At 73.2% G+C, this 56,999-nt stretch carries 50 protein-coding genes (1 of these 50 cut by a window edge); 26 read left to right on the forward strand and 24 right to left on the reverse strand.

Annotated elements, in window-relative coordinates; translation table 11 throughout:
• Positions 1-115 precede the first annotated feature (115 nt).
• A complete protein-coding gene (locus ACFYZA_RS37290) occupies positions 116-1,453 on the forward strand; it encodes a hemolysin family protein (protein ID WP_382596585.1) in 1,338 nt (445 codons plus the stop codon).
• A complete protein-coding gene (locus ACFYZA_RS37295) occupies positions 1,450-2,544 on the forward strand; it encodes a hemolysin family protein (RefSeq protein ID WP_382596583.1) in 1,095 nt (364 codons plus the stop codon). Before ACFYZA_RS37290 ends, ACFYZA_RS37295 begins: the two co-directional genes overlap by 4 nt.
• On the opposite strand, the gene ACFYZA_RS37300 is transcribed toward ACFYZA_RS37295, so the two are convergent.
• Together ACFYZA_RS37300 and ACFYZA_RS37305 are read right to left on the reverse strand one after the other, a co-directional pair.
• Positions 2,545-4,440: an AAA family ATPase gene (locus ACFYZA_RS37300; RefSeq protein ID WP_382596667.1), complete on the reverse strand. Its 1,896-nt coding sequence runs from the start codon at positions 4,438-4,440 to the stop codon at positions 2,545-2,547.
• Positions 4,441-4,731: 291 nt separating this feature from the next.
• On the reverse strand, positions 4,732-5,424 hold the full coding sequence (locus ACFYZA_RS37305; protein ID WP_388494802.1) for a uridine kinase: 693 nt from the start codon (positions 5,422-5,424) through the stop codon (positions 4,732-4,734).
• 312 nt (positions 5,425-5,736) lie between these two features.
• On the opposite strand from ACFYZA_RS37305, the gene ACFYZA_RS37310 reads away from it, so the two are divergent.
• Together ACFYZA_RS37310 and ACFYZA_RS37315 are read left to right on the forward strand one after the other, a co-directional pair.
• A complete protein-coding gene (locus ACFYZA_RS37310) occupies positions 5,737-7,098 on the forward strand; it encodes a peptidase C39 family protein (protein WP_388494803.1) in 1,362 nt (453 codons plus the stop codon).
• A 118-nt stretch (positions 7,099-7,216) separates the two neighbouring features.
• Positions 7,217-7,381 carry an SCO1431 family membrane protein gene (locus tag ACFYZA_RS37315; RefSeq protein WP_388494804.1) on the forward strand — a complete coding sequence of 55 codons (165 nt, stop codon included), beginning with the start codon at positions 7,217-7,219 and terminating at the stop codon, positions 7,379-7,381.
• A 16-nt stretch (positions 7,382-7,397) separates the two neighbouring features.
• On the opposite strand, the gene ACFYZA_RS37320 is transcribed toward ACFYZA_RS37315, so the two are convergent.
• From ACFYZA_RS37320 to ACFYZA_RS37330, 3 genes are all read right to left on the reverse strand, one after another.
• Positions 7,398-8,279, reverse strand: a complete 882-nt coding sequence (locus ACFYZA_RS37320; protein WP_388494805.1) for a hypothetical protein — start codon at positions 8,277-8,279, stop codon at positions 7,398-7,400.
• Positions 8,276-9,241, reverse strand: coding sequence for a DUF6114 domain-containing protein (locus tag ACFYZA_RS37325; RefSeq protein WP_388494806.1), 966 nt, complete (start codon positions 9,239-9,241; stop codon positions 8,276-8,278). The genes ACFYZA_RS37320 and ACFYZA_RS37325 overlap by 4 nt, the downstream gene beginning before the upstream one ends.
• A 254-nt stretch (positions 9,242-9,495) precedes the next feature.
• Entirely contained in the window at positions 9,496-10,110 is a 615-nt protein-coding gene (locus ACFYZA_RS37330) for a DUF6230 family protein (protein ID WP_382596570.1), read from the reverse strand.
• 111 nt (positions 10,111-10,221) lie between these two features.
• Between ACFYZA_RS37330 and ACFYZA_RS37335 the strand changes: the two genes are divergently transcribed.
• The gene (locus tag ACFYZA_RS37335; protein WP_388494807.1) at positions 10,222-10,890 is read left to right on the forward strand and encodes a TetR/AcrR family transcriptional regulator; all 669 of its coding nucleotides are present in this window, start codon (positions 10,222-10,224) and stop codon (positions 10,888-10,890) included.
• A gap of 51 nt (positions 10,891-10,941) precedes the next feature.
• Here ACFYZA_RS37335 and ACFYZA_RS37340 read toward each other — a convergent pair whose 3' ends face one another.
• The gene (locus tag ACFYZA_RS37340; protein WP_382596566.1) at positions 10,942-12,189 is read right to left on the reverse strand and encodes a glycoside hydrolase family 18 protein; all 1,248 of its coding nucleotides are present in this window, start codon (positions 12,187-12,189) and stop codon (positions 10,942-10,944) included.
• A 355-nt stretch (positions 12,190-12,544) separates the two neighbouring features.
• Between ACFYZA_RS37340 and ACFYZA_RS37345 the strand changes: the two genes are divergently transcribed.
• From ACFYZA_RS37345 to ACFYZA_RS37355, 3 genes are all read left to right on the forward strand, one after another.
• A complete protein-coding gene (locus ACFYZA_RS37345; protein WP_382596564.1) occupies positions 12,545-13,717 on the forward strand; it encodes an acyl-CoA dehydrogenase family protein in 1,173 nt (390 codons plus the stop codon).
• Between the two features lie 774 nt (positions 13,718-14,491).
• Positions 14,492-15,613, forward strand: coding sequence for a hypothetical protein (locus tag ACFYZA_RS37350; protein ID WP_388494808.1), 1,122 nt, complete (start codon positions 14,492-14,494; stop codon positions 15,611-15,613).
• A gap of 41 nt (positions 15,614-15,654) precedes the next feature.
• Positions 15,655-16,755, forward strand: coding sequence for a phosphotransferase family protein (locus ACFYZA_RS37355; protein WP_388494809.1), 1,101 nt, complete (start codon positions 15,655-15,657; stop codon positions 16,753-16,755).
• 152 nt (positions 16,756-16,907) lie between these two features.
• Here the strand turns inward: ACFYZA_RS37355 and ACFYZA_RS37360 are convergent, their stop codons facing one another.
• Positions 16,908-17,333 (reverse strand): hypothetical protein, encoded by a 426-nt coding sequence (locus ACFYZA_RS37360; protein ID WP_382597793.1) that lies wholly within the window; start codon positions 17,331-17,333, stop codon positions 16,908-16,910.
• Between the two features lie 203 nt (positions 17,334-17,536).
• Here ACFYZA_RS37360 and ACFYZA_RS37365 point away from each other — a divergent pair, with 203 nt between their 5' ends.
• From ACFYZA_RS37365 to fxsA, 4 genes are all read left to right on the forward strand, one after another.
• Positions 17,537-17,977: an Lrp/AsnC family transcriptional regulator gene (locus ACFYZA_RS37365; RefSeq protein WP_120725320.1), complete on the forward strand. Its 441-nt coding sequence runs from the start codon at positions 17,537-17,539 to the stop codon at positions 17,975-17,977.
• A 10-nt stretch (positions 17,978-17,987) separates the two neighbouring features.
• Complete coding sequence (locus tag ACFYZA_RS37370; RefSeq protein ID WP_388494810.1) at positions 17,988-19,634, forward strand: amidohydrolase; 1,647 nt, start codon at positions 17,988-17,990, stop codon at positions 19,632-19,634.
• A 573-nt stretch (positions 19,635-20,207) separates the two neighbouring features.
• The gene (locus tag ACFYZA_RS37375) at positions 20,208-20,972 is read left to right on the forward strand and encodes a polyprenol monophosphomannose synthase (RefSeq protein WP_388494811.1); all 765 of its coding nucleotides are present in this window, start codon (positions 20,208-20,210) and stop codon (positions 20,970-20,972) included.
• Positions 20,973-21,187: 215 nt separating this feature from the next.
• A complete protein-coding gene (gene fxsA, locus ACFYZA_RS37380; protein ID WP_388494812.1) occupies positions 21,188-21,769 on the forward strand; it encodes an FxsA family membrane protein in 582 nt (193 codons plus the stop codon).
• A 159-nt stretch (positions 21,770-21,928) separates the two neighbouring features.
• Here fxsA and ACFYZA_RS37385 read toward each other — a convergent pair whose 3' ends face one another.
• The 4 genes from ACFYZA_RS37385 to ACFYZA_RS37400 all read right to left on the reverse strand — a co-directional run bounded on the left by ACFYZA_RS37385 (position 21,929) and on the right by ACFYZA_RS37400 (position 25,525).
• Positions 21,929-22,303, reverse strand: coding sequence for an RNA polymerase-binding protein RbpA (locus tag ACFYZA_RS37385; protein WP_053724453.1), 375 nt, complete (start codon positions 22,301-22,303; stop codon positions 21,929-21,931).
• Positions 22,304-22,557: 254 nt separating this feature from the next.
• Complete coding sequence (locus ACFYZA_RS37390) at positions 22,558-23,925, reverse strand: MFS transporter (RefSeq protein WP_388494836.1); 1,368 nt, start codon at positions 23,923-23,925, stop codon at positions 22,558-22,560.
• A gap of 62 nt (positions 23,926-23,987) precedes the next feature.
• Positions 23,988-24,752, reverse strand: a complete 765-nt coding sequence (locus ACFYZA_RS37395; RefSeq protein WP_388494813.1) for a glycerophosphodiester phosphodiesterase — start codon at positions 24,750-24,752, stop codon at positions 23,988-23,990.
• A complete protein-coding gene (locus ACFYZA_RS37400; RefSeq protein ID WP_388494814.1) occupies positions 24,749-25,525 on the reverse strand; it encodes a YitT family protein in 777 nt (258 codons plus the stop codon). Before ACFYZA_RS37400 ends, ACFYZA_RS37395 begins: the two co-directional genes overlap by 4 nt.
• Positions 25,526-25,627: 102 nt before the next feature.
• On the opposite strand from ACFYZA_RS37400, the gene ACFYZA_RS37405 reads away from it, so the two are divergent.
• A complete protein-coding gene (locus ACFYZA_RS37405; RefSeq protein WP_388494815.1) occupies positions 25,628-27,130 on the forward strand; it encodes a PLP-dependent aminotransferase family protein in 1,503 nt (500 codons plus the stop codon).
• 58 nt (positions 27,131-27,188) lie between these two features.
• Here the strand turns inward: ACFYZA_RS37405 and ACFYZA_RS37410 are convergent, their stop codons facing one another.
• On the reverse strand, positions 27,189-28,784 hold the full coding sequence (locus tag ACFYZA_RS37410) for a hypothetical protein (protein WP_388494816.1): 1,596 nt from the start codon (positions 28,782-28,784) through the stop codon (positions 27,189-27,191).
• A gap of 73 nt (positions 28,785-28,857) precedes the next feature.
• Positions 28,858-29,052: a hypothetical protein gene (locus ACFYZA_RS37415; protein WP_100577357.1), complete on the reverse strand. Its 195-nt coding sequence runs from the start codon at positions 29,050-29,052 to the stop codon at positions 28,858-28,860.
• 296 nt (positions 29,053-29,348) lie between these two features.
• Here ACFYZA_RS37415 and ACFYZA_RS37420 point away from each other — a divergent pair, with 296 nt between their 5' ends.
• From ACFYZA_RS37420 to ACFYZA_RS37440, 5 genes are all read left to right on the forward strand, one after another.
• Positions 29,349-29,741, forward strand: coding sequence for an ankyrin repeat domain-containing protein (locus tag ACFYZA_RS37420; RefSeq protein ID WP_382597808.1), 393 nt, complete (start codon positions 29,349-29,351; stop codon positions 29,739-29,741).
• Positions 29,742-30,008: 267 nt separating this feature from the next.
• Entirely contained in the window at positions 30,009-31,427 is a 1,419-nt protein-coding gene (locus tag ACFYZA_RS37425; RefSeq protein ID WP_382597810.1) for a HEAT repeat domain-containing protein, read from the forward strand.
• A 127-nt stretch (positions 31,428-31,554) separates the two neighbouring features.
• The gene (locus tag ACFYZA_RS37430; RefSeq protein WP_388494817.1) at positions 31,555-32,670 is read left to right on the forward strand and encodes a glycosyltransferase family 4 protein; all 1,116 of its coding nucleotides are present in this window, start codon (positions 31,555-31,557) and stop codon (positions 32,668-32,670) included.
• Positions 32,667-33,851, forward strand: coding sequence for a glycosyltransferase (locus ACFYZA_RS37435; protein ID WP_382597814.1), 1,185 nt, complete (start codon positions 32,667-32,669; stop codon positions 33,849-33,851). Before ACFYZA_RS37430 ends, ACFYZA_RS37435 begins: the two co-directional genes overlap by 4 nt.
• Positions 33,852-33,895: 44 nt before the next feature.
• Positions 33,896-34,813, forward strand: coding sequence for an SGNH/GDSL hydrolase family protein (locus ACFYZA_RS37440; protein WP_388494837.1), 918 nt, complete (start codon positions 33,896-33,898; stop codon positions 34,811-34,813).
• Here ACFYZA_RS37440 and ACFYZA_RS37445 read toward each other — a convergent pair.
• From ACFYZA_RS37445 to ACFYZA_RS37465, 5 genes are all read right to left on the reverse strand, one after another.
• Complete coding sequence (locus ACFYZA_RS37445) at positions 34,714-35,583, reverse strand: biotin-dependent carboxyltransferase family protein (protein ID WP_388494818.1); 870 nt, start codon at positions 35,581-35,583, stop codon at positions 34,714-34,716. The two genes, ACFYZA_RS37440 and ACFYZA_RS37445, sit on opposite strands and share 100 nt — an antisense overlap.
• Complete coding sequence (pxpB, locus tag ACFYZA_RS37450) at positions 35,580-36,209, reverse strand: 5-oxoprolinase subunit PxpB (RefSeq protein ID WP_388494819.1); 630 nt, start codon at positions 36,207-36,209, stop codon at positions 35,580-35,582. The genes ACFYZA_RS37445 and pxpB overlap by 4 nt, the downstream gene beginning before the upstream one ends.
• The gene (locus ACFYZA_RS37455) at positions 36,206-36,979 is read right to left on the reverse strand and encodes a LamB/YcsF family protein (protein WP_388494820.1); all 774 of its coding nucleotides are present in this window, start codon (positions 36,977-36,979) and stop codon (positions 36,206-36,208) included. Before ACFYZA_RS37455 ends, pxpB begins: the two co-directional genes overlap by 4 nt.
• Positions 36,980-37,079: 100 nt before the next feature.
• A complete protein-coding gene (locus ACFYZA_RS37460) occupies positions 37,080-37,874 on the reverse strand; it encodes a putative hydro-lyase (RefSeq protein ID WP_388494821.1) in 795 nt (264 codons plus the stop codon).
• On the reverse strand, positions 37,871-39,160 hold the full coding sequence (locus ACFYZA_RS37465; RefSeq protein ID WP_388494822.1) for an MFS transporter: 1,290 nt from the start codon (positions 39,158-39,160) through the stop codon (positions 37,871-37,873). Before ACFYZA_RS37465 ends, ACFYZA_RS37460 begins: the two co-directional genes overlap by 4 nt.
• 227 nt (positions 39,161-39,387) lie before the next feature.
• Here ACFYZA_RS37465 and ACFYZA_RS37470 point away from each other — a divergent pair, with 227 nt between their 5' ends.
• The 4 genes from ACFYZA_RS37470 (at position 39,388) to ACFYZA_RS37485 (ending at position 47,489) form a co-directional block, all read left to right on the forward strand.
• Positions 39,388-40,095 carry a GntR family transcriptional regulator gene (locus ACFYZA_RS37470; protein ID WP_382597826.1) on the forward strand — a complete coding sequence of 236 codons (708 nt, stop codon included), beginning with the start codon at positions 39,388-39,390 and terminating at the stop codon, positions 40,093-40,095.
• A 78-nt stretch (positions 40,096-40,173) separates the two neighbouring features.
• A complete protein-coding gene (locus tag ACFYZA_RS37475; protein ID WP_382597828.1) occupies positions 40,174-41,700 on the forward strand; it encodes a hypothetical protein in 1,527 nt (508 codons plus the stop codon).
• A gap of 217 nt (positions 41,701-41,917) precedes the next feature.
• A complete protein-coding gene (locus ACFYZA_RS37480; protein ID WP_388494823.1) occupies positions 41,918-42,823 on the forward strand; it encodes a hypothetical protein in 906 nt (301 codons plus the stop codon).
• Positions 42,824-42,863: 40 nt separating this feature from the next.
• Positions 42,864-47,489, forward strand: coding sequence for a hypothetical protein (locus ACFYZA_RS37485; protein WP_388494824.1), 4,626 nt, complete (start codon positions 42,864-42,866; stop codon positions 47,487-47,489).
• A 63-nt stretch (positions 47,490-47,552) separates the two neighbouring features.
• Here the strand turns inward: ACFYZA_RS37485 and ACFYZA_RS37490 are convergent, their stop codons facing one another.
• Positions 47,553-48,002, reverse strand: a complete 450-nt coding sequence (locus ACFYZA_RS37490; RefSeq protein ID WP_388494825.1) for a hypothetical protein — start codon at positions 48,000-48,002, stop codon at positions 47,553-47,555.
• A gap of 346 nt (positions 48,003-48,348) precedes the next feature.
• Between ACFYZA_RS37490 and ACFYZA_RS37495 the strand changes: the two genes are divergently transcribed.
• From ACFYZA_RS37495 to ACFYZA_RS37510, 4 genes are read left to right on the forward strand one after another with little or no spacing between them, the layout of a single operon-like run.
• A complete protein-coding gene (locus tag ACFYZA_RS37495) occupies positions 48,349-51,210 on the forward strand; it encodes a nitrate- and nitrite sensing domain-containing protein (RefSeq protein ID WP_388494826.1) in 2,862 nt (953 codons plus the stop codon).
• A complete protein-coding gene (locus ACFYZA_RS37500; RefSeq protein ID WP_382597838.1) occupies positions 51,207-51,653 on the forward strand; it encodes a roadblock/LC7 domain-containing protein in 447 nt (148 codons plus the stop codon). Before ACFYZA_RS37495 ends, ACFYZA_RS37500 begins: the two co-directional genes overlap by 4 nt.
• A gap of 28 nt (positions 51,654-51,681) precedes the next feature.
• Positions 51,682-52,125 (forward strand): DUF742 domain-containing protein, encoded by a 444-nt coding sequence (locus tag ACFYZA_RS37505; RefSeq protein ID WP_229861620.1) that lies wholly within the window; start codon positions 51,682-51,684, stop codon positions 52,123-52,125.
• On the forward strand, positions 52,106-52,711 hold the full coding sequence (locus tag ACFYZA_RS37510; protein ID WP_382597841.1) for an ATP/GTP-binding protein: 606 nt from the start codon (positions 52,106-52,108) through the stop codon (positions 52,709-52,711). Before ACFYZA_RS37505 ends, ACFYZA_RS37510 begins: the two co-directional genes overlap by 20 nt.
• Before the next feature lie 119 nt (positions 52,712-52,830).
• Here ACFYZA_RS37510 and glpK read toward each other — a convergent pair whose 3' ends face one another.
• The 5 genes from glpK to ACFYZA_RS37535 form a co-directional block, all read right to left on the reverse strand.
• The gene (gene glpK, locus ACFYZA_RS37515; protein WP_388494827.1) at positions 52,831-54,342 is read right to left on the reverse strand and encodes a glycerol kinase GlpK; all 1,512 of its coding nucleotides are present in this window, start codon (positions 54,340-54,342) and stop codon (positions 52,831-52,833) included.
• A 230-nt stretch (positions 54,343-54,572) separates the two neighbouring features.
• Positions 54,573-55,763 (reverse strand): lipid-transfer protein, encoded by a 1,191-nt coding sequence (locus ACFYZA_RS37520; RefSeq protein ID WP_388494828.1) that lies wholly within the window; start codon positions 55,761-55,763, stop codon positions 54,573-54,575.
• Entirely contained in the window at positions 55,760-56,188 is a 429-nt protein-coding gene (locus ACFYZA_RS37525; protein WP_382597870.1) for a Zn-ribbon domain-containing OB-fold protein, read from the reverse strand. Before ACFYZA_RS37525 ends, ACFYZA_RS37520 begins: the two co-directional genes overlap by 4 nt.
• Before the next feature lie 112 nt (positions 56,189-56,300).
• Complete coding sequence (locus tag ACFYZA_RS37530; protein ID WP_388494829.1) at positions 56,301-56,669, reverse strand: Mpo1-like protein; 369 nt, start codon at positions 56,667-56,669, stop codon at positions 56,301-56,303.
• 210 nt (positions 56,670-56,879) lie between these two features.
• Positions 56,880-56,999: the end of a M15 family metallopeptidase gene (locus ACFYZA_RS37535; RefSeq protein WP_382597849.1), read on the reverse strand. The gene runs 732 nt beyond the window's last position; only the last 120 of its 852 coding nucleotides appear in the window; its start codon lies beyond the right edge, outside the window; its stop codon occupies positions 56,880-56,882.

Genomic DNA, 56,999 nt, shown 5'->3' on the forward strand with positions numbered 1-56,999 from the left:
CACACGGGCCTGCACCATCGGCCGCGGGGCACCAGCGACCCGAGGAGTGACTCCCTCCAGCAATGGACGGATCGTCCGGTAGTACCTGCGCCGCCCCCTCCCAGGAGGCGGCGGCATGACCATCACGCTCGTGCTGCTCTTCGCGGCATTCCTTCTCATCCTCGCCAACGGCTTCTTCGTCGCGGCAGAGTTCGGCCTGGTCACCGTCGACCGGCCGGACGCCGAACGGGCGGCGGCCGAGGGCGACCGCAGGGCCCGCACCGTGGTGCGCGCCCTGCGCGAGCTGTCCTTCCAGCTCTCGGGCACCCAGCTCGGCATCACCATCACCTCGCTCGTGGTCGGCATGCTCGCCGAACCCGCGCTGGCCGACCTGCTCGACGGGCCGATCGGCGCCACCGGGCTCCCGGCCGGTGCCGTCTCCGGCATCAGCGTCGTGCTCGGCATGCTGCTCGCCGCAGCCGTCCAGATGGTGATCGGCGAACTCGTGCCGAAGAACTGGGCGGTCTCCAAGCCGCTCCAGGTGGCCCGTTTCGTGGCCGGGCCGCAGGACCGCTTCTCGCGGCTCTTCCGCCCGCTCATCACGCTGCTCAACACCGTCGCCAACCGCCTGGTGCGGGCGCTCGGCGTGGAGCCCGCCGACGAGCTGGCCTCGGCCCGCACCCCCGGCGAGCTCGTCTCCCTGGTCCGGCACTCGGCCAGGGCCGGCGCCCTGGAACAGGACACCGCCGACCTCTTCGTACGGACCCTCTCGCTCGGCCACCTCACGGCCGAGAACGTGATGACCCCGCGCGTCAAGGTCAGCGCCCTGCAGACCACCGCCACCGCCGCCGACGTCCTCAACCTCACGCGTGCCACCGGCCTTTCGCGCTTCCCGGTCTACCGGGAACGCATCGACGAGGTCGTCGGCATGGTCCACCTCAAGGACGCGCTCGCGGTGCGGCCCCCCGAGCGGCTGCGCACCGCGGTCGGCCTGATCGCGGTGCCGCCGCTGCTCGTCCCGGAGACACTGCCCGTCGAGCAGCTCCTCGGGCGGCTGCGCAGGGAACAGCCGATAGCCGTCGTCGTGGACGAGTACGGCGGCACGGCCGGTGTGGTCACCCTCGAGGACATCGTCGAGGAACTCGTCGGCGAGGTCCGCGACGAGCACGACGGCGCGGACGCCGCCCGGCCCGAGCTCGCCGTCGTGGCGGGCGAGGACGGCAGGCCCGCCTGGGAGGCCGACGGCAGCTGCCGGGTCCTCTCGCTCGGGCGGATAGGCCTGGAGGCCCCCGAGGGCCCGTACGAGACCGTCGCCGGTCTGGTCGCCGACCTGCTCGGCCGCATCCCGGTCCCCGGCGACCGGGCCGAGCTGCCCGGCTGGCGGATCCAGGTCCGCCAGGTCGAGCGCTACCGCGCCGAGCGGGTCCGCTTCGTCCGCACGGCCGACGCACCGGTGGCGGAGGCGGTCCGATGAGCCTGCTCCAACTCCTGTTCGCGCTGCTGCTCGTGCTCGCCAACGGCTTCTTCGTCGGCGCCGAGTTCGCGCTCGTCTCCGTGCGCCGCAGCCAGATCGAACCGCTGGCCGCCTCCTCCGCGCGGGCCCGCCAGGTGCTGCACGGCCTGGAGAACCTGCCGCAGATGATGGCCGCCGCCCAATTCGGCATCACCATCTGCTCGTTGACGCTCGGCGCGGTCGCCGAGCCGACCGTGGCCCGGCTCCTGGAGCCCGTCTTCCAGGCGGTCAAGATCCCCGAGGGCCTCGTCCACCCGCTGGGCTATGTGATCGCGCTGGCCCTGGTGGTCTCGCTGCACCTCGTCATCGGCGAGATGGTCCCGAAGAACATGGCGATGGCCGCGCCCGAGCGGACCGCGCTCTGGTTCAGCCCGGGCCTGGTCGCCTTCGCCCGGGTCTGCAAGCCGGTGACGATCGCGTTGGGCGCCTGCGCCCGGCTCATCCTGAAGCTGTTCCGGGTCGAGCCGAAGGACGAGGTGGAGGCCGTCTTCACCAGCGTCCAGCTCGGCCGCCTCGTCGAGGACTCCGGCCAGGCCGGCCTCCTGGAACCGGAGGCACAGGAACGCCTGGAGGACGCCCTGGAGCTGGGCAGCCGCCCGGTCACCGACGTCCTGCTCGACCGGGCGTCCCTGGTCACGGTCGGCTGCTCGGTGACACCCCGGGAGCTGGAGGAGCTGACGGTACGCACCGGATACTCCCGCTTCCCGGTGTGCGCGGAGGGCGGTGCCTTCATGGGCTTCCTGCACGTCAAGGACGTGCTCGACGTGGAGGAGCGGGAGCGCGCGGTGCCGCAGCAGCTGTGGCGGCCGCTGGCCACCCTGCGGGCCGAACTGCCCCTGGACGACGCCCTCACCGTGATGCGCCGCGCGGCCACCCACCTGGCCCAGGTCGCGGACGGCTCCGGCCGGGTGCTCGGTCTGGTCGCCCTGGAGGACGTCCTGGAGAAGCTGGTGGGAGAGGTCCGCGACCCGGCCCACCGCGACGAGCCGGCCCCGCTGGCCCGGCTCGCCGAGCCCCGGGGCGAACAGGCCCAGCAGGCGCTGGCCGGATAGCTACAGCGGTTCCTGAGGGTCGCGGCGCGTGGGGCCGCGACCCGACAGGACCTCCCCGTACGCCTGCATCAGATCGGGCAGCCGCAGGGTGGAGAGGTCGTCGCGGGTCGGGGTCGTCGGGTACAGCGACAGCCTCAGGTCCCGGTAGGCGCAGCTCTTCTCGTACAGGGTGCGCAGGAAGCGGCCGTTGCCCAGCTCGTCGATCCAGCCCTGGTCGACGACGTGCCCGCTGATCGAGCGCAGCTCGTCCAGGGCCTCCTCGTCCCACCCGTCCCCGTTCTCGGCGGCCAGCACCTCGCCGATCGAGGTCAGCTCCAGGGGCCGGTAGGAGGGGAAGTCGACGCGGGTGGTGAAGCGCGAGGACAGGCCCGGGTTGGTGGCGAGGAGGCGGTCCATGCCCTCGGGGTAGCCGGCGAGGATGACCACCAGGTGGTCGCGGTTGTCCTCGGCGCGTTTGAGGAGCACCTGGAGCGCCTCGTCGCCGTACGCGTCGCCCTTGCTGTAACCGGAGTTGGAGAGCGAGTACGCCTCGTCGACGAAGAGCACTCCGCCGAGCGCCGAGTCGATCAGCTCGTTGGCCTTCACGGCCGTCTGGCCGAGGAACTCGCCGACCAGATCGGCCCGTTGGGCCTCCACCAGATGGTCGCCGCCGAGCAGTCCGAGTGCGTAGAAGACCCGGCCCAGAATGCGGGCGACGGTGGTCTTGCCGGTGCCGGAGGGGCCCGAGAAGACAAAGTGACGTTTCGGCGGCTGGACCGGAAGGCCCTGACTCGCCCTGAGCCGCGCCATGTTGAGCTGCGCGGACAGCGCCTTGACCTGACGCTTGACCGGTTCGAGGCCCACCATCCGCTCCAGCTCGGCGAGCGCCTCGGCGAGCAGGACGGGGTCGGTGGGGCCGGCCGGGAACTGCGGGGGAGCGGGCTGCGCGGGGACGCCCGGCTTGTCCCGCACCCCGTCGCGCACGGCCCCCGTGGGGCCGGCGAGCGGCGCCTGCGGCTCGCCGCCGAGCCGCAGCTCGCGGCCGTCGCAGGGGTCGGGCCCGAGAGCGGAATCGGCCTCCGCCTCCACGGTGTCGCCGAACCCGGACAGGGCGACCGCGGCGAGGTCGGGGGACTCCTCGGAGCCCTCGTACCCGTCGTTCTCGGTGATCGCGGTCAGCCGCGCCGAGGTGTCCATGAACGCCGGGTCGACGCGGTGCACGGCCCGGTACAGGGGGAGGGCGGCGGCCGAGCGTCCGGTGCCCTCGTGCGCGCGCGCCAGCCAGTAGCGCAGCTCCTTGCGCTGTGGCTGTTCGCTGCGGCAGCGCATCAACGCGGCCGAAAGCAGCGGCTCGGCCTGCCCGAACATCTCAAGGCGCACCCGGGCCATGCCGCCGAACAGGCCGGCCTCGATGCCGAGCAGCGGATCGTCGACCAACGGCTCGGTGTGGCGCACCAGTTGATCCCAGTCCTTGACCAGATAGGCCCGGCAGGCATGCAGGAAGCGCACCTGCGGATCGGTGTCCACGGGCGGCAGACCCGCCAACGCCCGGTCCAGCTCCGGGACATGACGCCCGTCCAGCCAGTGCGAGGCGTGCGCGAGCAACAGGTCGCGCGGGCTCTCCAGGACCGGCTGGACCCACCAGCCCAGCCAGTACCAGGAGTTGAGGGTCCTCCGGTGTCCCGCGCGCTGTTCGCCGAAGCGTTCGCGATGGCGGTACATGCGCAGCAGCGCGGTCGTGGTGTCCACGCGCAGGGCGTGCAGTCCGAGCCAGCCGTCCGCCATCGAGGGGTCGAGCCGCACCGCCGTGCGGAACTCCTCCTCGGCCTGCGGATACGCGCCCATGGTGTACGCGTCCACCCCGCGCAGCCAGGCGAGATCGGCTGGGGCATGTACGCCCGGAGTGCCGAAGTCCATCACGTCCCCCACCACCGTGCCCGCGCTGAACCGCCCATTCGCACAACGGAATTGACGGGAGTTGACCGCACCGATGTGCATCGTACCTGCGGGAAGGCCCGCTGCCGAAGGGGGCGGGAGGTGAGCTCCGGTGGTGACCCAGGGTGAGCGAAACGCCCTGCGTGACGGGCTCGAAGGGGAGGAAAGGGCAGAACGAAGCCCCCGATCACGGGGGAACAACCGGGGGCTTCGCGTCCGCGGCGGCTTCGGAAAGCCGCACATTGAGAACGTAAGACCTGTATGGCCCCTGGGTCAAGCGGAGTTGAAGCACTCCGGGGGCTGTTTTGGGACTGTTCCGTGCGGTGGGGTGAGCTCGTCACGTTCGGTGAGCGAACGGGTCGTACGGGCTGCCGAATCCGGTCCCGGCAGCCACTCGTACCCCTTCTGTACCTGGCGTACCACGGCGTCCGCGAAGGGCCTCGACGGGTCCTCGGCGAAATGGCGCATCTCCGCCTCCGTCCAGTCGTCCCAGAAAGCGGAAAGTCCGATTCCGTCGCGGTGCCGGCCGCGCGCCCAGGAGGCCGGCGCGTCGAGCTCCATCCAGACGAGCAGCGCGAGGTGGGGCCGCAGCGCCCGGCGGCCGGACCCGACGCCCTCGACGAGCACCACCGGCGCGGGTTCCAGGGGGCGAGGGGCCCCGAAGCGCCGCAGCTCCCAGTCGTACGGGTCGTACCGGGCCGCCTCGCCGCGCGCGAAGGGGTCGAGCACCTGGCGGCGCAGCCGGTCGGGCCAGCCGAAGAACTCGTTGTGCGTGGCCAGGTCGTCCAGGTGCAGCACCGGCGCCCCGCCGAGGGCCTCCGCGAGGCGGCCGGCGAAGGTGGACTTGCCGGAGCCCGCGTGCCCGTCCACCCCGACCAGCCGCACGGGCCCGCAGGACGGCGTCAACTTCCTTGCCAGGGCGGCCAGTTCGGCCACGGCGGGGCCGGCGTCGGGCGTGCTCGTCATCGCGTCCTGCCTGGTGGTGCCGGGACGGGCCCGGTCCGGCGCGATGCCGGGCGGGCCCCGGGGAGGGCATGGCGACCGTACCCCGGTACCGGTGCGGGCGGCGCGCCGGCGGCGCGCGGGCGAGCGATCGGGGCCGGAGGGCCGCCGCCCGGCCCAGCGCAGGTCATGCCAGTGGTCGAGACCAATATGCCGAGCCGCACATTGTCGGCGGGGCACGCGCCGAATCACTGGCCGAAGGGCCCCCGACCCGAGATAGTTGGCCCGCTGTCGTGCACTCACCACCCCATCCGTGACCGACCGGGGGTCCTCACCGTGACAAGCCCCACCTCCCGCAGAACCGTCCTCGCCGCGGCCGTCGCCGTCGCGGCCGGCGCCGTGACCGCGTCCGCGGGACCGGCGGCCGCGACCGCCGACACCGCCCGACCGAAGCAGGCTCAGCAGCTCGTGGACAACCAGGCCTGGACCTCGGACGCCGACTGGCGCTCCGGCACCGCCCGCGGGGTGCGCGCCGAGGCCGGCCGACGCCCGGGCATCGTCATCGCGCGGCCGGCCGGGACGAGCTCCTACACCGACCCGCACACCCAGCGGACCGCCACCTGGGAGTACGCGAGCTGGACCTCGCCGGTGCACCGCTCCGCCGTGCCCGCGACCGAAGCCGTCGCCCACTGGAACGCACACACCCCGCCCGGCACCTGGATCCAGGTCGAGCTGCTCGGCACCTACACGGACGGCACGGCCACGCCGGCGTACGTCATGGGCCGCTGGACGGCGGGCGACGGGGACACGGACATCCGGCGCACCTCCGTCGACGGCCAGGGCGACGGGAAGAGCTCCATCTCGACGGACACCTTCGCGATCGACACCCCGGCGGGCGGTCCGCGCCTCGCCTCCTACCAGCTGCGGGTCACCCTCTACCGCCGGCCGGGCACCCGGCTCACGCCGACCGTGTGGCGGCTGGGCGCGATGGCGTCCGACGTCCCGGACCGGTTCACCGTGGAGGCCTCGACGCCGGGCTACGCGGGCGAGCTGGCGGTGCCGAGCTACTCGCAAGAGATCCACAAGGGCCAGTACCCGCAGTACGACAACGGCGGCGAGGCCTGGTGCAGCCCCACCTCCTCGCAGATGATCATCGAGCACTGGGGGCGGCGGCCGAGCGCCGCCGACCTCGCCTGGGTGGACCCGTCCTACGCCGACCCGCAGGTGTGCCACGCGGCCCGGGGGACCTACGACTACCAGTACCAGGGCTGCGGCAACTGGCCCTTCAACGCCGCCTACGCCGCCACCTACCGGGACCTGAACGCGGTGGTGACCCGGCTGAGCTCGCTGGGCGACGTGGAGAGGCTGGTCCGGGCCGGCATCCCGGCCATAACGTCCCAGTCGTTCCTCGCGGCCGAACTGACCGGCGCGGGTTACGGCACCTCCGGGCATCTGATGACGGTGATCGGCTTCACCGAGGACGGCGACGTCATCGCCCACGACCCGGCCGCGCCGGACGACGCGGCCGTGCGCCGCGTCTACAAGCGGCGCGAATTCGAGAACGTCTGGCTGCGGACCAAGCGCTACAACGCGAGCGGAAACGTGTCCTCCGGCACAGGCGGCGTCTGCTACCTGTACTGGCCCGCGTCCCCGACGGCCAGCCAGCGCAAGGCCCTCGCGGCCGTCGGCATCCGCTGAGCGGCCCTTCGCGCCCCGGGGCAGTGACGAACGTCTCTACCCCGGGGCGCCGGTCCGATGGCACGGTGGACGGGTCACCGGGGGGACCGTGCACCGCCACACGACCGAGTGAGTTCCCATGACCCTGCCTGCCACCACCCTCGACGACCCCCGCGCCCAGGCCGAGCTGCGCGCCCGCACCGGCGGCCCCAAGGACGTCGGTCCCAAGGTCCTTGAGCACCTCCTGGGCTGGACCCTCGTGGTGGTCATCGCCATGCTGGTCACGCAGACGGGCCTGCTGTAGCCGGCAGCCGTCGGGGCTAGGACGTCAGCTCCAGGCCGAGGTCGGCCTTCCAGTGCCGTTCCGGGACGCCGACCAGGCCGTAGAGCAGCCGCACCGGTGAACGCCGGGCCAGCAGGACGAGGCCCGCCAGGACCGCGAAGAGCGGCAGTCCGAGCGGCCACCCCAGCAGCCGCAGCAGCGCGCTCGCGGCCAGGGCGCCGACGAACGGCAGCCCGTAGACCCCGGCGGCCGCGACGGCCACCGCGAGCACCCGTGGCACCTTGCGGTCCTCGTCCGCGCCCGGCAGCTCCCAGCCCTCCATCAGCCAGCCGATCTCCGTGATCAGCATCGTGCCGATCACGGCGGCCCCGAGGACGAGCAGCGCGAGGAACGTTCCCGACGTCAGGAAGTGCAGCAGGTTGTTGACCACGCTGTCCTTCGGCCAGTCCCGCAGCGCCGTCCGGTTCGTGGTGAGCAGCCGGCGGTAGCCGGTCCCGTCCCAGCCGTGGATCAGCACGCCGAACAGCAGGAAGTGCCCGCCCACGCTCTGCAGGTAAGCCCAGTAGCCGGCCCCCACGAGCACCAGCGACTGCGCCACGAGGAAGCCGAGCAGCGCCGCGACGACGGTGCCGCCCGCGTAGAAGAGCACGAACCCGGCCCAGACGCCGTGGTGGTCGCCGGCCACCTGCATGGTCGCCCACGACGGGTTCTGCCACAGCATGAACAGGCCGGTGGGCACCAGGAGTACGGCCGCGAACAGGACGGTCAGCATCAGATACGGGTTGGCCGCCCGGCTGCGGGTGCGTACGCCCTCCTCGTGCACCGAGCGCTGCCACCACTGGAGTTGGCGGGCCGCCGAGACGGCGAAGGTCGCGCCGGTCGCGTACGCCCAGAAGAGGGCGGCCTGGATCTGGATCACGATGCCCCCAGCGTCAGGCCGTTCGCGACGATCGAGTCCGAGGTGACCAGGGCCTGTTCGGCCGACACGTCGGTCATGTAGACGAACGGGGGCACGATCGGCGGCACCGGCAGCGTGTTGGGGTCGAAGGTGACACAGATCAGCCCTTCGAGGCAGCCGCTGAACTTGGAGAGGTAGAGCGTCACATTGCCCTTCAGGTCCAACGAGCTTGCGCCCAGGGCGAGTTCGTCATGTCCGTCGCGGGTGTTGAGCCGGTAGTCGGTGAGCGAGGCCGAGGTCATCCGCAGGACCATCACCTTGAGAGGGCCGTGTGCGGTCGGCACCGTCGTCACCCCGGCGAGCAGGAAGCCGTGGGGCGAGAAGCGGGTCGTGGTGACCGTGGGCGGCACGGCGGGGGCGGTGATCGGTCCGGAAGCCGGGGTGGCCGCGGGAGCGGCCCCCGGCCCGGCTTCCGGAGCTGCCGCCGGACGTCCGCCGAGTGTGACGAGCAGGGCGACGGGCAGGGCCGCGGCGAGCGTGCGCTGGGTGCGGACGTTCGGCACCCGGGGGCCCGCCTCCTCCTTGGGGGTCCAGCCGAAGCCCATCGCGCTGCCCGTGATGCCGAGCGCCATCCCCACCAGGAACCCGCCCAGGTTGGTCGCCGCGAACGAGAGCACCGACAGGATCAGCGCGTTGACCGACACGTAGTGCCGGGTGTGCGGCAGGAGCCAGAGGAAGAGCCCAGCGGCGACGAGCGCGAGCCCGATGCCGATCGCGGCGATGCCGCCGAGCCCGAGGCTGACCAGGATGGTCAGCGGCGACAGCGGCACCACGAGCAGTTCGACGCCGCCGAGGAGGAGGAAGAGCCCCGCCCAGAACGGCCGGGTCCGCCGCCAGCGCCGCAGCACCCGGCGGGCCTCGGGCAGCGGGAGCCGCTCGTCGAGCCAGGGAAGCCGCACCCGCTCCAGGCCCCCGCCCGGCACGGGCCCGCCCCGCGCGGGGCGGGCCTCCTCATCTGTGCGGGCCCCTTCATCGGTGCGGGGCCCCGTCCCCTCGCCGGTGCGGGGCCCCGCACGCCGGCCGGTCCGGGCGCCGGGAACGAATCCGGCGAGCGGCCCGGCGCCCTCGCCCGGGGCTCCGGGCCCGTCCGGCCGCGGGCCGCCCTGGACCCGGACCGGCGGCCCGGGCGTGGGGGTTCTCGCGCCGGTGCGGGGGATCCTGAGCAGCCCGAGTCGTCTCAGAAGCACTTCTTGCCGCCGATGCTCACATCGACCTTCATCCCCTTCAGCCGGAAGTTGCCGCCGGTCGCCGACCAGGCATGCGACTTCACGCCGTTCACCTCGATGTTCCCGGCCTGCAGGCCGAACTTGCCCGCCTCGCCCTGAACTCCCTTGACGGCATCCAGAGTTGAGGCGTCCCGGCCGATCTCGGCGGTGCCGAACTGGGCGTCGCCGACCAGGTCCTCGCCGTCGATGACCAGGTTGCTCGCGGTCACCTCGCCCGCGTCACCGCCCGCCGTCAGCTTGAAGACCACCGTGCCGACCGGGGTGCCGACCTCGGCTGACTGGCAGATGTCGCTGAGCTTGGCGTCGCCGATGCCGAGCAGCGCCACGGGGTGGCCCTTGCCGTCGACGGACCGGTCGGTCTGCACGAACGAGGAGAGCCCCGAACTGGTCAGCTTCCCCGAGGAGACCTGAAAACTGGTCCCGGAGACCGCGAAGGACGCGGCGAGCGCGCCCTCCGCCATCACATTGGCCATGATCCCGACCGCGACCACCGCGGGCAGGGCGATGACCGCCGTCTTCTTCCAGGCTGTTCTGCCTTCGGCCAACGGCCGTCCGGCTGCGCTCACTTGATCCTCCCGTACGATCCGGCGAACCCTCGAAGGGCGGTGCAGGGGGAGTGCGAATGCAGGTCTGCCATACTGCGGGCATCCTGTGGCAGTTGGAGACTAGGGCCGAATTTGAATAATAGTCAACAGGGCGGTACGACCGAGAGATCCCAGGTCCGTCGCTCCGAACTCATCGCAACTGGCCGGAAGTTGTTCGCCGACACCTCCTACGACGCGCTGTCGATGGACGACATCGCCAAGCAGGCGGGGGTGGCCAAGGGCCTGATCTACTACTACTTCAAGTCCAAACGCGGCTACTACCTGGCCATCGTCGAGGACTCCGTCGCCGACCTGGTGTCCCGCGCGGGCAGCGACACCGACCTGCCCCGCGCCGAGCGCGTCCACCGCACCATCGACGGCTATCTGCGCTACGCCGAGCACCACCAGGCGGCCTACCGGACGATCGTGACGGGCGGCGTGGGCTTCGACACCCAGGTGCAGGCCATCCGGGACGCGGTGCGCGAGGAACTCATCGCCACCATCGCCGAGGGCGCCTACGGCACCCGGGAGGTCCCGGTCCTGGCCCGGCTCGCGCTGCTCGGCTGGCTGGGCAGCGTGGAGAGCGTCACCCTGGACTGGCTGGGCGCCCTGGAGCCGCCCCGCGACACCGTGCGCGAGCTGCTCGTACGGATGCTGCGGCGCACCCTGGACACCATCGAGGAGTTCGAGCCGTCCTGCCCTTCGCCGGAGCCTCCCGAGCCGTCGGAGCCGCCGGGTCCCCCGGGACCGCCCGGGGCATGACGAAGGGGCGGGTGGCCGCCACCGCCCCGCCCCTTCGGCCCAACTCCCGTACTAGCTGATCGACTTGATGAGCTCACCGTTGGTGGTGTCGCCGCTCAGCTCCCACAGGAAGGTTCCGCCGAGACCCTGGTTGTTCTTGTAGGTCATCTTCCCGGCGATGGTGGACGGGGTGTCGTAGCTCCACCAGTTGTTGCCGCAGTACGCGTACGCCGTCCCCGCGACCGTGCCGTTGGCGGGGCACTTGGTCTTGAGCACCTTGTAGTCCTCGATGCCCTGCTCGTACGTGCCGGCCGCGGGTCCGGTCGCCGTGCCGCCCGGCGCCTTCTGCGTCACGCCGGTCCAGCCGCGCCCGTAGAAGCCGATGCCGAGCAGGAGCTTGCCCGACGGGATGCCGAGGCCCTTCAGCTTCGTGATCGCCGCGTCGGTGTTGAAGCCCTGCGTGGGGATCCCGCTGTAGGAGGTCAGCGGGGAGTGCGGGGCGGTCGGGCCCTGGGCGGCCCAGGCGCCGAAGAAGTCGTACGTCATCGGGTTGAACCAGTCGACGTAACTCGCCGCGCCCGCGTAGTCGGTGGCGTCCATCTTGCCGTTCGCCGAGGCGTCGGCGGTGATGGCCGCGGTGACCAGGCTGGAGCCGCCGAACTTCGAACGCAGCGCCGCCAGCAGGTTCTTGAAGGCCTCGCGCCCGCTGGTGTCGCAGGACAGGCCGCAGGCGTTGGGGTACTCCCAGTCGATGTCGATGCCGTCGAAGACATCGGCCCAGCGCGGGTCCTTGACCAGCGAGTAGCAGGAGGAGGCGAACGCGGCCGGGTTCTTCGCGGCCTCCGCGAAGCCGCCCGACCAGGTCCAGCCGCCGAAGGACCAGAGAACCTTGAGCCCGGGGTGCTTCTTCTTGAGCTCGCGCAGCTGGTTGATGCTGCCCGCGACCGGCTGGTCCCACTTGTCGGCGGTGCCGTCCACGCTGGAGGCGGCGTCGTAGGTCTTCTGGTAGTCGGCGTAGGCGTCGCCGATGGCGCACTTGCCGCCGGTGACGTTGCCGAACGCGTAGTTGATGTGCGTCAGCTTCGCGGCCGAGCCGGAGGTCTCGATGTTCTTGACGTGGTAATTGCGCTGGTAGACGCCCCAGTCGGTGAAGTATCCGACGACCTTGGAGCCGGCCGCGGCGGCCTGCGGGGCCGGGGCCTTCTCGGGGGAGGCGTTGGCGCTGCCCGCGCCGCCGAGCAGTGTGACGCCGAGGGCGGCGGTACACGCGGCCGCGAGCAGGGCCTTGAAGTAGGGGCGTGGGGGACGGGGTCCGGGCATCGTGATCTCCTCGTGGGGAGGGGAGAGCGGGGGACTTTCACCGGTGCTTTGACATGAACGCACTAAGGCGCCGGAGGGAACGCTAGAAGGACTAGACCAGTGCGGTCAATGGTTCGGACCAATTCCGGAGTGCTCAATTCCAGCCGCGCGCCCCAAGCCAAGCCCGGGGAAATCGTGATCTTGGAGCCAGTGACGGGACGCGTCCGATCGGGCATACTCACAGCGCCACGGCCGCCCGCCTGCTACTTCCGTGACCCGGGAGGGAAGGTAACGGCCGTAGAGCAGAGTCACCGGCGGCGCCGCCACACCCTGCGCGTGCGTCCGTCGAAGCGCCCGACAGGGAGGAGAGCGCGCCATGCCCGACCGTGCCCCACAGCCGGTGGAACGACAGCTGCCCACCGAAGAGGCCCGGGACCTTGTCACGCTGGTGCGCGACATCGTCCAGCGGGAGATCGCGCCTCGGGCCGCCGAGCAGGAGGACGCCGGGCACTTCCCGCGCGAGGTCTTCACCCTGCTCTCCGAGTCCGGCCTCCTCGGCCTGCCCTACGACTCCGAGTTCGGCGGCGGTGACCAGCCCTACGAGGTCTACCTCCAGGTGCTCGAAGAGCTCGCGGCGGCCCGCCTCACGGTCGGCCTCGGCGTGAGCGTCCACTCGCTGGCCTGCCACGCGCTCGCGGGCTACGGCACCAAGGAGCAGCAGTCCGAGCATCTGCCCGCCATGCTCGGCGGCGGACTGCTCGGCGCGTACTGCCTCTCCGAGCCCGCCTCGGGCTCGGACGCGGCGTCGCTGCGCACCAAGGCGGTGCGGGACGGCGACGACTGGGTCATCACGGGCACCAAGGCGTGGATCACCCACGGCGGGATCGCGGACTTCTACACCGTGCTGGCCCGCACCGGCGGCGAGGGCGCCCGCGGCATCACGGCCTTCCTCGTGCCGGGCGACGCCGAGGGGCTGAGCCCGGCCGCGCCCGAGAAGAAGATGGGCATGAAGGGCTCGCCCACCGCCCAGCTCCACTTCGACGGTGTACGCGTCCCCGACGCGCGCCGCATCGGAGAGGAGGGCCAGGGCTTCGCGATCGCCCTCTCCGCGCTCGACTCTGGCCGGCTCGGCATCGCGGCCTGCGCGATCGGCGTCGCCCAGGCGGCGCTCGACGAGGCACTCGGATACGCCACCGGGCGCCAGCAGTTCGGCCGGCCCATCGCGGACTTCCAGGGCCTGCGGTTCATGCTGGCGGACATGGCGACGCAGATCGAGGCGGGCCGCGCGCTCTACCTGGCCGCGGCCCGGCTGCGCGACGCCGGCCGGCCCTTCTCGCGCCAGGCCGCGATGGCGAAGCTGTTCTGTACGGACGCGGCGATGAAGGTGACCACGGACGCGGTGCAGGTCCTGGGCGGCTACGGCTACACGGCGGACTTCCCCGTCGAGCGGTTCATGCGCGAGGCGAAGGTGCTTCAGATCGTCGAGGGCACCAACCAGATCCAGCGGATGGTCATCGCGCGCCACCTCGCGGGTCCGGAGACCCGCTGACCCCGTGCCCCGGCCACACCGGGGCGGCCGCGATCCGGACCCACTCCTGATCCCGCCGCCCCGGCAGGGTCCGCCCCCGGCTCGCCCAATGCCGCAGCAGGGCCTGGTAGATGGGCGGATCGGCGGGTACGGGGGTGCCGCCCGGCACGAGCCTTCGCCGGCCTCGGCCGGGGGTGTTCGAATAAAGCGAACTCATGACTTGGCCAACGGGACGCGCCGTGCCGGGGTCACCCCCGCCCGGATTCGCCCGTCCGTACGACCCCCTCCAGCTCGGGATCCAGCCACCCCCGGCCCGTCCCCCTCGGCGCAGTTCCCCGCGCCCCTGACCCGTTCTCGTCCTCGCACCGTGCGTGGCTGGTCGCGCAGTTCCCCGCGCCCCTGTAGGTGACCCGGCATCCCCGGTCGCGCCCACCGCGGCGGAGCCGCGCTGATGTCACAGCCCCGCGCCCCGCTGGTGCTGGTCGGCGCCGCCATCTTCAGCCCGCTCCCCGGGCCCCTAAAAGCCCCGGGTGCTGGGGCATCTTCAGCCCGTCATGGGGGTCCCCCCTGGCCCTTAAGGCCTTGGGGGAGTTTGAGGACGAGCGCCGTTCAGGCGCGAACGGGGGTGCAGGGGGCGGAGCCCCCGCAGGGGGTCTGGGGCGCAGCCCCAGGAGCCGAACCATCCAACCCCTTGCACGGGCGGGCGGGTGGGCAACCCCCCCGGCGCCCAGGGTATGGCGAGAGCCAAAGAGCTGACGTACCGTCAGGTGGCCCCGAGCCTACGGAGGTTGCCGAATGCCCCAGGACCGCCCCGCCCCCCTCGACGAGTACCCCATCCACCAGACCCCCCTCTCGATGCGCCACGTCGCGACGGGCGACCGCAACGCCTACGACCGCTGCATCTTCCACGTCTTCGACCACCAGGGCCGGGCCCTGCTCATCGCGGGCCTCGGGGTCTACCCCAACACGGGGGTGATCGACGCCTACGCCACCCTCCGCGTCGGCGACCGACTGCACGCCGTCCGCGCCTCGGACGCCCTCACGGACGACCGTATGAACCTGGCCGTCGGCCCCCTGCGGATCACCGTCGACGCCCCGTTGAACCGCCTCACGCTGCACTGCGCTCCCGATCCGGCCGACCCGAGTTCACTCTCGTACGAAATCGTCTGGAACGCGGACTTCCCCGCCCTGTGGGAACCCCACCACGTGCAGCGCAGCGGCGGGCGGCTGACGCTGGAGGGGCGTCGGTTCGTGCAGGCGGGCCACTGCACCGGGGTCATCCGGGTGGGCGGCGAGGAGATGCCCGTCACGGCGGGGGAGTGGACGGGCACGCGCGACCGCAGCTGGGGGGTGCGGCCGATCCCCGGCGAGGAGGCCGGACGCGGCGCGGAGTACCGGCCGGAGGGCTTCCACTGGCTGTGGGTGCCGGCCCGGTTCGACGACCGGTTCGTCATGGTCATCGCCCAGGAGGACGCCGACGGATACCGCACGCTCAACGAGGCCGCGCTCGTGCGCGAGGGCCATCCCGACGCCCAACTCGGCTGGCCCCAGGCCGACATCACCTACCGACCCGGCACCCGCCACCCCGAGCGAGCCGTCATCCACCTCACCGACCAGTCCCGCAAACCCCTCGAACTCGGCGTCGAGATCCTCGCCTCCTCACCGCTCGCGGTCGGCGCCGGATACCCGCCCGCCGACGGCTGGCAGCACGGCACCTGGCAGGGCCGGGGCTGGACCGACCGGCAGGTCTACGACCTGTCCGACCCGGCCGCCCATCCGATGGCCGCGTACGGCGTCACCGACCACGCGGCCCGCTTCACCCTCGACGGGCAGACCGGCTACGGGATCTTCGAGCACGGCAGCTTCGGCCGGCACGACCCGAGCGGCTTCACGGACTACTCCTCCGTAGCCCCCTGACCAGCCACCCACTTGTCGTTCGTCGTGAAGGGAGCACCGCCTTGGCCACCGCGCCACGCCCCCGCACCTCCACCCGTGACCCCGAGGACGTCGGCCGCCGCCTCACCGCCTGGCTGGACGTCCGACTGCCCGGCGCCCGGGTCGCCGACATCCGGGTGCCGTCCTCCAACGGCATGTCCAGCGAGACCCTGCTCTTCGACATCGAGCACCCCGACACCCCCGTCCGCGCCTGCGCCCTGCGGCTCGCCGCCGACCCGGCGGCGTACACCGTGTTCCCGGTGTACGACATGGCCCGCCAGCACCGCGTGATGCGTCTGGTCGCCGAACACACCGACGTGCCCGTGCCACGGGTGCGCTGGCTGGAGGAGGACCCGGCACCGCTCGGCGCGCCGTTCTTCGTGATGGACCGGGCCGAGGGGCGCGTACCGCCGGACGTCATGCCCTATACGTACGAGGGCAATTGGCTGCACGAGGCCGACGACGCCGAGCGTGCCCGCCTCCAGGAGGGCACCGTGTCCGTCCTCGCCCGGCTGCACGGCCAAGTCCCGCCGGGGGAGGCCGAGTTCCTGCTGCCACCGGAATTCCCCAAGGGGTCCGCCCTGAGCCGTCATGTCGCGTCTCAACGCGCCTACTACGAATGGGTGGTTGACGGAGTCCCGCGTTCGCCCCTGATAGAGGCCGCCTTCGACTGGCTCGACGCGCACTGGCCCGAGGACGAGGGCCCCGACGTCCTCAACTGGGGCGACGCCCGCATCGGCAACATCGTCTACGACGGCTTCGAACCGGCGGCCGTCCTCGACTGGGAGATGGCCGCCTGCGGCCCCCGCGAACTCGACCTCGGCTGGACCGTCTACCTGCACCGGTTCTTCCAGGACCTGACGGTGGGTTTCGGCCAGCGCGGCCTGCCGGACTTCCTACGGCGCGCGGACATCGAGCGTCGCTACGCCGAACTCACCGGACACACCCCGCGCGACATGGAGTTCCACACCCTGTACGCCGCGCTGCGGCACGCCGTGGTCATGCTGCGGATCGCCTACCGGCAGGTGCACTTCGGCGAGGTCGATCCGCCGCAGGACCCGGACGCGCTGATTCTGCACCGGGCCACACTGGATGCCATGGTGCGTCGTACGTACTGGAGTTGAGGCGGAAGGGACGCCTTACGCGCCGGAGTTGAGGCGGAAGGGCCTTCGTACGTGCCGGTGTTGAGTCAGAAGGGCCGTCGCACGTACCGGAGTTGAGGCGGAAGGGCCGGACGCTCCCGGTGGCGTCCGGCCCGCACTGCGAGCCCGTGCCGTCAGGCGGCGCGGCGCATCTGCGGCATGCGCAACGGGCGCGAGCCCGGGCCGCCGACGTGCGAGAACGGCTGGGTGCGCCAGTCGAGCCCCTGAGGGAGCGTCAACAGCAGCGCGGTGTCCTGCTCCTGGATCTCCAGCGTCTCGTCGGCCGCCTTCGCCGCCGTGGCGGGGCGCCCGGTCCCGGCGCACACGGTGAGCACGAACGGATTCCACGGGCTGGGGCACAGCGCGTGCTCGGGCAGCTCGTCCTCGTCGGCGAGCAGCGCGATCGGCTGGGCGCAGTCCGGGCAGATGACCCGGTACATCTCGAAGGTGTCGTACGCGTCGAGCGAGTCCTCGTCGTCGTCGACGAGGTCGGCGATATCGACGGGCTCCGGTTCGCCGCGTTCGCGTTCCGTACGTCCGGTGCGCTTGGGATTCTGCATTGGGACACTCCCCCTCGGGTGGGCCGGCATTGCGCCGCGGCCGCGACCAAAGCAAGCACTTCCCGCCAAGCCGTGGCGATAACCACCTGGCCCCCGTCCGGCGGTCCGCGAACCTGTGGTGTTCGTCACATGCCGCCCGCAGGTGCCCTTTCGGGCGCCGCCCGACTGTGCCGGAGGCGACCTGGGGCAATAGGTTGATCGCCATGGAGGAGCTGGACCGTCAGATTGTGGATCTGCTCGTCAAGGACGGGCGGATGAGCTACACCGACCTGGGCAAGGCCACCGGCCTGTCCACCTCGGCGGTGCACCAGCGGGTGCGGCGTCTGGAGCAGCGCGGGGTCATCCGCGGATACGCGGCCGTCGTGGACCCCGAGGCGGTGGGCCTGCCGCTGACCGCGTTCATCTCGGTGAAGCCCTTCGACCCCAGCGCCCCGGACGACATCGCGGAGCGCCTCGCGGACGTGCCGGAGCTGGAGGCCTGCCACAGCGTGGCCGGCGACGAGAACTACATCCTCAAGGTGCGGGTCGCCACGCCTCTGGAGCTGGAGCACCTGCTGACCCGCATCCGCACCCTGGCCGGCGTCTCGACCCGTACGACCGTGGTCCTGTCCACCCCGTACGAGGCACGGCCGCCGCATATCTAGGCTGTCCTCCATGAGTTCCGCGAGTTCCACGACCGAAGAGACCGCCCACCGCACCGTCCTGCTGCGCGGTGGCGATGTGCACAGCCCCGCCGACCCCTTCGCCACCGCGATGGTCGTCGAACGCGGGCACGTCGCCTGGGTCGGCTCCGAGGGCGCCGCGGACGCCTTCGCCGGCGGTGTCGACGAGGTCGTCGACCTCGAAGGCGCCCTGGTCACCCCCGCGTTCACCGACGCACATGTGCACACCACCGCCACCGGTCTCGCCCTGACCGGCCTCGACCTCTCCTCGGCCCGCACCCTGGCCGAGGCCCTCGACGCCGTACGCGCCCACGCGGCCGCCCGCCCCGACGACAAGGTGCTGCTCGGCAACGGCTGGGACGCGGCCCGCTGGCCCGAACGGCGTCACCCCTCGCGGGCCGAGCTGGACACGGCCACCGGCGGGCGCCCGCTCTATCTGCCGCGCATCGACGTCCACTCCGCCGTCGTCACCAGCGCCCTGCTCGACCTGGTCCCCGGCGTGCGCGACCTGGCCGGATTCCGGGACGGCGAGCCGCTGACCGGCGCCGCCCACCACGCGGTACGGGCCGCCGCCCACGCCGCGATCACCCCGCGCCAGCGCACCGAGGCCCAGCGCGCGGCCCTGCGAAGGGCCGCCTCGCTCGGCATCGCCGTCGTGCACGAGTGCGGCGGCCCCGAGATCTCCGACGAGGACGACTTCACCTCCCTGCTCGCGCTGGCCCGCGCCGAGGCGGGACCCCGGGTCTTCGGCTACTGGGCCGAGCGCGTCGCCGGGGCCAAGGACGCCGATCGCATCCGCGAACTCGGCGCGGTCGGCGCCGCCGGAGACCTCTTCGTGGACGGCTCGCTCGGCTCCCACACCGCATGCCTGCACGCCCCCTACGCGGACGCCCCGCACACCGGCGCCGGCCACCTGGACGCCGCCGACGTCGCCGCCCATGTGGCCGCCTGCACCGAGGCCGGCATCCAGGCCGGCTTCCACGCCATCGGCGACGCCGCCCTGACCGCGGTCGTCGAGGGCGTACGCGCCGCCGCCGAGCGGGTCGGCCTTGCCCGGATCCGTGCCGCCCGGCACCGCGTCGAGCACGCCGAGATGCTCACCCCCGAGACGATCGCCGGCTTCGCCGAGCTCGGCCTCACCGCCTCCGTACAGCCCGCCTTCGACGCGCTCTGGGGCGGCGACGAGGGCATGTACGCGGACCGCCTCGGCGTCGAGCGGGCCCGCACGCTCAACCCGTACGCGGCCCTGCTGCGGGCCGGGGTGCCGCTCGCCTTCGGCTCCGACGCCCCGGTGACCCCCCTTGACCCCTGGGGCGCCGTGCGCGCCGCCGCCTTCCACCACACCCTCGACCACCGGGTCTCGGTCCGTGCCGCCTTCACCGCCCACACCCGGGGCGGCTGGCGCGCGCTCGGCCGGGACGACGCGGGGACGCTGGTGCCGGGCGCTCCGGCCGACTACGCGGTCTGGCAGGCCGCCGACCTCGTGGTCCAGGCCCCGGACGACCGGGTGGCCCGCTGGTCCACGGACCCGCGCTCGGGCACCCCGGGCCTGCCCGACCTCACGCCGGGCGCCCCCCTGCCGGTCTGTCTGCGCACCGTGGTGTTCGGACAAACGGTGTTCGAGCGGCCGAACGAGTGACTTGGGGACAATTCGTACCGCCGACGGGCTGCCGTCACGGCATCGCCACGACCTGCGGATCTTCGGCACTGACCTGGTGATTTGAAAAAACGTCGCAGCTCGATCGGCTGTTGACAGAACGCGGCAAGGGGCCGGTAGGTTCGGCCGAGTCCACCACAGGACTGTCCAACCGGTTGATCCTCCACGCAGTCGTCGAACGCCGCTGGGTCATGGGGTGGTGTGCCGCACCGGCGCACCGCCACTGGGAGCCAGGTTCAGCGCCCGCGCCTCGGGGGCGAGGGAAGGTTTCAGCCGCGCGGGGGTCCCCCCGGCCCCTGAGGGCCCGGGGAAGGTGCGACCCGGGTGGGGCCCGGACGTTCAGTAGACAACGGCTCTCGGTCGACCCGCAGCCAGCGGGTCCCAGGTCGGCCCGAAGGGCGCCGGGCCCCCGTACCGACACGTTCATGACATCCGGCATTACGGCAGATCCCGGCCGCCATCCGGGCGCATCCGACACCACACACCCTCGCGGTACGGCCTGATCACGACCGCTCGCTATGGTGGACCCCTGCGTACGGACAATAAGGGGCAGCAGTGAACGACGGCGGTCAGAGGCGGTACGGCCCGCTGGGCAAGGCCTTGGTGATCATCCCGACCTACAACGAGGCGGAGAACATCAAGCCGATCGTCGCCCGCGTCAGGGCGGCGGTCCCCGAGGCCCACATCCTGGTCGCCGACGACAACAGCCCCGACGGCACGGGCAAGTTCGCGGACGAGATCGCGGCCCAGGACGACCAGGTGCACGTGCTGCACCGCAAGGGCAAGGAGGGCCTCGGCGCCGCCTATCTGGCGGGCTTCCGCTGGGGCATCGAGAACGACTACGGCGTCCTCGTCGAGATGGACGCCGACGGCTCCCACCAGCCCGAGGAACTGCCCCGGCTGCTCACCGCCCTCAAGGGCGCCGACCTCGTGCTCGGCTCCCGCTGGGTGCCCGGCGGCCGGATCGTGAACTGGCCCAAGTACCGCGAGTACATCTCGCGCGGTGGCTCCACCTACTCCCGGCTGCTCCTCGGCGTCCCGATCCGCGATGTCACCGGAGGCTTCCGGGCCTTCCGTCGCGAGACCCTCGAAGGCCTCGGCCTCGACGAGGTCGCCTCGGCCGGTTATTGCTTCCAGGTGGACCTCGCCCGGCGCGCGGTCGGCGCGGGATTCCACGTGGTCGAGGTGCCGATCACGTTCGTCGAGCGCGAACGCGGCGACTCGAAGATGAGCAACGACATCCTGGTCGAGGCACTCTGGCGGGTCACCGCCTGGGGCGTCGGCTCCCGCGCCAACAAGCTCCTGGGCCGCAAGGGCTGAGATCCCCGCCGGCACGAGAATCCCGGGCCACCGTGGGCCTGAGGCGCTGAGCGGCCGGGCTCCGAGGGCCTCGCGGCCGGGGGGACCCGCATTCCGAGCACCAGGGTTCCGGGGGCCCCGGGAGACTTCGGCCGGGGGAGGGGCCGCCCGTACGACCAGGGCGCACTGATCTCCCTCTTACGCCGTCCGGATCGGCTCCCAGGCACACTGGGAGCATGACGACCGGCACTCCGCCTCCGACAGCTCCCAAGCGCTCGCGCGCACGCACCTTCGTACCCCTGGGGATCGCCGCCTGGCTGGTCCTGGAGATCTGGCTGCTCACCGTGGTGGCCTCGGCCACCAGCGGCCTCCTGGTGGTGCTGCTGCTCGTAAGCGGCCTGCTGCTCGGCAGTTACGTCATCAAACGGGCCGGGCGCCGCGCCTTCCGCAATCTGACCGAGCCGTTTCAGCAGCAGCAGTCCGGTGCGGCTCCGTCGGCCGCCAAGGGCGGCGGCGAGGGCAACGCCCTGACGATGCTGGGCGGCCTGCTCCTGATCATCCCCGGGTTCGTCTCCGACGCGCTGGGGCTGCTCTGTCTGCTCCCGCCGGTACGGAAGTTCGCCACCCGCTTCGCCGAGCGCTCGCTCGACAAGCGGATGCGGGCGGCCGGCGGCGGCGCGCTCGGCGACGCCTTCCAGCAGGCTCGCATCCACTACCCCGACGGCAAGGTCGTGCCGGGCGAGGTCATCCGGGAGGACGGCTCCGCCGCGTACCCGCCACGGGACGACCGGGGCCCGCGCCCGCCACTGGTTCCCTGAACCGAACCGGGCCCGGTGTAGCGAACGCACCGGGCCCGGGCAAAAGCTGAGCGGCGAGAGCTGAGCGGCAAAAGCTGAGCGGCAAAAGCTGAGGGCCGGTCACACCAGATGGTGTGACCGGCCCTCAGCTCTTGTGCGCTGTATCGCCGAACTGGGCGATCAGGCGGACTTGCGGCTGTCGCGCGGATGCACGGCAATGTTCATGGTGCCGGAACGAAGGACCTCCAGCCTTTCGGCCAGAACCTCCTCCAGCTCCTCGCGGGTGCGCCGCTCCATGAGCATGTCCCAGTGCGTACGCGCGGGCTTGCCCTTCTTCTCTTCAGGGCCGTCGCCGTCCACCAGGAGTGCGGGGGCCCCGCAGACCTTGCACTCCCACTCCGGCGGGATCTCCGCCTCCACCGAGAAGGGCATCTCAAAGCGATGTCCCTTCTCGCATGCGTACTCCACGGCCTGGCGCGGGGCCAGATCGATGCCGCGGTCGGTCTCGTAGCTGGTCACCACGAGGCGCGTGCCGCGAAGAGCTCGCTCACTCATGAATCGTGCCTCCCGGGCTTGTCGCCCACAGGACAGGTGTCACTGTCGTCGTCATCCGGTCAACGTCCGGTCGGCGGTAAAGATTCCCGTTCTGGGTCATGCGTCGCCGTCGTGCCGCCCCTTGTTGTACCCACCAGTGACCGGTTTGTCACATCTGACAGCAGATGTCACCCAGCGTCTTCTCTACTTGAGCACGCAGTAACGGTCCGCCTGGCAGGCCAAAGGCGTACACTACCGGCCTTTCACTTCAACGTCTAAATCCGCGCCGGAACGGGATTCCCCGCGGCGGCCACGGCGGCCCGCACCGGCACCCGGGCGAGCAGCACGAATCCGACCGCGAAGAAGACCACCAGCGAGATGATGGCATCCCGATAGCTCCCGGTCAGCTGATACGCGAGACCGAACACCAATGGCCCCAGCCAGCTCAGGCCCCGGTCGCTCATCTCGTAGGCCGAGAAGTACTCGGCCTCCTTGCCGCTCGGCACCATGTGTGAGAAAAGCGACCTCGACAGCGCCTGGCTGCCGCCCAGCACCGTGCCGATCGCCCCCGCGAGCACGAAGAACAGCACGGGCTGACGGGCGGGCAGGAAGAAGCCGACGCCGAGGATCACCGCCCAGACGGCCAGCGAGCCCAGGATCGTCCGCTTGGCCCCGTGCGTCCGGGCGAGCCGCCCCATCCCGAGCGCGCCGACCACCGCGAGGACCTGCACCAGGAGGACGGCCACGATGAGCGTGTTCTGGTCGAGGCCCAGCTCCTCGGAGCCGTAGATCGAGGCCTGCGAGATCACCGTCTGCACACCGTCGTTGTAGATGAGGTACGCGAGCAGGAACGCGAGGGTGAGCGGGCGGGCCCGCATGTCCCGCAGCGTCGAGATCAGCTGCCGCCAGCCCGCGCCGACCTTCCCCTCGGCCGCGCCGCCCCTTTCCCCGGCCGCCGCCACCTGGCGGTCGCGCAGCCGGCGCAGCGGCACCAGGGTGAACGCGCCCCACCAGACGCCGGCCGAGGCCAGACAGATCCGTACGGCGGCCGACTCGGACAGGCCGAAGCCGTCGTGCCCCGAGTACAGGATGAGGTTGAGGACGAGGACGCCCGCGCCCGAGGTGTAGCCGAACGCCCAGCCGCGCGAGGAGACCTGGTCGCGCTCCTCGGGGCCCGCGATCTGCGGGAGATAGGCGTTGTAGAGGACCATCGAGACGGACAAGGACGCGTTCGCGACGATCAGGAGCACCGCGCCGAGCAGATAGCGGTGCCCGTCGAGGAAGAACATCCCGGCCGTCGCCGCCGCGCCCGTGTAGGCGGCGGCCGCCAGGAGCGGCTTCTTGCGGCCGGTGCGGTCGGCGGCGGCGCCCACGATCGGCATCAGGACCACCGCGAAGATCACCGAGGCGGACACGGCGTACGCGAAGAGCGAGCCGGCGCGCACGGGCACGCCCAGCGGATGCACGAACCCGTCGGCATCGGCCGCCGACTTGGCGATCGAGGTCAGATAGGGGCCGAGGAACACCGTCAGCACGCTCGTCGAATACACCGAGCAGGCGAAGTCGTAGAAGTACCAGCCGTGTTGTTCCCGTTTGCGGTCGGCCGTGCTGACCGGCTGTTCCGCCCGGTCCACGCTGCCCATGGCCTCAGCGCTCAACCCGCGCCCCCTCGCTCGTGCCGTACGCGAGCGGTGCCCGCCGGGGGTCAGTGCCAGACTCCCCGGTCGGTCAGTACCGTGCGCAGTGTCTCCAGATGATCGGTCATGATGCCATCCACGCCAAGGTCGAGGAGCGCCCTCATCCGCGCCGGGTCATTGATCGTCCAGACGTGAACCTGCAGGCCGAGCGCGTGCGCGGTCCGCACGAAGCGCCGGTCCACGACCGGGATGCCGCTCTGGCTCTCGGGGACCTGGGCGCTGACCGCGCCGGGGCGCAGCGGCACCGGGATCCCGTACGAGCGAAGGCGCAGCGCGGCGACGCCCCGCACTCCGTAGGAGGTGGCCAGGCGCGGGCCCGCGAGCCGGTGCGCCCTGGCCACCCGGGCCTCCGAGAACGAGCCCACGCAGACCCGGTCCCAGGCGTTCGCGCGGCGGATCAGATCGATCAGCGGGACGAGCGCGGACTCGGCCTTCAGATCGACGTTCCAGCGGACCTCGGGGAAGGCCTCAAGGAGTTCCTCGAACAGCGGCAGCGGCTCGCGCCCGGCCACCCGGGCCCGCTTGACCTCGTCCCAGGGGAGCTCGGCGATCCTGCCCTGGGCGTCGGTGACCCGGTCGAGCGTCGCGTCGTGGAACGCGACCAGGCGTCCGTCGGCCGTGGTGTGCACATCGGTCTCGAAGTACCGGTAACCGGCCTCGGCGGCCCGCTGGAAGGCGGCGGCCGTGTTCTCGATGCCGTCGGCCGCACCGCCCCGGTGGGCGAACGGGATCGGCGAGGGGTGGTCCAGATAGGGATGGCGTACGCGAGTCACCGGGGAAGTATCGCGCGGTCCGGTGACGCCGGTGCGACGGCGGGGTGGCCCGTGGATGCCGGGGTCGGGGCGGGGCTCGGGTTCCGGACGGGGCCGGGTATCGGGTCCTGGGCCGGAGTCTGGGCCGGAGCCGGAGCCGGAGCCGGGGCCTGGGCCTGGGCCGAGACCGGAGGCGAGGCCGGGGTCGTTCCGGGGATCGCGAAGACGCGGAGGAAGAACTGGGCGAGCGGGCCGATCGCCAGGGCGTACAGGACCGTGCCGACGCCGAGCGAGCCGCCGAGCAGGAACCCGGTCGCCACCACGACGACCTCAAGTGACGTGCGCACGAGCCGGATTGATCGTCCCGTCACCCTGTGCAGACCGGTCATCAGGCCGTCGCGCGGCCCCGGGCCGAAGCGGGCCGAGATGTAGAGGCCGGTCGCCACCCCGTTGCACACGATCGCGGCGGCCGTCAGCGGAACCCGGGCGAGCAGCCCGTGCACATCGGGGACGACGGCGAGCGTGCCGTCCATGAAGACGCCGATCGCGAACACGTTGGACACCGTGCCGAGGCCCGGCCGCTGGCGCAGCGGGATCCAGAGCAGCAGCACCGCCGCCCCGACGATGATGGACACGACGCCGATCGAGAGGCCGGTGTGCTTGGCGAGGCCCTGGTGCAGCACCCCCCACGGTTCGAGGCCGAGCCCGGCGCGGACGAGCAGCCCCGAGCTGACGCCGTACAGCGCGAGGCCGACGTAGAGCTGGACCACCCTCCGGGTGAGGTGCGTGGACAAGGTGAGGCCCCCTGCGTGGTGGTAGTGGACTGACCCGTGCCACTCTGTGGCGGGACAATGGACCGCAACCATGGCCAATTCCGGGAAGGTGGACTGACTTCGATGGCTCAGTGGACCTCTGCGATCGGGCCCGCCCAGCTCGCCCGCCAGCTCAAGGCACAGCAGCCCCGTCCGGCCGGGACGGGCCTGCGCAAGCCGCCCGCCTACCGGGCCCTGGCCGACGGCATTCGGCTGCTCGTCCTGGAGGGCCGGGTCCCGGCCGCCGCCCGGCTGCCCGCCGAGCGCGAGCTTGCCCTCGCCCTGTCGGTGAGCCGCACCACGGTCGCCGCCGCCTACGAGGCGCTGCGGGGCGAGGGCTTCCTCGAATCGCGGCGCGGCGCGGGCAGCTGGACCGCCGTGCCCGCCGGGCATCCGCTGCCCGGCCGTGGACTCGAACCGCTTCCGCCCGAGTCGCTCGGCTCGATGATCGACCTCGGCTGCGCCGCCCTGCCCGCGCCCGAACCCTGGCTGACCCGGGGCGTCCAGGGCGCGCTCGAAGAGCTTCCGCCGTACGCCCACACCCACGGCGACTACCCGGCGGGCCTGCCCGCGCTGCGGCAGATGCTCGCCGACCGCTACACCGCGCGCGGCATCCCGACGATGCCCGAGCAGATCATGGTGACGACGGGCGCGATGGGGGCGATGGACGCCATCTGCCACCTGTTCGCCGGCCGGGGCGAGCGCATCGCCGTCGAGTCGCCTTCCTACGCCAACATCCTCCAGCTCATGCGCGAGGCGGGCGCCCGGCTGGTGCCGATCGCCATGGCCGAGGGCCTGACCGGCTGGGACCTGCCGCGCTGGCGCCAGGTGTTGAGGGATGCCGCGCCCCGGCTCGCGTACGTCGTCGCGGACTTCCACAACCCCACCGGCGCGCTCGCCGACGAGGACCAGCGGCGCCAGCTCGTGGACGCGGCCCGTTCGGCCGGGACCGTGCTCGTCGTGGACGAGACCATGAGCGAGCTGTGGCTCGACGAGGACCTCGCCATGCCGCGCCCCGTCTGCGCCTTCGACCCCGCCGGGGCCACGGTGCTCACGGTCGGCTCGGCGAGCAAGGCGTTCTGGGCCGGCATGCGGATCGGCTGGGTGCGGGCCGCGCCCGACATCATCCGCTCGCTCGTCGCCGCCCGCGCGTACGCCGATCTGGGCACCCCCGTACTGGAGCAGCTGGCTGTCAACTGGCTTATGGGGACGGGGGGTTGGGAGAAGGCGGTCGAACTCCGCAGGACCCAGGCCCGCGAGAACCGCGACGCCCTGGTTGCGGCGGTGCGCCGGGAGCTGCCCGGCTGGGAGTTCGATGTGCCGCGCGGCGGTCTCACCCTGTGGGTGCGCACCGGAGGACTGTCGGGCTCCCGCATCGCCGAGGTCGGCGAACGCGTCGGAGTGCGGGTGCCGTCCGGCCCCCGCTTCGGAGTGGACGGCGCCTTCGAGGGCTATGTCCGGCTGCCGTTCACGGTCGGTGGCCCGGTCGCCGATGAGGCCGCAGTGCGCCTCGCCGCGGCGGCCCGCCTCGTCGAGACGGGCGGCGGCTCGGGGAGCGCGGAGCCGCCGCGGACGTTCGTGGCGTAAGGGGACCCGAGGGACCCGAGGGGCGCCGGGCCCGAGGGCCGGTGCCCGTGCCCGCCGCTCATCCCTCGGCCGGGACCGCCTCCACCGGCGTCGTGTCGGCGGGCGGGGCCTGCACGGGAGCGGCGTCCACCGGGGTCGCCTGCACCGGGCCCTCCCGGGCCGGGAGCAGGTCCAGGACCGCCTGGCGGTGCGCCTCGGTCGTGGCGTCGTCGTACGGGTCCGGGGTCGCGGGGACCTGGAGGCGGAGCACCGGGCCGGTGCCGAGGCGGGCGTAGCCGCGGCCCGGCGGGACCTCCGGGGTGGGCGTGGTGTGCGGCGGGACGCCGAGCACCGACTCGACCTGGCCGAGCGCGGCCGGACCGAGGACCACACGGGCCCGGGTGTGCGAACGCACCGGCTCGGACAGGTCGTCCAGGGCCTCGAACTGTTCGGCCACCACCACGGTCACCCCGGCGGCCCGGCCGTGCCGCAGCGGGACCTGGAGCAGGTGCTGCGGGTCGGGGCGGCCGTCGGCCGCGGCCAGGTCGGCGAACACGCTGGGCCGGTCGAGCAGGATCCACAGCGGGCGCTTGGTGTCCTCGGGAGCCGGGTGGCCCGCCTGGCGGGCCCGGTTCGCGGAGATCAGGCGGCGCTCGGTCTCGTGCGAGGCCCACTCGAGGGTGGCGAGCGCTCCCGCGAGCCCGCACTCGACGGCGAGCACGCCCGAGCGGCCGGTCAGGCAGGCGTACTCACCCGTTCCGCTGCCCTCGACGATGAGCAGGTCGCCGTGCTGGAGGGCCTGGAGCGCGATGGAGCGGAGCAGCGTCGTGGTGCCCGAGCCGGGCTGGCCGACGATGAGGAGGTGGGGCTCGGTGGAGCGGGGCCCGGTGCGCCAGACCACCGGAGGGGCGTCGTGGCTCCCGTCGCCCGCGGTCACCGGGACGGTGCGCCGCACGGCGTCCGCGTCGGTGAAGCCGAGGACGGTCTCGCCCGGCGAGGTCACGAAGCGCTGGGCGGCGATCGAGGTGGTCAGCGCGTCCAGAACGCTCATCGTGAGCTGGTTGCCCTCCTCGTCCCAGGCGAAGTGGTACTCGCGGCCGCGCCCCGACTTGGCGTGCAGGAGCTGCTCGATGCGGGCCCGCGCGGCGGGCTCGCCGTCGGTGAAGTAGGCCGGGTAGCGGATGCCGAGCCGGGTGAGCCGGCCGCTGTCGTCGAAGGCGTAGTCACTGAGGGCCTTGTCCCACTCGCCCCCGTGGGAGAAGAGCGGGCTCGGGTCCTCGGGGACGGAGAAGTAGGGCACGAGCGCCTCGTAGAGGGCCTGGAGACGGGCGACTTCGGCCTCGTCGGGGCCCGTCTTGACGACCGGCTTCACCCGGCCCTTCCAGCCCGCCGCGCCCATCACCGTGATCAGGGCGAGGAGCGGCCCGTACGGGATGAGCGCGACGACCAGGACCACGGCCGCCGTCAGGAACAGCGCGGGACCACGCCGTTCCTTGGGGGTGGCGGCCCATTTGCCGCGCAGGGCGGCGGTGATCAGCCGCAGGCCGCGGCTGATCGTGATGAGCGGATGGAGAACGTCGGTGGCGCTGTCGGCGGCCGTGCGCGCGATCTCGCGGCTGCGAACGATGGATGCGCTGCTGCTGCTCAGAATGCGGGGGAGTGGTCGCCGGGCCACATCGTTCTCCTGGAGTTGTGTCCGCAAGGGGGTCCGCCGTGACGTCCGCCGCGCGGCGGCGGACGGCGGGAGGTCAGAACTTGATCCCGCCCAGCAGGCTGGCGAGGCTCGCGCCTCCGGCCGTGATGCTCGGGGCGATGGCGGTGCCCGCGAGGTAGAAGCCGAAGAGCGCGCACACCAGCGCGTGCGAGGCCTTGAGTCCGTCTTTCTTGAAGAAGAGGAAGCAGATGATTCCGAGCAGCACCACACCTGAGATGGACAGGATCATTGGGGATCTCCTGGTTGATGGGGACGGTCACCATGAGTTCTTCCAGGCTCACAGGAAGTATCTATGCGATAAAAGGTGCAAACGGGTGAAAGGCCGCCGATTTCACTGGAGTGGCGGATATGAAAAGCAGCCCGGAGCGGGACACTGTGCGGCCGTCGGCCGGTCAAACCGTCACTCGCGGTGATCTTTGCCTCCGGTGGGCCGCGTCATGTCGGCCGGTGGGCAGTACCCTGTCGATTCACTCGTACGGCTCTGTCGCCGTGCGGGTTTGTTCCGTTGCCCCTAAGGAGTTTTCGATGAGCGAGGAACTCGATCCCGAGGTGGTCGAGCTGGCGGCCAGGATCTTCGAGCTGGCCCGTCAGGGAGACGCCGAGGCGCTCGCCGCGTACGTCGACGCAGGGGTGCCCGCGAACCTCACCAACGACCGCGGCGACTCCCTCGTGATGCTGGCCGCCTACCACGGGCACGCCGAGGCGGTCTCCGCCCTGCTGGCCCGCGGCGCCGAGGCCGACCGCGCCAACGACCGCGGCCAGACCCCGCTCGCCGGCGCCGTCTTCAAGGGCGAGGACGCCGTGATCAAGGCCCTCCTGGCCGGCGGAGCCGATCCTTCCGCCGGGACGCCCTCCGCGGTCGACACCGCCCGGATGTTCGGCAAGGCGGACCTGCTCGCCCTGTTCGGGGCCAACTGAGCGTCCATCAAGCGTTTACGGGGGATCCACCGAAGAGCCCGCGGAGAGGGGCGCCGTAAATGTGGTCGCAATGGCGAAATGGCTGGGTCATCATGACGTCGAACCCCTACATCGGGGGCAGGGTTCCTACATCGGGGACCACGACGAGAGGCAGGAAGATGGTCTACACCAAGCAGAAGACGGCGGGCGACCCCTCATGTTGCTGCGCGGCCTAGGGCAAGGCACGAATCCCCGGTTGCGTCGACAGCTTGATGTGAGGCTATTTCCATGTTCGATCCAGTCATAGCGCCGAGCGGCACGCTGCTCGGCCTGCTGCAGCGGGGCCGCGGCGACGGCACCCTGCACGCGCTGGCCGCCCCGCGCGACGAGGCCCTGGCGGCCCTCAACCACTGCGTACTGAGCGACCCCCGCCACGACTGGCAGGTCGAGAACCGCTCGCTGTACTACGCGCGGCTCTTCCTGGATCTCGACGGCGGGCTCGACCAGATCGAGCGGCACCTCTTCGGTGCCGAGGACATCCTCGACACCGAGGACTCCAGGACCGGGCTCGCCCTCGCCGTCCTCGGCCACCTCGCCTCGTACGGCAGGAGCGACGCGCTCGCGCTGCTCCGCCGCTACGCCGCGACCGGGTCCAACTGGGCCTGGGCCCTGGACGAGCTCGCGCTGCGCGACGACGACGCGGGCCTGCGCGCCCTCGCCACGTCCGTGCTCGGCCGCTTCCCCGCCACCCCGGAGGGCGACGGCGAACTCGCCGCCACCGTGCGCGACGCCTTCGAGCCCCGGCCCTGGCGTCTGTGGGCCGAGGACCCGCGCGACGAGGTGGGCAAGCGGGTGCGGGCCGCCCAGGAGACCGGCTCCTTCGACCGCTGGCAGCGCCAGATGCGGCCGTCCGGACCCCGCCCCGGATGGAGCGTCCAGGCGGTCTTCGACTGGGCCGACGAAGGTCTGGAACGCGGCGCGGTCCTGCACCTGCCCGCGGCCAGGTGCCTCGGCGCCGTCGCGGGGCCCGAGGACCGGGACGCCATCGTCGAGGCCGCCCGCTCCGGTACCGACGGAGCCCGTGGCGCCGCCCTGCACTATCTCGCCGAGTCGTGCGACGCCCGGGTGCTCGACCTGATCGAGGCGGCCGTCTCCACCGGCTCCCGCACCGCCGCCGACGCGGCCGTGCACGCCTTCGAGCGGATGTGCGGCCCCGAGGCCGTCGACCGGGCCCGAGGCTGGGTCCAGCGCCCCGACCAGCTCGGCGCCTCCGCCGCCAGCGTGCTCGCCGCACGCGGCGAGGCCGGCGACGAGAAGCTGGTGCTCGGCGCGCTCCGCGAGACCGTACGCTCCGAAGGCCCCGACGCCCCGCTCCTGCGGGCCCTCGTCGACGGGGCGGGCCGGCTCGGCATCTGCTGCGCCGCCCCCGTGCTGCGGCACGTCTACCGCGAGACCGCCTCCTCCCAGCTGCGCGGCCGCACCGCCCGTGCGCTCGCCGCCACCGACCCCTCCTTCGCCACCGGCTTCGCCGTCGAATGCCTGTGGGACTGCGAGGAGACCACCAGAGAAGTGGCCGCCCAGTACGCGGAGCTCGTGGACGCCCGGGTGGCCGAACGGCTGCGCAGGCTCGCCGCCGACCCGGCCGAGGAGGCCGAGGTGCAGAGCGCCATCCACGACCGGCTCGGCCCGGACCCCACGGCCGTGTGATCCACGGCCGACGGGGGCAGGCCGTGCGATCCACGGCCGGACCCGGAAGGGCAACGCTCACGGGACGTTCCCCGGGCGGAAAGATCCAAGTCGACCGGGCCACTCCCGGCGCGACGACAACACGGGTATGCGTGTCGTCATCGTCACCGAGTCCTTCCCGCCCGACGTCAACGGCGTGGCCCACTGCGCCCTGCAGACCGCACGGCATCTCGCCGCACGCGGTCACCAACCGCTCGTCATAGCCCCGGCCACGGCCACGGGGGAGGGCTCTGACGCGCCGTGCCCCGTCATACGGGTGCCCTCACTGCCGCTTCCCGGCTATCCCGAGGTCCGCCTCGCCCTGCCGAGCCGACGGGTCGCCGCCGCCATCGCCGCGCACCGCGCCGACCTCGTCCACCTCGCGAGCCCCTTCGTGCTCGGCGTACGCGGCATGGCCGCCGCCGCCCGCCTGGGCGTTCCCGCCGTCGCCGTCTACCAGACCGACCTCGCCGGATACGCCCGCACCTACATGGGCGCCGGCTCGGGCACCGCCTGGCGGCGCCTGCGGGCCGTCCACTCGGCCGCCGACCGCACCCTCGCCCCGTCCACCGCCGCACTGCGCGACCTGACCGAACACGGCGTACGACGGGTGCGCCTGTGGCCGCGCGGCGTCGACACCGAGCGCTTCCGGCCCGAATCGCGCGATGCCGCGCTGCGCCGCGAACTCGCCCCGAACGGCGAGCTGATCGTCGGCTACGTCGGCCGGCTGGCCCCCGAGAAGCAGGTCGAACTCCTCGCGGACGTCTGCGCGCTGGACGGCGTGCGCGTCGTCGTCACCGGCGACGGGCCGAGCGCCCCCGCGCTGCGCTCGGCGCTGCCCGGCGCCGTCTTCCTCGGCCGCCGCACCGGCCCCGAACTCGCCCGCATCTACGCCTCGTTGGACGTCTTCGCGCACACCGGCCCGTACGAGACGTTCTGCCAGACCGTGCAGGAGGCCATGGCGAGCGGGGTGCCCGTGATCGCCCCGGCGGCGGGCGGCCCGCTCGACCTGGTGGCCCACGGCAGAACCGGGCTCCTCGTCCCGCCCGGGGACGCCGGGGCCGTCCGCGACGCCGTACGGAGACTCGGCGATCCGGCGCTCCGGGCCGCCTACGGGCGGGCCGGGCGCACCGCCGTGCTCGGGCGGACCTGGACCGCCGTGGGCGACCTGCTCCTGGAGCACTACGCCGAGGTGCTCCAGGCGCGGACGGCGGTGGCGGCATGAGCGGCCTGCGGATCGTACGGCTCGCCAACTTCGTCACGCCCGCGTCCGGCGGGCTGCGCACCGCCCTGCTCGAACTCGGCCGAGGCTATCTGGCGGCCGGGCACGAGCCCGTCCTGATCGTCCCCGGCGACCGGGCCCGGGACGAACTCACCGAGCAGGGACGGGTGATCACCCTGCCGGGCATCCCGCTGCCGGGCACCGGCGGCTACCGCGTGCTCGCCGACCCCCGCCCGGTCCGCCGGGTCCTCGAGGACCTCGCGCCCGACCGCGTCGAGGTGTCCGACCGCACCACGCTGCGCTGGACCGGGGAGTGGGCCCGGCGGGCCCGGGTGCCCTCCGTGATGGTCTCGCACGAGACCGCCGACGGGGTCCTGCGCACCTGGGGCCTGCCCGAGGCCGTGGCCCGGAGCGCCGCCGACCGGCTCAACAGGCGTACGGGCTGGGCGTTTTCGCGGATCGTGTGCACCACGGAGTGGGCCGAGCGCGAGTTCGTACGGATCGGCGCGCGCAACGTGGTGCGGGCGCCGCTCGGCGTCGACCTGGTCCGCTCCAGGCCGGGCCGGCGCTCCACCGTGCTGCGCGCCCGGCACGCGCGCGGCGCCCGGGTGCTGCTCCTGCTGTGCTCGCGGCTCTCGGTCGAGAAACGGCCGGGCCTCGCCCTCGACGCGCTGGCGGCGCTGCGGCGCGCGGGGGTGCCCGCCGCCCTCGTGGTCGCGGGGGACGGCCCGCTGGCGGGGGGCCTGAGGCGACGGGCGGCGGCGGAACGGCTGCCGGTCGAGTTCCTGGGGCACATCGCCGACCGCGAGGCCCTGGCCGACCTCCAGGCCGCCGCCGACATCTGCCTGGCCCCGGGTCCGGCCGAGACCTTCGGCCTCTCCGCCCTTGAGGCCCTGGCGTGCGGCACCCCCGTCGTGTGCGGGGCATCGTCCGCGCTGCCCGAAGTCGTGGGCGACGCGGGGCTCGCGGCCGGCGGCACCGGCGAGGAATTCGCCCTGGCGGTCCGGGAGTTGCTGGGCCGGCCCGAGCGGCGGCGCCGGGCGGCCGCGCGGGCGCGGGCCGAACTGTTCCGCTGGGACACCGCGGTGGCCGCCTTCCTCGCCGCCCATGACGCCCTTGGCGCCCCAGCGGTTCCGGCGCCCGGAGTCGCCGCGCGCCGAGCGGTGCCGGGGGTGACCGCGTGAGCGCCGTGGCCGTGGAGGCCGCGCCCCAACTCCCGCTCCGGAGAATGAGGTTCGCGGCTCTGGGTGACTCCCTCACCGAGGGCGTCGGCGACCCGGTCGCGGGAGCCCCGCGCGGCTGGGCGGCCCTGCTCGCCGCCGGCCAGCGCGGTTGGGAGTTCCGCAACTTCGCCGCCAGCGGTGCGCTCACCCTCGACGTGGTCGAACAACAGGCGCCCCGGGCAAGGGAGTTCGCGCCCGACCTCGCATCGGTCGTCGTCGGCGTCAACGACACCCTGCGCCGCTCGTTCGACATCCGGCACATCGCCGTCCGCCTGGACACGCTGTACGCGGACCTCGCCGGGTCGGGCGCCGTGCTGCTCACGGCCTGTCTGCCCGACCCGGGCGCCATGCTGGGCCTGCCGGGGCCGCTCGCCCGGCCCCTCGCGCGCCGCCAGCGCGCCGTCAACAGCGTGGTGCACGTCCTGTCCGCGCGGTACGGGGCCGTGCATCTGCACCTGGCCGACCCGGCCTGGGTCGAGGACCGCACCCTGTGGAGCGCGGACCGGCTGCACCCGGGCGAGCGCGGCCACCGGCTGATCGCGGCCCGCTGCCACGCGCTGCTGGCCGAGCGGGGCCTCGCCCCGGGCGCACCGCCCTCGGCCGAACCGGAGCAGCCGCCGCCGGGCGCCGCCGCCTCCCTGTACTGGCTGGCCACCTCGGGCACGGCCTGGCTGGCCCGCCGGTCCACCGACCTGCTGCCCCAGCTGCTGCGGCTCGCCGGAGACGAGCTGCGGCACGCGGCGCGCGGCACCGGGGTCCGGCTCGACCTGCACGCCGCCGACGCGCTGGCCGCCGCTCTGGCGGCCGTCGCGCCGGTGCCGGATCAGCGCCAGCGCGCCAGGACGAACCTGAGCGGGGTGCCGGGCGCGGCCTGTGCGGCGGCGGCCAGGTCCGGTTCGGGGACGACGCCGATCACCGGGTAGCCGCCGGTCGTCGGATGGTCGGCCAGGAAGACCACCGGCCGCCCGTCCGGCGGCACCTGCACCGCCCCCAACACCATTCCCTCGCTCGGCAGTTCACCCTCCAAGGAGCGCCGCAGCGCGGGCCCCTCGGTGCGCAGCCCGATGCGGTTGCTCGCCGAGGACACCCGGTAGTGCCCGGCCGCGAGCGCGGCGGGCGCGTCCGGCGCGAACCAGTCCGCGCGCGGCCCCGGGCCCACCCGCAGCACGAGCTCGTCGGGCACCCCCGGCGCGGGCGCCTCGTCCACGAACGGGCGGGATCCTTCCGGGCGGCCGAGCGGCAGCACCGCACCGTCCCTGAGCGGGGCCGGGCCGAGCCCCGAAAGGAGGTCGGTGGAGCGGCTGCCGAGGACCGGCTCGACGGCGATGCCGCCCGCGAACGCCAGATACGACCGCACCCCGCGCGTCGCCGCGCCCACCTCGACCACGGCCCCCGACGGGACCCGGACCGGCGCGCCCCAGGCGGCCGGCCGGCCGTCCAGGGTGACCGGGCAGGGCGCCCCGGTCACCGCGACGGTGACCGCGCAACGGGGGCGTACCGCGCAGCCGTTGAGGGTCGTCTCCAGGACGGCCGCCCCCGGGGCGTTGCCGACCAGGCGGTTGGCGAGGCGGCTCGCGGGCAGGTCGAGCGCGCCCGACCGCGGCACCCCGAGATGCGCGTGCCCGTGCCGCCCCTCGTCCTGTACGGAGGTCAGAGCCCCGGCCCGTACGACCGACAGGGCCCGGTCGGTCATCGCGGCGCCCCGGGGACGAAGCGGACCCGGGTGCCCGGCGTGAGCAGGGCGGCCGGCTCGCGGTGCGGGTCCCACAGGGCCGCGTCCGTGCTGCCGATCAGCTGCCAGCCGCCGGGGGACGACCGCGGGTAGACGCCCGTGTACGGGCCCGCGAGCGCCACCGAGCCCGCCGGGACCGCGGTGCGCGGGGTGTCCCTGCGGGGTGTCGCGTACCGCTCGTCGAGTCCGGTGAGGTACGCGAAGCCGGGCGCGAAGCCGCAGAAGGCGACCCGGAACTCGGCCGAGGCGTGGATCCCGGCGACCTCCCGCTCCGGGACCCCCCACAGAGCGGCGACGTCCGCGAGATCCGGGCCGTCGTAGCGCACGGGGATCTCGACCGTCTCCCGGGCGCCCGCAGCCAGGGGAGGGATGTCCCAGGTGGCCAACTGGGCGGCCAGGGAAGGAGGATCGCCCACGCCGTCGAGCAGGACGGTACGGGCCGCGGGCACGATCTCCCGCACCTCGGGGAGCGTTCCGGCGGCGCGGCGGCGCAGCAGTTCGGCGTGCAGGGCCCCGGCCGCCTCGCCGCTGTCGAGCTCGACCAGCAGGGCGTGCTCCCCGACCGGCAGGACGCGCGGCGTGCTCACGAGAACGCCGCCACCCGCACGCCCGCCGCCTCCAGGGCCGTCCGTACCCGGCGGGCCAGGTCCACCGCGCCCGGGGTGTCCCCGTGCAGGCACAGCGAACCCGCCCCGACGGCGACCCGCTCGCCGTACTCGGCCACGACCGTGCCGTCCAGGGCCATGGACACGGCCCGCGCCACCACCGCGTCCGGGTCGCTGACCACCGCGCCGTCCCGGCCGCGCGGCACCAGGGTGGCGTCGGAGGTGTAGGCGCGGTCCGCGAACGCCTCGGTGACCACCGGGAGCCCGGCCCGCTCGGCGGCCGCGAGCAGCCGGGAACCCGGCAGGCCCAGCACCGGGAGCCGCGCGTCCGCGAGCAGGACCCCTTCGACGACGGCGGCCGCCTGCTCCTCGTCGTGCACGACGCGGTTGTAGAGCGCGCCGTGCGGCTTGACGTACGAGACCCGACTGCCGGCCGCGCGCGCGAAGATCTCCAACGCGCCGATCTGGTAGGCGACTTCGGCCGCCAGCTCGGCGGGCGGTACGTCCATGGAGCGGCGGCCGAAGCCCGCCAGGTCGCGGTAGGAGACCTGGGCGCCGATGCGTACCCCGCGCTCGGCGGCCAGGGTGCAGACCCGCCGCATGATGGCCGGGTCGCCCGCGTGGAAGCCGCAGGCCACATTGGCGCTGGTGACGACGGAGAGCAGCTGTTCGTCGTCGGTGAGGCGCCAGTGGCCGAAGCCTTCGCCGAGATCGGCGTTGAGGTCGATCGACGTCGTCGCGGACCGGGTCATGGGTGCGGTGTCTCCTGTTCACGATGGTGCGTGGGCCTGTGGTGCAGTGTGCCCCGGCCGGGCGGGGTGCGCTCGGCCGGGGCGGACGGCCGTGCGCGGGTCAGCGGATGCGGTAGTGCTCGTCGCGGACGTCGGTGAGGAACATCCGGCCCGGCGCGTGGGTGAGCGCGAACGGCGGCCGGGACGCCATCACCGCCGCCTGCGGGGTGACCCCGCAGGCCCAGAACACCGGCACGTCACCGGGCTCGGCCCGCACGGGGTCCCCGAAATCGGGCCGGGACAGGGCGGCTATGCCGAGCGCCGCGGGGTCCCCCGAGTGCACCGGCGCGCCGTGGACGGCCGGCATCGCCCGGGTCACCCGGCAGGCGGTGCCGACCAGGGCGGCCGGGACCGGCCGCATCGACACCACCAGCGGGCCGCTGAGCCGCCCGGCCGGCCGGCAGGGCCGGTTCGTCACGTACATCGAGACGTTGCGGCCCTGGTCGATGTGGCGCAACGGCACGCCCTCGGCGGCCAGTTGGGACTCGAAGGTGAAGCTGCACCCGATGAGGAACGTCACCAGGTCGTCCCGCCAGAAGGCCGTGGCGTCCACCGGCTCGGCGACGAGCTCGCCGTTCTCCCAGACGCGGTACCGGGGTACGTCCGAGCGCAGATCTGCGTCGGGGGCGAGCCGCGTCCGGAAGGAGCCCGGCCGGGTGACGTCGAGGACCGGGCAGGGCTGCGGATTGCGCTCGCAGAACAGCCGTACGTCCTCGGCCCAGTCGGCCGGAACGCAGACCAGGTTGGCCTGGGTGTGCCCCGGTGCCCATCCTGCCGTCGGCACGTCCGTACCGGAACGGAACAGGGTGCGGGCCTGCTCGGGGGAGGCGAGCACCGGCGGTTCGAGCCGGGTCATGACAGCTCCTGTCCGCGCGTCTCGGGCAGGCCGAGCAGGGCAAGGACCGCGATCGCGTAGCCGACGGCGCCGAAGACCAGGGCGCCGCCCACGCCCCAGCTGTCGGCGAGGTAGCCGACCAGGGTCGGGAAGAAGGCGCCCACGGCCCGCCCGGTGTTGTACGTGAACCCCTGGCCGCTGCCGCGCACGGCCGTCGGATACAGCTCGCTGAGGTAGGAGCCGAAGCCGCTGAAGATCGCCGACATGCAGAAGCCGAGCGGGAAGCCGAGCACGAGCAGCAGGGTGTTCGCACCGGACGGAAGGTGCGTGTAGACGAGGATGCAGACGGCCGACAGGACGGCGAACAGCGCGATGTTCTTCTTCCGGCCGAGCGCGTCGGTGAGGTACCCGCCGGTCAGATAGCCGATGAAGGCGCCGGAAATGAGGAAGGCCAGATAGCCGCCGGTGCCGACGACCGTCAGGTGCCGCTCGCTCTTCAGGAAGGTCGGCACCCAGGTGGCGAGGGTGTAGTAGCCGCCCTGGACACCGGCGGAGAGCAGGACCGCGAACAGGGTCGTGCGCAGCAGCGGGCCGCGGAAGACCGCAGCGAAGGTGGCGGTGCCGCTCGTGGTGCGGGCCGCGGCGAGCCGCCGCTCGGCGGCCTCGGGGGCGTCCTCGACGTTGCGGCGCACGTAGACGAGGAGCAGGGCCGGGAGCGCCCCGGTCCAGAACACCACGCGCCAGGCGGTGTCCGGGCCGACGAACTGGAACACCAGCGTGTACACGACGACGGCGAGCGCCCAGCCGGCCGCCCACGCGCTCTGCACGGCGCCTAGGGTGCGGCCGCGGTGGCGGGCCGAGGCGTACTCGGCGACCAGGATCGCGCCGACCGCCCACTCGCCGCCGAAGCCGAGCCCCTGGAGGGCGCGGAAGACGAGCAGCGTCTCGTAGTCGGGCGCGAATCCGCACAGGACGGTGAAGACCGCGTAGGTGCCGACGGTGATCATCAGCGCCCGGACCCGGCCGATGCGGTCGGCGACCACCCCGGCGAGTGCGCCGCCGACGGCCGAGACCACCAGCGTGACCGTGGTGAGCAGTCCGGTCTGGCCGGTGCCGAGCCCGAAGTAGGCCGAGATCGCGACCATGGTGAGCGGGAGCGTGAAGAAGTCGTACGAGTCGAGCGCGTAGCCGCCGAAGGCGCCCCCGAACGCGCGCCGGCCACCGGGACCGAGCGTGCGCAGCCATCCGAACGGGCCGTTTTCGTGGGGGAGTTGACCGTGTTGCGGCTCTGCCTTGGTCGTGCTCATGTGCACCTCGCAGGAGGGGACGAGAGGGCGGATGAGGGGGCTGCCGAGACTGTGCGGGAGGTACGCCGGGGAGTGCGGTGCGGGGGCGCGGTCGTTTCAACGTAGGGGATTGTTGAACGATCCGACAAGACTCTTGCGTGGACGTTCCCGCTTCCTCACGTCCTCCCGGTGCTTCTACGATGGGCGCACGCGTCGGCGGGAGCGTCCGGCGGGGGAGAGAGGGCGCTGTGGCCACAACGGACTCCGGACCGGGCGGACTTGCCGAGGACCGCGCGCTGCTGGGCCGCACCAGCACCGCGGAGCGCGTCGCGGACATCCTGCGCAGCCGGATCGCGGAAGGCTTCTTCCCGCCGGGGGAACGCCTCGCGGAGGACACCATCGGCAAGGCTCTCGGGGTCTCGCGCAACACCCTGCGCGAGGCGTTCCGGCTGCTCACCCACGAACGGCTGCTCGTCCACGAGCTCAACCGCGGCGTCTTCGTGCGGGTGCTGGCCGTCGAGGACGTCGCCGACATCTACCGCACCCGGCGCCTGGTCGAATGCGCCGTCGTCCAGGGGCTCGGCGCCCCGCCCTACCCCCTCGACAGGCTCGACGCAGCCGTCTCGGGCGGCGAACGCGCGGCCGGGGAGGGCGACTGGCCGGGCGTCTCCACCGCCAACATCCACTTCCACCGCGAACTCGTGGGCCTCGCGGGCAGCGCCCGCACGGACGAGCTGATGCGCGGCGTCCTGGCCGAACTCCGCCTGGCCTTCCACGTGGTGGACGACCCGCGCCGCCTCCACCAGCCCTACCTCGTGCGCAACCGGCAGATCGTGGAGGCGCTGCGCGCGGGGGAGCGGGACACGGCCCGGCGGCTGCTCGCCGACTACCTCGACGACTCGCGCGCCCAGCTCGTCGAGGCGTACGGGGAACTGGTCGCGGACGTTCCCGCCTGACCCGCGCCCCGGCTGCGGGAGGCGGGCGGATCTGCGCCGTTTCGACCGTTGTCAGTGCGAGGACCTAATCTGTCCAGCGTGACTTCGCCTGCCTCGACGGAATCCGTTCCGCCCCAGCTCAGCGCGGCCGTGCGCCCGGCACCGGGCCCGGCCGCCGACGAGGGTCTCGCGCGCCGGCTGCGCGCGCTGGCCTGCACCGCGCCGCTGCACGACCTCGACGTGCGCAAGGCCAACCTCGCGGGCGAGTACTCGGTGTACGCCATGGCCGAAGTGGCCCTCGCCTCCATCGACCTCGTCACCCTGAACATGGACTTCGACACGGGCGCCGACCACGAGCAGATCGTGGCCCGGCTCGTCCCGCGCGTCGCCGCCCAGGCCCCGGGCCGGCCCACCGTCGAGCACGAGCGGGTGGCCCGCTGGGTCCTGGAGAACCTGATCAACGTCGGCAGCGTCGACCGGGGCTTCCGCGCCGTGTACGGCACGTTCAACCCGGACGGCGTCTACGTCCGCAGGGACTACGACTTCAAGCTCCTCGAAGAGGTCCCCGGGCACGGCGGCGCCGTCTATCTGCGCACCACCGACGAGGCCGTCAACGTCCTGGTGGGCGCCCTCGACACGGACGTCACCAGCGCCCAGATCGCGGCCGAGGTCAAGCTGGAGGTCCTGATCAGCCGGGGCCGCCTCGCCGACGCCCAGCTCGCCGCCGAGCAGGCCCGCTACCGCACGGTCCAGTACGCCGAGACGCTCCGGCGCACCCTGGAGGCGACGCGGCGCAACGTGCGCGCGGTCGACTGGCTCAACGCGGTGCCGGACATGATCGCCGAAGCCCTCGACCACGTCGCCGACCGCTACCGGCACGAGAACGCGATCCTGACCAACATCCGCAAGGCCCGCGACGAGGCGGAGGACCCGGAGAACAAGCGCCGCGCCGCCGAACTCGTCGACATCGTCAAGGACTGCATCCGCCGCCACACCCAGCTCCAGTCCCGCCTCCTGGAGGCCGGCCCGCTGTTCCGCGCCGAACAGGACCGCCAGGCCTTCGCCCGGCCCGCCGCCCGCTCGGGACTCGACCTGTACGGCCAGCTGGTCGCCCCGCTGCTGCCGCTGCCGGTGGAGGACGCGATCCGGGTGACCGACGCCTTCTTCGCACGCGGTACCGGCCTGCGCACCCCGGTGTCGGTACGCGTCGGGGACCTGGTGGACATACTGCTCACGCCGCCCACGGAGCGGGAGCACCTCGGCGCGGAGATGCCCGAGCCCGAGCTGATCGCCACCCCCGACGACAGCCGCTTCAGCGAGGAGCAGCTGGCCTCGGCCATGGAACTGCTCGACCTGGAGCACGACGCGCCCCGCCGCCTCTCGGGCCTGCTGGCCGACGCCCGCCGCCTCGACCCCGAACTGCCGTACCTGGTCGCCCTGTTGGCGGTCCACGCCGCGAGCCCCCCGGTCGGCACGGCCTACCGTCAGGGCGAGGAGCGCCTGCTGTTCGCGGTGGACGACGGTACGCAGCTGGAGGACCCCGAGTTCGGCGGGGCGGACCTGATCGTCGGAATGGCCCTGCTGGACGCGGCGGGGATGGCCGCGGGCCGGACGGAGGCCGCGTGACACGTCCACCCCGGACCACCCCCGGCCCCGGGGGGCGACCACATCCAGCCCCTCCGGCGTCTGAGGAGCGGGGTCTGGGGCGGAGCCCCAGGGGCACCGGCCCGCACTCGAACGACATCCCCCGCGGGGTTGCGGGAAGGGGCGGGGCGGGGAGCAAGCCCGCCGCAGGCGCCCCGCATCCCGCGCCGAGCAACGCACGCACCAAGGAGACCACCCCGTGACCGACCACCCCACCGAGCACGTCGCCCCCGGCGACGAGGCCGAACCGGCGCCCGCACCCGGCACCGGCGGCGAGGGCCGGATCACCCCCGCCGACGCAGCCGACGCCGCGAGGCTCGTCGCCTTCGGCCTCCAGCCCAAGCTGCTCCCCGCCCGCGACGCGGAGTACGCGGACCTGCTCCGCCGCCACCGCGAGGACCCCGCGTTCGCGCGCCTGGCCGACGCGGTCGCGGCGGGCCTCGGCCTGATCGTCCTGGAGGTGTCGCCCCGCGCCGGCATGGCCGTGACCGCCGCCGAGGACTCCGTCTTCGCCGTCCGCATGGGCGACTACGCGCGCCGCGCCGCCGCCCCCGACTCGGCCGACCGGTTCCTGCACGGCCTGGCCCATCTCGCCGTCGCCGCCCTCGCGTTCCCGCGCCCCGAGGACCTCGCCGACGACGGGTACATCGGCCGGATCACCGTGAACGGCGTGGACGCGTTCGTCCGGCAGGCCTGCCGCCGCCTGGAGGAGCGGGCCGAGGAGACCGGCGAGAACACCGACCCCGAGACCGGCGCCCCCGGCCTGGAGGCCGCCTGGCGCATCTACGCGCGGCGCAGCTCCACCGGGGCCACCAAGGACGCCCGCCGGCTCGCCGGTTCGACCACCGGCATCGTCGCCAAGGCCGTCGCCTTCCTCACCGAGTCCGGCTTCCTCCAGCGGACCGGCGACGACGCGGGCGGTGCCTACCGCACCACCGCCCGCTACCAGTTGCAGGTCCGCGACATGGCGGGCAGCGCCGCCCTCACCGAGCTGATCGAGCTCGGCGTGGTCGCGGTCACCGACGGCGGCGCCACCCTGCTGCCGCCGCCCGACGCCGACGACCTGGAACTGGCGGCCGACGCCGGACTGCCCTTCCACTCCTGACCACGCCTTCCGCCCCCCACAACGACGAGAGTCCGCCGACATGTACGAGCTGTCCCGGGTCCGCCTCTACTCCATCGGGCCCGCCGGTGCGCGCTACGCCGACACCGTGCTTGACCTGCGAGGAGTCGGCGCGCCCGTGCCCAACCCGGCCCCCGCGCAGGCCGAGTTCTTCGAGGACGAGCCGGTCGGCCCGCCGCGCCGCCCGGCGCCCGCGGGTGTGCTCTTCCTGGAGAACGGGGGCGGCAAGTCCGTACTGCTCAAGCTGATCTTCTCGGTGATGCTGCCGGGTCACCGCAACACCCTGGGCGGCGCCAGCTCCGGTGTGCTGCGCAAGTTCCTGCTCGCCGACGACTGCGGGCACGTGGCCCTCGAATGGCAGCACACCCTCACCGGTGAGCTGGTCGTGGTCGGCAAGGTCAGCGAGTGGCGCGGCCGTCAAGTCTCCAACGATCCAAGGAAGTTCGCCGAGGCCTGGTACTCCTTCCGGCCCGGGCCCGGCCTCAGCCTGGACTCGCTGCCGGTCGCCGAGTCCAGCGCGATGCGCCCGTCATCGGAAGGCGCGTCCGGCGCCCAGGGCCGGCGCCGCACCATGAAGGGCTTCCGCGACGCCATCACCGAGGCGACCAAGGCCTACCCGCATCTGGAGGTCTACTGGGAGGAGATCCACGACCGCTGGAACGAGCACCTCGGCGACCTGGGCCTCGACCCCGAACTCTTCCGCTACCAGCGGGAGATGAACGCCGACGAGGGCGAGGCCGCCGGCCTGTTCGCGGTCAAGAAGGACTCCGACTTCACCGACCTGCTCCTTCGCGCCGTCACCGACACCCGCGACACGGACGGACTCGCCGACCTGGTCAGCGGCTTCGGCAACAAGCTCGGCCGCCGCGCCGAGCTCACCGCCGAACGCGACTTCACCGCGGGCTCGGTGGACCTGCTCAACCGGATCGTCGAAGCGGCCGAGAGCCGCGCGCGGGCCCGCGACATCCACGCCGGTGCCGAGCGCCGCACCCGTACGCTCGCCCGCCGCCTCTCGGCCCGAGCCGCCGAGGAGCGCGGCCGCGCCACCGACCTCGCCCAGCAGGTCACCGCCGCCGCCCACCACGTCACGCTCGCCGAGCGGGCCCGTGGCACGAGCTCCCTGATCGCCTCCGAACTCGCCTACCGGCACGCCTCGTTGGCGCTCGCCGTCGCCGAGAAGGCGGCCACGGCACAGCGCCGCGAACTGGCCGACGCCCGCACCCTGCACTCCGCCTGGCAGGCCGCCGAGGCCGTGCTGCGCCACCGCGCCGCCGCCGACCGTTCGGCCCGCGTGGCCGTCGCCATCCAGGAGGCCGAGCGGGACGCGGCCCCCGCCCTCGCCGCCCGCGCCAAGGCCGCCGCCGATCTCGTACGGGCCCTGCACACGGCCGCCGGGGACGGCGAGCGGGTCGCCGCCGAGGAGGAGGAGCGCTCGGCCGGCCTCCAGGAGGCGGGGGAGGCCGCGCACCGCGACGCCACCGCCGCCGCGACCGAGGCCCAGCGCGCCCGCAGCGAGGCCGGCCATCTGCGCCAGCGCCTCGCCGAGGTCGAGCAGGAGACCGCCGAGGCGGTCCGCGCCGGCTGGCTCGACGACAGCGCGCCGGACGCCGACCCGGCCCGCGCCGCGCTCGCCGCGAGCGACGCCGAGAAGACCGCGGTGGCCGGCTGGGACATGGCCCGCGAAGCCGCCCGCACCGCCGCCGACCGCGCCCGCGAGGCCGCCTCCGTCGAGGCCCGGGCCGAACTGGCCGCGGCCCGCGCCGAGGACGCCGCGCGCGCCGCCGGGAACGCCTACGACGCCGAGCGCCGGGCCGCCGAGTCGATCGCCGCCGAGGAGCGCCTGGCCGAACTCCTCGGCCTGCCCGGTTCCGGCGCCGCCACCGGGGTGCCCGAGCCGCGCAGGCACGAGGACGAGAAGCTCCAAGGCCCGCTCGGCGCCGAGGAGTTGGACCGCAGCGCGGACGAACTGCGCGCGCTCCTCGACCAGTCCATCGCCTCCGCCGAGCGCCAGCTCTTCGAACTGCGCACCGCCGCCGCCGACGACTCGCGCATCCTCGGCGCGCTCGGCGACGGCGGGCTCCTGCCGCCCAGCGCGGACGTCCTGGCCACGGTCGAGTACCTGGGCGAGCACGGCATCCCGGCGCTGCCCGGCTGGCGCTACCTCGCCCAGGCCGTGGCCCCCGCCGACCACGCCGCGGTGCTCGCGGCCCGCCCCGAGCTCGTCGACGGTGTGGTCATCACCGACCCGGCCTCGCACGCCCGGGCCCGCGAGGCGCTCGCGAATGCCGCCCTGCTGCCGCGCTCCGCCGTGGCCGTCGGCACGACCGCCGCGCTGCTCGCGCCCGTTCCGGCCCCGGATTCGGGCGGCGAGAGCGGCATCTTCCTCGTGCCGCCGAACCCGGCCATGCACGACGAACATGCCGCCGACGAGGAGCGCCAGACGCTGCGCGCCCGCGCCACCGCCCGGGACGAGGAGATCCGCACGCTGGCCGCCCGGCTCACCGGGGACCGCTCGCTCGCCGCCCGGATCGGATCCTGGCGCGCCGACTGCCCGCCCGGCATGCTCACCGAGCTGGCCGCCGCGGCCGACACCACCCGCGAAGCCGCCACGGAAGCAGCGCGGGAGCTGACCGAGGCCCGCACCGTACGGGCCGAGGCGGACGAGGCGGCGGCCGAGACGGCCCGGGTGCGCGAGGAGCGCCAAGAGGCCGCCCAGCGCGCCCGGCGTGCCGCCGACGCCCTGGCCGGGCTCGCCTTCCGGCTCCGCGAGCGGGCCGGCTGGCAGGTCAAGCTCCGCGAACTCGCCGACGAGGCGGCCGAGTCGGAGGCCCGCGCCCAGTCGCTCCTCGAGCGCGCCAAGGCCGCCGACGAGGACCGCCGGGCCGCTCAGCGCGCCGCCGACGACGCCCACCGCACCTCGCGTGCGCTGCGCGCCGAGCGCGCCGAGATCGCGGGCGCCCCCGAAACCCTCCCGGAGCCCGAACCGGACGCCCCCCGCCACTCGCTGCCCGCCCTGCGCGAGGCCTACCGTGCCGCGTCCCAGCTGTACGAGAAGGTCGGCGTCGGCGCCGACCTGCGCGCCGAGCAGGCCCGCGCCGAGAGCGACGAGAGCGCGGCCCTCGCCGAGCTGGACCGGCTCACCAACAAGGTGCGCACGCGTGCGGCCACCCTCCTCGAAGGCACGGACGGCGCGGACGGCCCCTCCCGCCAGGCCGCCGCCGCCCGCGCCGAGTCGCTGGTCCAGATGCTGGAGACGCGCGCCTCCACGGCGAGCGAGCAGCTCGGCCGACTGCGCGGCGAGGCCGAGCGCCTGGCCCCCGCCGACGGCGAGACGCACACCGAACTCCCCGAGGGCCGGATCCCGGCCGACGCCGAGCAGGCCCAGGCCCTGCTGCGTACCGCCACGGCCGAACTCGCCACGCGGACCGACGAGTTGGAGACCTCCCGAGCCGCCCACGCCGAACTGCTCGGCGCCCACCGATCCGCCGAGGACGGGGCCGGCGGCTTCGACGAGACGGCCGCCCTGCTGCGCGACCTGCTACGGGACAACAGCCAGGGCCCGGACGAGGAGAACGCCCCCGAGCCGTACCCGGGCACCCTGGAGGAGGCCCGCCAGTCCGCCACCGAGACGCGCCGCTCGCTGCGCGGCTGCTCCGGCGACCTCTCGGCCGCCGACTCCGCCGTGCGCGAGGCGAGCGACATCCTGGTGCGCCACGCCAACGCGACCCGCTACGAGCAGGTCCGCACCCCGGCCCGCCAGCAGATCCGGGAACTGCCCGCGGCCTCCCTGCCCGAGCACGCCGCCGCCTGGGCCGCCGCCTTCGAGCCCCGCCTGCGCGTCCTGACCGACGAGCTGGAGCAGCTGGAGCGCAACCGCGACTCCATCGTCGACCGGCTGCGCGGCCTGGTGGACTCGGCGCTCACCACGCTGCGCTCCGCCCAGCGCCTCTCCCAGCTCCCCGAAGGCCTCGGCGAGTGGTCGGGACAGGAGTTCCTGCGCATCCGCTTCGACGAGCCCGACCAGGCCACGCTCACCGAGCGCCTCGGGGAGGTCATCGACGAGGCCACCCGCGCGGCCGTCAAGAAGAACTCCGATCTGCGCAGGGACGGCATGTCCCTGCTGCTGCGCGGAGTCCAGGCGGCCCTCGAACCGCGTGGCATCAGCGTCGAGATCCTCAAGCCGGACGCGGTGCTGCGCGCCGAGCGCGTCCCCGTCGGGCAGATGGGCGACGTGTTCTCCGGCGGCCAGCTGCTGACCGCCGCGATCGCCCTGTACTGCACGATGGCGGCGCTGCGCAGCAACGACCGGGGCCGCGACAAGCACCGGCACGCCGGCACACTCTTCCTCGACAACCCGATCGGCCGCGCCAACGCGACGTACCTCCTGGAGCTCCAGCGGGCCGTCTCCGACGCGCTCGGCGTCCAACTCCTCTACACCACCGGCCTGTTCGACACGACCGCGCTCGCCGAGTTCCCCCTGGTGATCCGGCTGCGCAACGACGCCGACCTCCGGGCGGGCCTGAAGTACATCAGCGTCGAGGAGCATCTGCGGCCGGGTCTGCCGCAGCAGGACACCTCGGGCGAGACCGTGCACGGCGAGATCACCGCGACGCGCATGTTCAAGAAGCCCGCCGCGCAAGGGAGTTGAGACCGCGCGAGGGAGCTGACGCGCGGCGGCACCACCGGCGCTGAGCCGTGGCGGCGGGCCGGCTCAGGCGCGGGACAGCCGCTGCCCCGAGCCGTCCGTCGACCGTATCCGGGCCCCGCGCTCGCCGGCGCGGGCGGCCCGCCGGGCCCGGCGCCGCTCCTTGCGCAGCTTGCGCGCCGTGCTGCTCGGTATCGACACCACGCCGTTGCGCTGGTTCCACACCTGGCGGGTGATCCAGACGTCGAGCACTCCCCAGGTCGCGAGGACCGTGCTGCCGACGGTGCTCAGCACCATCGGAAAGGCGAGCCACGAACCGGCGAGCGTGCTCAGGAAGGCGATCATCGCCTGCATCAGCGTCGCCGCGACGATGATGACGGCCCGCACGGCCGCGGTACGCACCGGATCGGGCAGACGCGGTCGCACGGCGGGCTCTTCGACCCACAACGGCTGCTGCTCAACGCTCATGCCTTCATTCCTCCCCACCCGCGGGGCCTCGATGCCTCGCCCCGTCATGGCTCCACGCCGTCTTCGCGCCGCCAAGTCCCGTTCGCCACGGCCCGCTTCGAACCCGTGTACCCCCACCGCCCCACACCACCCAAACAGTCAGACGAACGGAACTCCCGCAAGATTCCCGGGATTTGCCCGGAACGAAGACTTCCAGCCATCTGCCCCCAGGGGCGAAAAGCCGCCATGACGCCTGTCCCCGGCGTCGAATGAGGGCTCCATCTCCCGGAATACCAGGACAACTCATGATCACCGCCTTCCAGGGCGGCCGAAAATCGTCCGGACGTGCCTTCGAGTTGTCTCTGTGTCAGTAGTAGGCTCACGCCGTTTGTTGACGGTTGATCTGGGGGAGGCCATGCGCTTTCGCGGGAAGTCCATCCGCAGGAAGATCGTGGCGTTGTTGCTGGTGCCGCTCGTCTCCCTCAGCGCCCTGTGGGGATTCTCCACCTACCTCACCGGCCGGCAGGCCAACGAGCTGATGAACGTGGCGAACATCGTCAAGAAGGTCGGCTACCCCATCGAGGACACCGTCCGCGTCATCCAGCAGGAGCGCCGCCAGACCCTCGTCTACCTCGCCGACGAACGCCCCTCCGACGCCCTCGCCTCGCTGCGCGGCCGCCGCGCCGCCACCGACACCGCGATGGCCGCCATCCGTGCCGCGGCCCGTGACTCCGATGTCCGCAGCGACCTCCAGCCCGTGGCCAGGGACCGCCTCAAAGCCGTGCTCGACGGCTTCGACTCGATCGCCGCGCTGCGCCGCTCCGTCGAACAGGGCACCCTCGACCGGCCCCAGGCGCTGGACTTCTACAACCGCCTCATCGACCCCTGCTACAGCTTCCTCACGAATCTCCACGCCCTGGAGAACGTGGAGATGGACAAGCAGGGACGCGCCCTCGTCGGCATCACCCGCGCCCGCGAGATGCTCTCCCGCGAGGACGCCCTCGTCGCCTCCTCCCTGATCACCCCGAAGACCACCGCACCCGAACTGCGCCGAATATCCGACCTGGTGGCCAACAGGCAGCTGCTCTACGACACCAACCTGGAGATCCTGCCCAGCTCCGAACGCGATGTCTTCGAGCAGTACTGGCGCGGCCCCGACACCGAGGCGCTGCGCAGTGCCGAGGCCGCCATCGTCGACGCCGGGCCCGCCAAGGACCCCCGGCACATCGACGCGACCCGCTGGCAGCAGGCCGTGACCCCGGTGCTCGACCACCTCGCCCAGATGGGCACCGAGGCGGGCAACCGCTACCAGGACCGGGTCGAACCGGTCGCCTTCAGCGTGCTGATCAAGGCGGGCCTCGCCGGCGTCCTCGGCCTTCTCGCCCTCCTGGTCTCCCTGTTCATGTCCGTACGCGTCGGCCGCGAACTGGTCCGCGACCTCACCCGGCTCCGCAAGGAGGCCCACGAGGTCTCCGGCGTCCGCCTGCCCAGCGTGATGCGGCGCCTCGCCGCCGGCGAGCAGGTCGACGTGGAGACCGAGGCGCCCCGCCTCGACTACGAACGCGACGAGGTCGGCCAGGTCGGCCAGGCCCTCAACACCCTTCAGCGCGCCGCCGTCGAGGCCGCCGTCAAGCAGGCCGACATGCGCCGCGGCGTCTCCGAGGTCTTCGTCAACCTCGCCCGCCGCAACCAGGTACTCCTGCACCGCCAGTTGACGCTCCTGGACACCATGGAGCGGCGCACCGAGGACACCGACGAACTCGCCGACCTCTTCCGCCTCGACCACCTCACCACCCGCATGCGCCGTCACGCCGAGGGCCTGGTGATCCTCTCCGGCGCCGCCCCCTCCCGCCAGTGGCGCAAGCCCGTCCAGCTCATGGACGTCGTACGGGCCGCGGTCGCCGAGGTCGAGGACTACGAACGCGTCGAGGTGCGCAGGCTGCCCCGGCTCGGCGTCGGCGGCCCGGCCGTCGCCGACCTCACCCACCTGATCGCCGAACTCCTGGAGAACGCCACGGTGTTCTCGCCTCCGCACACCGCCGTCCAGGTGCACGGCGAGCGGGTCGCCAACGGGTTCACCCTGGAGATCCACGACCGCGGCCTCGGCATGGCCCCCGAAGCCCTGCTCGACGCGAACCTGCGGCTCGCCGAGACCCCCGAGTTCGAGCTCTCCGACACCGACCGGCTCGGCCTGTTCGTGGTCAGCCGGCTCGCCCAGCGCCAGAACGTACGCGTCTCGCTCCAGCCGTCACCGTACGGAGGCACCACCGCCGTCGTGTTCATCCCGGCGACGCTGCTCACCGACGCACCCGAGACCGAGGGCACCGGATTCCGCCTCGACCGCAAAGCGGCCAAGGGCGACGGCAGGGACGGTTCCGAGACGCCTCGCCGCGCCCTTTCGCCCATGCCGGTCGGCATCCCCGGCCAGTCGGTCCTGGACGGACCCGTCGAACTGGAGCCCCCGCTCGACCCGTTGGGCCTGGACGAGCCCTCCGTGTTCGAGGCGCCCCCGGGCCGCGACGCGGTCGAGCCGGGACGCGGTGGACTGCTGCGCTCGGCCCGTCGCGCCACGGACTCGCCCGACGACCGCCAGCAGCACCAGCAGGCCGCCGACGAGGGCGAGGAGCTGGACCCGCTGCCCCTGCCGCGCCGGCACCGGGTGCCGACCCTGGTCAGCGACAACGGCCGCCGCGTCGACGGCCCCGGGCGCGGCCATCCGGCATCCGAGCCGGACCCCGCGCCCCGGGAGGGGCAGGCCGTCGAGAACCGGCTGCCCGAGCGCCGCGCGCCCCAGCCGTCGCGACCCGCCGCACCCCGGGCCGAGCCCCCCGCCCCGCAGCCCCTGCGGCCGGCGCCCCGGCCCTCGGGCCTGACGCCGGTCAAGCCCGGCGGCCTCACCGGGCCCGCTCAGGGCGGCCTCGCCAACCCGGCCGACCTGCCGGGCGCACCCAGCTCGGCGCCCTCCTGGGGCAGCCTCCCCGACCCGCAGGCCGACGGCGAGCCCTCGCTCGGCGGACTGCCCCGCCGGGTGCGCCAGGCGAGCCTCGCCCCTCAGCTCAAGGACGTCCCCGACGGCCGGCGCGCCGCGGCCGAGCCCGACGACGGGCCCGACCCGGAGCGCGACGCCGACGAGGTGCGCGACCGCATGGCCTCACTGCAGCGCGGCTGGCAGCGCGGCCGCAGGCGCAACGAAGCCTCGGACAGCGCGGATGGACCGTCCGCGCGGGACCGGGGCGACACCGCACGACGAACCACACCGGAGGGGGACGGTCGATGACCGCGCCACAAGACTCAGCCGCAGTACGCAACACCACCGGGAGCGGTTCCGGCGAACTCAACTGGCTCCTGGACGAGTTGGTCGACCGCGTCGGCTCCATCCGCAAGGCCCTGGTGCTCTCGGGCGACGGCCTGGCCACCGGAACCTCGCGCGACCTGACCCGCGAGGACGGCGAGCACCTGGCCGCGGTCGCCTCCGGCTTCCACAGCCTCGCCAAGGGCGTGGGCCGGCACTTCGACGCGGGCAAGGTCCGCCAGACCGTCGTCGAGCTCGACGACGCCTTCCTCTTCGTGACCGCCGCTGGCGACGGCAGCTGTCTGGCCGTCCTGTCCGACGCCGACTCCGACGTCGGCCAGGTCGCGTACGAGATGACCCTGATGGTCAAGCGGGTCGGCGTCCACCTGGCCACCGCACCAAGGACCGGCCTGCGCGCCGGAGGGTGAGCGGGGTTCGCCATGAGCGGGGGACGCGATGAGTGAGGCAGACCAGCGGGCCCAGGACCAGCTGCGGGCCCCCTCGGACGCGACCGCTCCCGGGCGGCCGCACCACTGGTTCGACGACGACGCGGGTCCGGTGGTGCGGCCGTACGCCATGACGCGCGGCCGCACCACCAGCGCGGGCCAGCACCGCCTCGACCTGATCGCCGTGGTCGTCCCGGAACCCGCCGCCGACGACCCCGGCCGAGACCAGACGCTCTCACCGGAGCATGTGGAGATCGTCGAACGCTGCGGCGACTCCCCGCAGTCGATCGCCGAGCTCGCGGCCGGACTCGACCTCCCCGTCGGGGTGGTCCGGGTCCTGGTCGGCGATCTCGTCGCCGACGCCCTGGTGCACGTAACCCGACCCGTTCCGCCGGCCGAGCTGCCGGACGAGTCCCTTCTCCGCGAGGTGATCAATGGCCTTCGGGCGCTCTAGCCGCAGGAAGCGGCACGTCGATCCGGTGACGCTCAAGATCCTCGTCGCCGGCGGCTTCGGCGTCGGCAAGACCACCCTGGTCGGCGCGGTGAGCGAGATCCGCCCGCTGCGCACCGAGGAACGCCTCAGCGAGGCGGGCCGTCCGGTCGACGACCTCGCGGGGGTGGAGGGCAAGAGCACCACCACGGTGGCCATGGACTTCGGGCGCATCACGCTCCGCGAGGACCTGGTGCTCTACCTCTTCGGCACCCCGGGCCAGGACCGGTTCTGGTTCCTGTGGGACGAGCTGGCGCAGGGCGCGCTCGGCGCGGTCGTGCTCGCCGACACCCGCCGCCTCGAGGACTGCTTCGCCGGCATCGACTACTTCGAGCGGCGCGGCATCCCGTTCACCGTCGCCGTCAACTGCTTCGACGAGGCGGCCCGTTACCCGGCCGACGCGGTACGCGCCGCGCTCGACCTGGACCCCGAGGTGCCGCTCCTCATGTGCGACGCGCGGGTGCGCGAGTCCGTCAAGGAGATCCTCGTCGGGGTGGTCGAGCACGCCATGGAGATGTCCGCCAAGTCCCGGCAGCATGCGGTGACTTGACGCTCCTTGTGCCGAGGCGCCGAGGCGCCGAGGTCGACGAGCACGCCCGCGAGACCGGCCACGCCACGCGGCCCGTACCCCCGCCGACCGGGGTACGGGCCGCGCGTTCGTGGGGGCGGCTACCGTTCGTCCTCCTCGTGCCAGCCGAGGCTGCGCTCCACCGCCTTGCGCCAGTTCGCGTACTCGCGCTCGCGGACCGGTCCGGCCATGCGCGGGGACCATTCCGCATCGCGCTGCCAGTGCGCCGCCAGCTCGTCGAGGTCCGACCAGACACCGGTGGCGAGACCCGCCGCGTAGGCCGCACCCAGACACGTCGTCTCCGACACCTTGGGGCGGATCACCGGCACCCCGAGCACGTCCGCCTGATGCTGCATCAGGAGGTTGTTGGCCGTCATCCCGCCGTCCACCTTGAGGGTGGTGATCCGTACGCCCGAGTCCTGGTACATGGCGTCGACGACCTCGCGGGTCTGCCAGCTCGTCGCCTCCAGGACCGCGCGGGCGAGGTGCGCCTTCGTCACGTAGCCGGTCAGGCCGGTGATGACGCCGCGCGCGTCCGAGCGCCAGTAGGGCGCGAAGAGCCCGGAGAAGGCGGGCACGATGTAGGCCCCGCCGTTGTCGTCGACGCTCGCCGCCAGCGCCTCGATCTCGTCCGCGTGGCGGATGATGCCGAGCTGGTCGCGGAACCACTGGACGAGCGCCCCGGTGATCGCGATCGAGCCCTCCAGACAGTAGACCGGCGCCTGTTCGCCGATCTTGTAGCCGACCGTCGTGATCAGACCGCTCTTCGAGGCGACCGGCCTGGTACCGGTGTTGAGGAGCAGGAAGCTCCCCGTCCCGTACGTGTTCTTCGCGGTCCCGGTGGCGTAGCAGGCCTGCCCGAAGACCGCCGCCTGCTGGTCGCCGAGCGCCGAGGCGACGGGCACCCCGGCCACGGGCCCCACGGCGGTTCCGTACACCTCGGCCGAGGAGCGGATGTGCGGGAGCACCGCCCGGGGCACGTTCATCGCGGCGAGGATCTCGGGGTCCCAGTCCAGGGTCTCCAGGTTCATCAGCATCGTGCGCGAGGCGTTGGTGACGTCGGTGACGTGGACGCCGCCGGACGTGCCGCCCGTCAGGTTCCAGATCAGCCAGGAGTCGATGGTCCCGAACGCGATCTCGCCGCGCTCGGCGCGGGCGCGAAGGCCGGGCACGTTGTCGAGCAGCCAGGCCGCCTTGGGGCCCGAGAAGTAGCTCGCGAGCGGCAGTCCGGTGGCCTCGCGGAACCGGTCCTGCCCGTGCTCGCCGCCGAGTTGGTGGCAGAGCGCGGAGGTCCGGGTGTCCTGCCAGACGATCGCGTTGTGCACGGGTTTTCCGGTCGCCCGGTCCCAAAGGACGGTCGTCTCGCGCTGGTTGGTGATGCCGAGTGCGCCGAGCTGCCCGGCGCGCAGCCCCGCCCGGGCGAGCGCGCCCGCGACCACGGCCTGCACCTTGGACCAGATCTCGGTGGCGTCGTGCTCCACCCAGCCGGGCTTGGGGAAGATCTGGCGGTGCTCACGCTGGTCGACGGCGACGATCGCCCCGTCCTGGTTGAAGATGATGCAGCGGCTGGAGGTGGTCCCCTGGTCGATCGCGGCAACGAACCGGTCCGTCATGGCTACCCCTGGTTCTCTAGGCTGCGGCGCGCTTCCCATGGCGGCAAGGCCGGTCGAGCGGGTACTCCGGGGGGTGGACGCGGCGATGCCGAGAGACAACGGGCAGTTTTCACCGCTTATGACGGACCGTCAAGGTTGCCTGCGGCAGGAGCTGTTGGGCATCCGCGCGGTCATGCGGTTGGGTACGCGCGGGGTGTCCGCCACCGGGGCGGGGCAGCGGGCGTGGCGGTTCAGCGCACCGCCACGACCGACGATCCGTGTCCGAACAAGCCCTGGTTCGCGGTGATGCCGACCCGGGCCCCGGCCACCTGGCGATCCCCTGCCGCACCCCGCAACTGCCAGGTCAGCTCGCAGACTTGGGCGATCGCCTGGGCGGGCACCGCCTCTCCGAACGACGCCAGTCCGCCACTGGTGTTGACCGGGATCCGCCCGCCGAGCGCCGTCGCCCCGTCCCGCAGCAGCTTGGCGCCCTCGCCGACTCCGCACAGCCCGAGGTCCTCGTACCACTCCAGCTCGAGCGCGGTGGACAGGTCGTACACCTCCGCGAGCGACACGTCCTCGGGCCCGATGCCCGCCTCCTCGTACGCGGCCCGGGCGATGGAGGCCCGGAAGGAGTGCGGGGCGGGCTCGACGGAGGCCGCCGAGTCGGTCGCGATGTCGGGCAGGTCGAGCACCGCCCGGGGGAAGGTGGGGGTCACCGTCGAGACCGCGCGGATGCGCACCGGGTCGGCGGCGCCGTGCCGGCGCGCGAAGTCCAGGCTGGTCAGGACGAGGGCCGCGGCGCCGTCGGAGGTGGCGCAGATGTCGAGCAGCCGCAGGGGATCGGCCACCACCGCCGAGGCGGCGACCTCCTCGGCGCTGACGGCCTTGCGGTAACGGGCGTTCGGATTGAGCGCGCCGGCTGCCGCGTTCTTCACCTTGACCTGCGCGAAGTCCTCGACGGTGTCGCCGTACAGGGCCATGCGGCGCCGTGCGTAGAGCCCGAAGTAGGCCGGGTTGGTGGCGCCGAGCACCCGGAAGCGCAACCAGTCCGGATCGTCCGGCCGCTCACCCCCGGCCGGCGCGAAGAACCCCTTCGGCGCGGCATCGGCTCCCACCACGAGCACCACATCCGCGAGCCCGGCCAGGATCTGCGCCCGCGCCGCGCCGATCGCCTGAGCCCCGGAGGCGCAGGCCGCGTACACGCTGGTCACCCGCGCGCCCTGCCAGCCGAGCGCCTTCGCGAAGGTCGCCCCCGCCACATAGCCCGGGTAGCCGCCGCGCACGGTGTCGGCGCCGACCACCGACTCCACATGGGTCCAGTCGATGCCCGCGTCGGCGAGCGCGGCCCTGGTCGCGGCCCTCCCGTACTCGACGAAACTCCGGCCCCACTTGCCCCACGGGTGCATTCCCGCACCCAGTACCGCGATGTCGCCGCTCATGCCGCCACCTCCACGGGCCGCCAGTGCCAGGTCGTCCAGGTGGTGTCCGCGTCCTCGTTGAGGACACCCGGCACCACCTCGACCTCCATGCCGACGGCGAGGTCGGCGGCGCTCACCCCGGGCACCGCCTGGCCGAGCACCACCATCCGCTCGGCCGCCAGCTCTACGGCGACGAGCACATAGGGCTCCCACTCCACGTATGGGTCGGACACATAGGGGGAGGGCGGGCGATAGCGGCCGTCGGTGTAGGACCACACCCGGCCGCGCGGGGACAGGGGGACCTCCGCCAGCTCTCCGCCCGCGCAGCCGGGGTTGCGGCAGTAGGCGTCCTCGCGCGGGAAGAAGACGGAGGAACAGGCGGTGCACCGGGTGCCGAGCAGCCGGAAGTCCTGCCCCTGGGCGTCCGTGAACCAGCCCGCGACCACAGGCGTGCGCGTGCGTGCTTCTGTCAAGGCCCCTCCCGGCATGGTCTTCTGACGGAACGTCAGAAGTGTGCCACGGGCAACCGGAGTTGGGGAGGGGTGGTCCGGACCCGCCTCAGCGGTTCTCGGCGAGCCACTTGGCGGCGATCTCGCCCAGCTCGCGGTCCCGTCCGGCCAGCATCATCGAGATCATCTGCCGGTCCCCGCGCAGCGACCAGGCGGGGTGCCCGAAGGTGGCCGGGTTGTTCTTCTCGATGAACCAGTGCGCGGGCCACGCGGTCCCGTACCCGATGAGCGGCAGGGCGAGGGCGTACCGCTTGCGTCCGCGCGCCAGCCCGTAGGCGCTGAGCGCGAGCCCGGTGAGGGTGCCCGTCAGGTGGACCCAGCGGGTGGCGGCCCGGGAGTGCATCGCCACGTAGTAGGGCCAGAACTCCTCGTACGAATCGAACGTCCGCCGTGTCGTGTCCGTCGTCGTGTTGGTCATGCGACAGAACCTAATCGCTCCCGGGAGAACCGGATACGGCTGCTGTGCGTCCGAAAGGGCAGAGCGGGCGCCCGGGACCCACGGGGGTGGCCCCGGACGTCCGCTCGCACCTCAAGCGGAACCGCCACGGTGATCGTCCAGCACTGGCAGTGCCGGGGCGGACAGTCGAACCGGAAGACGGTCCCGTCCTCAGTGACCGCGGTCCCGTCCTCAGTGACCGGCCACCGAGCGCCAGGACACCGGGAAGTCGAAGTAGGTGCTGGGGAACGGCTCCGGCTGATACGTGAAGTGCCACCACTCCTCGGGCAGGTTGACGAACCCCTGTGCCGC

Origin of the sequence: Streptomyces sp. NPDC001828 (assembly GCF_042892175.1) — a bacterium.
Lineage (GTDB): Bacteria > Actinomycetota > Actinomycetes > Streptomycetales > Streptomycetaceae > Streptomyces.

Coding starts and splice junctions, on each gene's coding strand:
- ACFYZA_RS37300 (WP_382596667.1), bottom strand. CDS start 4,440: ATGGACTTCGGCACTCCGGGCGTACATGCCCCAGCCGATCTCGCCTGG.
- glpK (WP_388494827.1), bottom strand. CDS start 54,342: ATGACGGACCGGTTCGTTGCCGCGATCGACCAGGGGACCACCTCCAGC.
- ACFYZA_RS37510 (WP_382597841.1), top strand. CDS start 52,106: ATGGCCTTCGGGCGCTCTAGCCGCAGGAAGCGGCACGTCGATCCGGTG.
- ACFYZA_RS37420 (WP_382597808.1), top strand. CDS start 29,349: ATGAGCGAGGAACTCGATCCCGAGGTGGTCGAGCTGGCGGCCAGGATC.
- ACFYZA_RS37290 (WP_382596585.1), top strand. CDS start 116: ATGACCATCACGCTCGTGCTGCTCTTCGCGGCATTCCTTCTCATCCTC.
- ACFYZA_RS37315 (WP_388494804.1), top strand. CDS start 7,217: ATGACCCTGCCTGCCACCACCCTCGACGACCCCCGCGCCCAGGCCGAG.
- fxsA (WP_388494812.1), top strand. CDS start 21,188: ATGACGACCGGCACTCCGCCTCCGACAGCTCCCAAGCGCTCGCGCGCA.
- ACFYZA_RS37370 (WP_388494810.1), top strand. CDS start 17,988: ATGAGTTCCGCGAGTTCCACGACCGAAGAGACCGCCCACCGCACCGTC.
- ACFYZA_RS37485 (WP_388494824.1), top strand. CDS start 42,864: ATGTACGAGCTGTCCCGGGTCCGCCTCTACTCCATCGGGCCCGCCGGT.
- ACFYZA_RS37390 (WP_388494836.1), bottom strand. CDS start 23,925: ATGGGCAGCGTGGACCGGGCGGAACAGCCGGTCAGCACGGCCGACCGC.
- ACFYZA_RS37495 (WP_388494826.1), top strand. CDS start 48,349: ATGCGCTTTCGCGGGAAGTCCATCCGCAGGAAGATCGTGGCGTTGTTG.
- ACFYZA_RS37435 (WP_382597814.1), top strand. CDS start 32,667: ATGAGCGGCCTGCGGATCGTACGGCTCGCCAACTTCGTCACGCCCGCG.
- ACFYZA_RS37490 (WP_388494825.1), bottom strand. CDS start 48,002: ATGACGGGGCGAGGCATCGAGGCCCCGCGGGTGGGGAGGAATGAAGGC.
- ACFYZA_RS37405 (WP_388494815.1), top strand. CDS start 25,628: ATGGCTCAGTGGACCTCTGCGATCGGGCCCGCCCAGCTCGCCCGCCAG.
- ACFYZA_RS37500 (WP_382597838.1), top strand. CDS start 51,207: ATGACCGCGCCACAAGACTCAGCCGCAGTACGCAACACCACCGGGAGC.
- ACFYZA_RS37350 (WP_388494808.1), top strand. CDS start 14,492: ATGCCCCAGGACCGCCCCGCCCCCCTCGACGAGTACCCCATCCACCAG.
- ACFYZA_RS37530 (WP_388494829.1), bottom strand. CDS start 56,669: ATGACCAACACGACGACGGACACGACACGGCGGACGTTCGATTCGTAC.
- ACFYZA_RS37385 (WP_053724453.1), bottom strand. CDS start 22,303: ATGAGTGAGCGAGCTCTTCGCGGCACGCGCCTCGTGGTGACCAGCTAC.
- ACFYZA_RS37430 (WP_388494817.1), top strand. CDS start 31,555: ATGCGTGTCGTCATCGTCACCGAGTCCTTCCCGCCCGACGTCAACGGC.
- ACFYZA_RS37295 (WP_382596583.1), top strand. CDS start 1,450: ATGAGCCTGCTCCAACTCCTGTTCGCGCTGCTGCTCGTGCTCGCCAAC.
- ACFYZA_RS37415 (WP_100577357.1), bottom strand. CDS start 29,052: ATGATCCTGTCCATCTCAGGTGTGGTGCTGCTCGGAATCATCTGCTTC.
- ACFYZA_RS37360 (WP_382597793.1), bottom strand. CDS start 17,333: ATGCAGAATCCCAAGCGCACCGGACGTACGGAACGCGAACGCGGCGAA.
- ACFYZA_RS37305 (WP_388494802.1), bottom strand. CDS start 5,424: ATGACGAGCACGCCCGACGCCGGCCCCGCCGTGGCCGAACTGGCCGCC.
- ACFYZA_RS37460 (WP_388494821.1), bottom strand. CDS start 37,874: ATGACCCGGCTCGAACCGCCGGTGCTCGCCTCCCCCGAGCAGGCCCGC.
- ACFYZA_RS37340 (WP_382596566.1), bottom strand. CDS start 12,189: ATGCCCGGACCCCGTCCCCCACGCCCCTACTTCAAGGCCCTGCTCGCG.
- ACFYZA_RS37505 (WP_229861620.1), top strand. CDS start 51,682: ATGAGTGAGGCAGACCAGCGGGCCCAGGACCAGCTGCGGGCCCCCTCG.
- ACFYZA_RS37465 (WP_388494822.1), bottom strand. CDS start 39,160: ATGAGCACGACCAAGGCAGAGCCGCAACACGGTCAACTCCCCCACGAA.
- ACFYZA_RS37345 (WP_382596564.1), top strand. CDS start 12,545: ATGCCCGACCGTGCCCCACAGCCGGTGGAACGACAGCTGCCCACCGAA.
- ACFYZA_RS37445 (WP_388494818.1), bottom strand. CDS start 35,583: ATGACCGACCGGGCCCTGTCGGTCGTACGGGCCGGGGCTCTGACCTCC.
- ACFYZA_RS37440 (WP_388494837.1), top strand. CDS start 33,896: ATGAGGTTCGCGGCTCTGGGTGACTCCCTCACCGAGGGCGTCGGCGAC.
- ACFYZA_RS37520 (WP_388494828.1), bottom strand. CDS start 55,763: ATGAGCGGCGACATCGCGGTACTGGGTGCGGGAATGCACCCGTGGGGC.
- ACFYZA_RS37455 (WP_388494820.1), bottom strand. CDS start 36,979: ATGACCCGGTCCGCGACGACGTCGATCGACCTCAACGCCGATCTCGGC.
- ACFYZA_RS37365 (WP_120725320.1), top strand. CDS start 17,537: ATGGAGGAGCTGGACCGTCAGATTGTGGATCTGCTCGTCAAGGACGGG.
- ACFYZA_RS37425 (WP_382597810.1), top strand. CDS start 30,009: ATGTTCGATCCAGTCATAGCGCCGAGCGGCACGCTGCTCGGCCTGCTG.